Raw genomic sequence first — 56,112 nt, 5'->3', positions numbered from 1 at the left:
GACGATCACGAACTGGATCAGGGCCGAGACGACCGAGCCGTAGGCGATGACGGTCGGGTCCTCGCCGTTCTCTCCCGGCCGGATGACCCAGTTCAGGGTCTCGAGGGAGGAGGCGTCGAAGATCACGCCGATGAGCGGGTTGAAGATCCCCGTCACGATCGCGTTGACGATGGTCGTGAAGGCGGCGCCGATGACCACGGCGACAGCCAGGTCGATGACGTTGCCGCGGAGGATGAACTCTTTGAAGCCGTTGATCATGATGGTTCCGTTTCTGCCGTGAGCGGTGGGTGGCGGGTCAGCTCCCGGAGGAGGAACCCGAGGAGGAGGACCCGGAGGAGCCCGAGGACGACGAGGAGGAGGACGATCCGGAGCCCGAGGACCCCGAGCCGGACGAGGAGCCGCCCGAGCCCGATGAACCCGAGGATCCGGAGGAGGAGCCGCCCGATCCCGAGGAGCCCGACGACGAGTCGGATGAGCCGGAGCCGGATGCGCCCGAGCCGGACGAGCCGGCACCCGAGGAGGAGGAGCCGCCCTCGCTCGACTTCCCGCCGGAGCGGGAGTCGGTGCGGTAGAAGCCCGAGCCGTTGAAGGTCACGCCGACCGCGCTGAACACCTTGCGCAGCGCCCCCTGGCAGCTCGGGCACTCGGTGAGCGTGTCGTCGGTGAACTTCTGCTGGATGTCGAAGGCGTTGCCGCACTGCGTGCAGCGGTAGGAGTAGGTGGGCACAGGGGGCTCCTCGGAGGCGGGTGGGGGAGAAGGAGGACGGGGTCAGTGGCGCAGGTCGACGATGCCGGAGGGAGTGACGACTCCGTCGACGGCCTGGTCGTGGACCTCGCTGGGCACCCGGTCGACGAGCTCGCTGTCGAAGACGACGGCGTAGACCGGCGGGCACTTCTCCATCGAGCCGAGGGTCTTGTCGAAGTAGCCGCGCCCCCAGCCCATCCGCATCCCCTGCCGGTCGACGGTGGCGGCCGGGACGACGATGAGGTCGACGTCGTTGATCGCGATGGGGCCGAGCAGCTGCCCGACGGGCTCGGGCATGCCGAACAGGCCCTGGGTCTCGGTGTGGCCGTCGCCGACCGCCCAGTCGAGCAGGCCGTCCTGGCGCGAGACGGGGAAGAGGACGCGGATGCCGTGGCTCTCGGCCCAGCCCAGGAACGGCCGGGTGCTCGGCTCGTCCGGAGCGGAGAGGTAGCACGCGAGGGAGCGGGCCCCCACGCGGGTGGCGAGCTCGATCAGGTGGGCGGTGATCTGCTCCGCGGCCTGGTCGCGAGCGGTCGAGGTCTGCGTGCGGCGGCGCTCGCGCAGCTCGGCGCGCAGCGCCCGCTTCTCGTGCGTGATGTCGGCTGGCATGCGCTCAGTCTAGAACCGGGCCCCGCGCCGGCCTCCGCACGGACGACCCTGAGGGACGCTCGTCCCGGACCGCCCCGGAACGGGGTCCGGCGCCTTCTGTCGCCGGTCCTGGCGCGAAACTCCCGCGACTTCCCCCGCCGCTAGGATGGCGCCCCATGGGCACTCGAATCCGCAAAGCAGTCATCCCCGCCGCAGGTCTCGGCACCCGCTTCCTGCCGGCGACGAAGGCCATCCCCAAGGAGATGCTGCCGGTCGTCGACAAGCCGGCGATCCAGTACGTGGTCGAGGAGGCGGCGGACGCCGGCCTCCAGGACGTGCTCGTGATCATCGGGCGCAACAAGAACGCGCTCGCCAACCACTTCGACTCGGTGCCCGAGCTCGAGCAGAACCTGTCCCAGAAGAAGGACGACAAGAAGCTCGAGCACGTCAAGTACGCCAGCGATCTCGCCGACGTGCACTTCGTCCGTCAGGGCGAGCCGAAGGGCCTCGGCCACGCGGTCTCCCGCGCGCAGCGCCACGTCGGCGACGAGCCCTTCGCCGTGCTCCTCGGCGACGACCTGATCGACGCCCGCGACCCGCTGCTCTCGCGCATGATCGACGTCGCCGAGCAGCGCGACACCACGGTGGTCGCGCTGCTCGAGGTCGACCCCGACCAGATCCACCTCTACGGCTGCGCGGCGGTCGAGGCGACCGACGAGGACGACGTGGTGCGGATCACCGGCCTGGTCGAGAAGCCCTCCAAGGAGGACGCCCCCTCGAACCTCGCGATCATCGGCCGCTACGTGCTGAAGCCCGACGTGTTCGGCGTGCTCGAGCACACCGCTCCGGGCAAGGGCGGCGAGATCCAGCTGACCGACGCGCTGGAGCGCATGGCCCAGGATCCGGCCGAGTTCGGCGGCGTCTACGGCGTCGTGTTCCGCGGCCGCCGCTACGACACCGGCGACAAGCTCGACTACATCAAGGCCATCGTGCAGCTCGCCTCCGACCGCGACGACCTCGGCAAGGACCTCAAGCCCTGGCTGAAGGACTTCGTCGCCGGCCTCTGAGCCCCGGCGAGCGCGCCTCCGGAACGGACGGGACCCCCTGCTGAGGCGGGGGATCCCGTCCGTTCCTCCGTTCCACGGAAGCACGGAATGCCCCGGAGTCCAGTCCCCCTCCCGCAGTGCGGCGGAGCAGTAGGGTCGCATCATGCCGCTCCCGATCCCGACGCTCACCGAGGGTCGTGTCACCGTTCGCCCCATCCGCGTGCGCGACGCCCGCCCTCTCGAGCGGGAGCTGATCGCGAACCGGTCGTGGCTGCGCCAGTGGGAGGCGTCCGACCCCCGGGGAGGCGCCGCATTCGACGTGCGCGCCAGCATCCGCTCGCTGCAGCAGAACGCGCGGGCCGGCGGGGGAGTGCCGTTCCTCATCGACTGGGACGGCGAGCTCGCCGGGCAGCTCAACATCTCGAACATCGGGTACGGCTCGCTCTCCTCCGGGTCGATCGGCTACTGGGTGTCCGAGCGCTACGCCGGGCGGGGGATCACTCCGATCGCCGTGGCACTCGCTGCCGACCACGCCTTCCTCGACCTGGGCCTGCACCGGATCGAGATCTGCATCCGCCCGGAGAACCGGCCGAGCCTGCGCGTGGTCGAGAAGCTCGGCTTCCGCTACGAGGGCCTGCGGCGGCGCTTCATCCACATCAACGGCGACTGGCGCGACCACTTCTGCTTCGCCCTCGTGGCGGAGGAGGTGCCCCGCGGCGTGCTCCGCCGCTACCTCGACGGGCAGGTCCCGTCGGAGGTCGGCGTGCCGACCGACGCGGACCTCCGCGCCTCCCGCCGCTCGGGTCTCTCCGGACCCTCCGACGGCGCCGGTGTCCCTCCGACGGGGCCCCGGCTGATCCGCGATCCGCACGGACACACCTACCCGTAATGACGGACGGGAGTGCCCGGTACTCCTAGCGTTGTCCGCATGAGTAGCGACTGGCTGGGCGGGGGCGTCGTCTGGGCGCTCGCCGCCGTTCTGTGGGTCGCCTATTTGATCCCCACGTGGATGCGCAGGCGGTCGTACAACGCGACCGAGCGCAACGCGGTGAGGCTGCAGCAGACGCTGCGGATCCTCGCCGAGACCGCGGAAGTGCCCGAGCACGTGCGTGCGGAGGCGACGGCCCGCGAGGTGGCGCTGCAGCAGCGCCGGCTCCGGGTGACCGAGACACGACGACGAGCCGAAGAGAAGGCACAGGCGATGGAGCTGGCACAGGCGGAGAAGGCGGCGCGCGACGCGCTGCGACGGGCGACCGCGAGCGCACGGCGGAGCACGCGGTCAGGGCCCTCGGTCCTGCGCTGGCGCCAGGGCGCCGCGCTGGCCGTGCTGGTCGGCGCGGTCGCCGCGCTGGTCGGGCTCGTGATGCTGCCGTTCGGCGGCACGGGCGCGGTGCCGCTCGTCGGCCTGCTCCTCGCCGTCGCGGGGCTCGGCACGCTGATCCTGCTGGCGCCGGGTCGCCGCCGCGCCGCCGCTCCGGCCGCGACCGCGACGACGGCCGCCGCGACCGAGCGCCGGCGCGCCGAGGTCTTCGAGGCCGAGCTCGCCGAGGAGGCCGCGGACGACGCCTCCGAGGAGCTCGCCGAGGACCGTGCGAGCTGGACGCCGCAGCCGCTCCCCAAGCCGCTGTACCTCTCCCGGGGCACGGTCGCCGCCTCCGCGATGGCGTCGATCGACGCCGTGGAGCGCCTGCGCACCGCCGCGGCGGAGGCGGAGCTCGCCCAGCGCGCCGCCGCGACCGCTCCCGAGGTGGCGCCGCTGCGCGTCCCGCGTGCCGCCGCTCCCGCTCCCGAGGCCCCGCGTCCCTCCTCCCGCTTCGCCGCCATGGGCGTCGTGGACGGCGTCGACGCGATCGACCTCGACCAGGCGCTGCAGCGCCGCCGCGGGGCCTGACGCGAGTGCGAGGCGCCTGCTCGTCCGTGCTAGTGTGGACGAGTTGTTCGGGCCGGTGACGGCTCGGAAGGCACGGGTCCGTGGCGCAGTTGGTAGCGCGCTTCGTTCGCAATGAAGAGGTCAGGGGTTCGAATCCCCTCGGATCCACCACCACAGAAGGCCCGCTCGAGAGAGCGGGCCTTCTGCTTTGTGCCGGCGGCCGGATCGGGAACCTCGCCTGTTCGGCGGGTCGACCGCCTCGCGGCCTCGACGCGCTCGTCGGCGGAGGAGTGGTCCGTTCGATCGGCACTCGGTACTAGGCGTCTCCGCCGATCCTGGCTCGACCGCCGAGGACGGCGACTCCTGTCGAGACTCCGGCGACTGCGACCATCGCGACGATGCCCAGTGCCCGGAGCACGAACGCCTTGTGCTCCGAATCCTTGAGTGCTTCGTCGTCGATCGCTTCTTTGAACAGCCGAAGGACCGAGTAGCGGTCCGCCGCGCTCAGGGTGTCACGATCCAGTTCGCGGTTCAGGACGGCGCGGTACTCGGCGAAGGCCCTGTGAACCTTCTTCTGACTCTTCCAGTTGGCTCGAACGGCTGAACTCGCCTGATCTCGCACTTCACTGAACGAGTCGAGGACGAGATTCTTGAAATCCGGGAACTGCTCGACGACCTTCAGGGCGAGCTCCTCGCTCATGTTCGGCAGCTCGGATGCGAACGCGATGAACTTCTCTTTCGACAGATTCCTCCAGGAGTCGATACCGATCCTCTGCTTGAGATCGTCCTCGTTCGAGTAGTCCATGCTGATCCCTCTTCCCTCCACGGCGACGGCCGATCATCGCTTCAGAGTATCGAGGAGGAGCCGTCGGTCCACGTGCTCTCCGGGCGGGAGAGCGCGCGGACCGGTCGTGCAGGTCCTGACGATCGGGCGCCCGAAGCTGTGGGCCGCTCGCCTCCGTGCGTCCTCCGTGTCCCCCATCCGGGCCGCGCCGGACGGGAGCCGTTCTCCTCCGGTCCGTCGGGGGATCCGCGGCGACGTACGCTCGCCCCTCGTGCTCTCGCAGCACGCGAGGCACTCGAACGATGGACGACCAGGGGACGGGACGACATGGGGACCACAGCACACAGGGCACGGCGGAGAGCGGCAGGGGTCGGCGCGGGGGCGATCGCGCTCCTGGCGGGGCTCCTGGCGGCACCGCCGGCGCAGGCGTCCGGGACGCAGACGCTGCTCGCGCTCGGCGACTCGATCACGCGCGCGGCCACGACCTGCGGGGTGAACCGCGACTGCGTCGAGAACTCCTGGGCGACGGGATCGGCGCCCGCGGTCGACTCGATCGCGAGCCGGATGGCGGCGGCGGATCCGCGGACGGCGGTCCGCGCGGTGAACTACGCGAAGTCGGGTGCGGTCATCAGCGGAGTCGAGTCGCGGATCGACGCCGCGGTCGCGGCCGGGGAGGAGCCGGACGTGGTCACGCTGCTGATCGGCGGCAACGACCTCTGCTCGCTGAGCCTCTCGCCCGACTCCCGCGACGGCTACGCAATGACGCCCGCGGCCTCCTTCGCCGCGTCGGCGACCCGGATCCTGCGCTCGATCGGCGAGGAGTGGCCGGAGGCGACGGTGCTCGTCGGCTCGGTCCCGGACATCGAGTCGGAGTGGGAGGCCGTGAAGCCGACGCCGGGCGCCGCGATCTGGGCCTGGGGCGGGGTCTGCCGGACCCAGCGCGGAGTCGACGCCACGACCGGAGCCCCGCTGACCGGCTCGGCCTACACCGCCTCGCTCGCGGCGGCGGAGGACCGGGAGGCCGACTTCAACGAGGCACTCGAATCGGCCTGCGCATCCGCCGCGAACGACTGCGTCTGGGACGGCGGCGCCCTCACGGCGGCTCCGATCTCGCTCGACCAGCTCTCGACGGACGTCGACTACTTCCACCCGAACGTCGCCGGCCAGGCGATGATCGCGGAGGAGCTGTGGACGGCCTGGGGCCTCGGCGACGAACCGGCTCCGACCCCGACCCCGACTCCCACGTCGGCGCCCACCGCGGCTCCTGCTCCGGCACCCACGGGCTCGCCCGCGCCGTCGCGCGACACGACGGCTCCGAAGACCGTCATCACCGCGCCGACGAGCGGATCGACGGTGCGCGGCTCGGTCACCCTGGTCGCCACCGCCAAGGACGACGTCGGCACGACGAAGCTGAGCTTCTGGAGCGGAGCCACGCGGCTGGGCGACGCGACGAGGGCGTCGGACGGCACGTGGCGCCTGACCGTCTCGGCCTCCTCCTACCCGGCCGGGCGGTACGCGATCGTCGCGCACGCCTCCGACGCCGCGGGAAACCTCGGGCGGAGCGCTTCGATCACCCTCAAGCGCTGAGCGGCTGAGGGGGCCGCCACCGGCCCCCTCAGCCCCGCGCGACGAGCAGCACGTCGGGACGATCCCAGTTCTCGACGGTCTGCAGCACCCAGAAGATCCCGAAGAGGGCGAGCGCGACGGCCTCGCCGAGCAGGAGCCACTGCTCGCCGAGAAGTTCCGCTCCCCGCCCCGTGAGAAGCAGGAGCACCAGCGCCGCATCGACCGCGGCGATCAGCACCGCGAGAACGGCGTAGCAGCGGGAGTAGAAGCGCGGCGTCCCCGGCCCGCTCGCTCCCTCCTCGCGCACCGCGACGGCGTGCAGACCCGCGGTGACGGCGATGAGGAGGAAGAAGACGCCGGCGGCGGCGTAGTGGCCGAGCCGCAGGAACGACGGGAGCGTGCTCCAGACCGCCAGCGCGATCAGGAGGGCGGCGGCGATCGCGGTGCGGACGAGCGCCCAGCGGTCGAGGACCCGGTCGAGGGCGAGCAGGATCACGGAGGCGACGAGGACGGCCGCGGCCGTGACCAGGTAGGCGGGCAGGGAGGCGGCGACCTCACCCGCGGCCGTCGCGGGAAGGCACGACGCCCCTCCCGCCGGGCACACCGCTCCCTGGAGGCGCTGCAGCTCCTCCGAGGCGAGGGGCACCGGCACGATCGCGATGACCGGCGCCGTCATGCCCGCCAGCAGCAGGAGGAAGCGCCGCACGCTCCTCCCGGCGAGGACGACCAGCGCGACGCCGACCGCGAAGAGCGCCCCGGTGAAGAGGGAGCGGACCGGGGTGTAGTACGAGGCGCTGATCGAGCGCAGCGGGCCTCCGACGACGAGCTGGTGGACGAGGCCGGCGGTGAGGAGCACCACGGCCGCCACCAGGGAGAGGCGGACGTAGCGGTAGGTGCGGAGGGAGGAGACGGCGCCGCCCCCGCCCAGCGCGTCGCCGCGGGCCACCCGGCTACTCCGGGCGCAGGCCGGAGGAGGCGAGGGCGAAGTCGACGTCGATGCGGATGGCGACGCGGAGGGGGTTCGGGCGCGGGGTGCGGTAGCGCTGGGAGTAGAGCTCGACGGCGTGCTGCACGGCGTCGGGCTCCTCCTCGATCGTCGCCGGACCGCCCAGGCTCAGCCACCGGATGCCGTCGACCTGCCCGACCGTCGCGGTGCCGCCCCGCCGGACGTTGAGCACCTTCTGGCTCTCGCGGGAGGTGATGACGCGGACGACGCCGTCCTCGTAGGTGAAGCCCACGGCGACCACGTGCAGGCGGCCCTGGCGGCCGGGGGTGGAGAGGGTGGCCAGGTGGCGCTCGGTGACGAAGGCGAGGCCGTCGGCGCTCAGGATGCTCATCCCGCGAGCGTAGCCGGAGGCGCCGACGCGCTCCCGGGGGCGGACCGCCGGTCAGCCCTCGAGGATCAGCGCCTCGCCCTGGCCGCCTCCGCCGCAGAGCGCGGCGACGCCCAGGCCGCCGCCCCGGCGCCGGAGGGCCAGCGCCAGGTGCAGGGCCAGCCGTGCTCCGGAGGCGCCCACAGGGTGGCCGAGCGCGATCGCCCCGCCGTCGGGGTTGACCGCCTCGGGCTCGACGCCGAGATCGTCCGCCGACTGGAGGACGACGGAGGCGAACGCCTCGTTGATCTCGATCAGGTCCAGGTCGGACACCGCTGCACCGCGGCGGCCGAGCGCCCGGAGGATCGCCGCCGACGGCTGTGAGTGGAGGGAGTTGTCCGGTCCGGCGACCTGCCCGTGCTCAGCGACGGTCGCGAGCCAGGGCAGCCCGCGCTCGCGGGCCCAGCCGCGGGACACGACGACCAGCGCGGCGGCGCCGTCCGTGATCGGGGACGAGCTGCCCGCCGTGATCGTGCCCTCGGGCGAGAACGCGGGGGCCAGCCGGGCGAGCGTCTCGACCGTGCTGTCCTCCCGGATCCCGTCGTCGGCGGACACGACGAGGTCCGGTCCGCGCCGCTGCGGAACCGCGACCGGCACGATCTCCTCGGCGAGCACGCCGGTGGACCGTGCCGCGGCGGCCCGCTGGTGCGAGAGCGCGGCGAAGGCGTCCTGGCGCTCGCGGCGGATGCCCCGTGCGGCGTTGCCGTCGTCGGTCACCCTCCCCATCAGGCGGCGGTCGAACGGATCGAGCAGGCCGTCGTGGAGGAGTGCGTCCTCGAGCGGACGCGGACCGACACCCAGGCCCGAGCGGGATCCGAGCAGGAGGTGCGGCGCGTTGGTCATCGACTCCTGCCCTCCGGCGACGACCACCTGCGCCTCGCCGAGCCGGATCATCCGCGCCGCGTCGATCACCGCGGTGAGACCCGACAGGCAGAGCTTGTTGATCGTGACCGCCGGGACGTCCCAGCCCAGACCCGCGAGGACCGCGGCCTGCCGGGCGGGGCCCTGACCGGCTCCGGCCTGGATCACCTGGCCGAGCACGACCGCGTCGACGTCGGCCGCGGAGGCGCCCGAGCGCTCGAGAGCCCCTCGAATGGCAGCGGCGCCGAGCTCGACGCCCGAGAGCGGCGCGAAGGCTCCGGAGAAGCGGGCGAACGGGGTGCGGGCGCCCCCCAGGATCACGGGGGTGGTGTCGTCAGTGGACACGGGGACTCCTTCTCGACGGTGAGAGCGGGGGAAGCGGTGGGGAGACGGATGCCGGGAGCCGGCCCGGCTCAGGGAACGAGAAGGATCTTCCCGCGGACGTGGCCGTCCTCGCTGAGCCGGTGCGCCTCTGCGGCCTGCTCGAGCGGGAGGCGCGGACCTGTCGCGACCGCGAAGCGCCCCTCGCTCGCCAGCCGGGCGGCCAGCGGCACCCCCTCGCGGCGAAGGCGCTGCTCCTCCTCGGTCAGCGGCACGGGACTGCCGCCGCTCCAGGCCCGGATGCCCAGCTCGGCCGCCCGAGGACCGGCGACCACCGTTCCGACGTGCTGCGGATCCTCCACCAGCGCGAGCGAGGCGGCGAGCGCCTCGTCCGTCCCGGCGGCGTCGAGCACGCGGTCGACGCCCTCGGGCGCCGCGGCACGCAGCCGCTCGAGCAGTCCGGGCCCGTAGGCGACCGGCACCGCTCCGAGCGCGCGCAGCGCCTCGTGATTCGCCGGGCTCGCCGTGGCGATCACCCGGGCTCCGCGGTCGACGGCGAACTGGATCGCCGCCCGGCCGACCGCTCCGGCGCCCGCGTGGACCACGAACGTCGATCCCTCCGCGACGCCGAGCGAGACCACCGCCTGGTAGGCCGTGGAGACCGGGATGCCGAGCGCGGCCGCCTCCTCGAAGCCGAGTCCGTCGGGGAGCGGATCGAGGGAGTCGGGGGAGACCGCGACGGCGGTCGCGTAGGTGCCGGTGGCGCCGCTGACGATGACCCGGTCGCCGACGCTCCAACCGGTCACTCCCGGACCGACGGCGGAGACCACGCCGGAGCCGTCCGACCCGAGCCTCCGCGGACCGTCGAACGGCGGGCTCGGGCGCAGGCCGGAGCGCACCTTCCACTCGATCGGGTTCACACCGGCCGCGCGGACGGCGACCACCACGATTCCGGGCCCCGCCTCGGGCTCCGGCGCGTCGACGGTCTCGAGCACCTCGGGCCCGCCGATCCGCTCGTACTGCACGATCCTCGCCATGTCGTCCTCCTCCTCGCGGGCCACCGCTCGCTCCGGTCGCCTCAGTCCAGCAGACTCTCGCGCACCTGGCGGCGCAGCACCTTGCCGATCAGCGAGGTCGGCAGCTCGTCCACCGGGACGATCCGCTTGGGCACCTTGTAGGGCGTCAGGTGCAGCCGGCAGAAGTCGCGCAGCGCCTCCGGATCCACGGCCGTCCCGGCCCGCAGGACCACGGCCGCCGCGACGCTCTCGCCGCCGTCCTCGCGGGGGAGCCCGACGACGGCCGCGCGCGTCACGTCCGGGTGCGACTCCAGCACTCCCTCGACCTCGGAGGGGGAGACGTTGAAGCCGCCGGTGATGATGAGCTCCTTGGCCCGGTCGACGATCGTCACGAAGCCGTCGGCCGAGACGGTCGCGATGTCGCCCGTGCGCAGCCAGCCGCCGGGGAGGAGGGCCTCGGCCGTCTCCTCCGGCCGCTTCCAGTACCCCTGGAACACCTGCGGCCCCCGGAGCAGGAGCTCGCCGGACTCGCCCGGGCTGCGGTCGACCGACGGATCGGCGGGGTCGACGAGGCGGATCGTCGTGCTGGGGAACGGCACGCCCACCGTGCCGGGCCGGCGGGTCGGGCCGACCGGGTTGCCGAGGGCGACAGGCGAGCTCTCGGTCATGCCGTAGCCCTCGACCAGGAGTCCCCGGCTCGCGCGCTCCCACCGGTCCACCGTCGCGACCGGCAGGCTCATCGCTCCCGAGATCGCGAAGCGGATGCCGCGCAAATCGAGCTCGTGGCGCTCGGAGGCGCGGGCCAGCGCGTCGTACACGGGCGGCACCGCGGGGAGGAAGGTGGGCGGCGACGACTTCGCGGCCGCCTTCACGAGGCCGACGTCGAAGGTCGGGAACAGCACGACCTTCGCGCCGATGCTGATCGCGAAGGTCAGGCACAGCGTCAGCCCGTAGGCGTGGAACAGGGGGAGCACCGCGTAGAACGTCTCGTCGCCCTCGCGCAGGCCCGGCACCCAGGCGCGGCCCTGCAGGGCGTTCGCGCGGAGGTTCGCGTGCGAGAGGATCGCGCCCTTGGGCGTGCCGGTGGTGCCGCTCGTGTACTGCAGCAGGGCCGTGTCGCCGAGGACCGGGCGGGGGTGCGAGCGCGCGATGCGGCGGTTCTTCAGCAGCGACGCGAAGGGCACCAGCGAGCGGCTGCGGGGGGTCGCGGTCAGCTTCTCGCGCGACCGGCGCACCGACGGCAGGGGGAGCCGGAGCGCCAGGCGCTTGCCGAGCGGGAAGGAGCGGGTGAGGTCGACGGAGACGACGCGCTCGATGCCCAGGTCGGCGGGCATGGTCGCGACGACGTCGGCGATCTTGTCCCAGACGACCGCGAACCGGGCGCCGTGGTCCTCGAACTGCCGCCGCAGCTCGCGCGGCGTGTAGAGCGGGTTGTGCTCGACCACGATCGCTCCGAGGCGGAGAGCGGCGTAGAACGCCACCACGTGCTCCGGGCAGTTCGGGAGCACCAGCGCGACGCGGTCGCCGGCGCGCACGCCGAGGCGCCGCAGGCCCTCCGCCGCGCGCGCGACCTGCTCGCCGAGCTCGGCGTAGCTGGTCTCGGCGCCGAAGAACTCGAGGGCGGTGCCGCGGCGGTACCGCGCGACCGAGTCCTCGAGCAGGTCGACGAGCGTCTGAGTGGGAGGGTCGATCTCGGCGGGCACGCCCTCCGCGTAGGAGGTCAGCCACGGCTTCGTCGCCAGGTTCGAGGATCCGGAGGTCACGGGCCGAGTATCGGGCACCCGCCTCCGCACTTCCTCCGAGGCGCGCGGAGGGGGTGCCGCACCGGGCGCGGGAGCGGCAGGCTGGCGGCATGAGCGCAGCCATCGACCTCCTCCGCGACGCCTTCGGCCGGGTGCATGAGAACGTACACGCCGTCCTCGACGACAGCACCCCCGATCAGCTCGCGTTCCGCGCGGACGCCCGCTCGAACTCGCCCGCCTGGCTCGTCTGGCATCTCGTCCGGGTGCAGGACGACCACCTCGCCCCGCTCGCCGGCCACGAGCAGGTGTGGACGGCCGACGGCTTCCACGGCCGGTCCGGCCTGCCCTTCGGGCCCGACGAGACCGGCTACGGGCAGGAGCCGACCGAGGTGGCGGCGCTCGCCGCGGTGCCGGCCGCGCTGCTCGCGGAGTACGCCGACGCCGTGCACCGGCAGACGCTCGCCCTCCTCGACACGCTCGGCGACGAGGACCTCGAGCGCGTCGTCGACGAGCAGTGGGATCCGCCGGTGACCCTCGGGGTGCGGCTGGTCTCGGTGATCGACGACGACACGCAGCACGTCGGCCAGGCCGCGTACGCGAAGGGTCTCGCCGAGCGCTCGGCGCGCTGAGCCCGGCCTCTACGCTGGCGGGATGCGCGCGCTCCGGACCCTGCCCGCGAGCGCGGTCCTCGCCCTCGCCACCGCGCTGACCCTCGTCGGCTCCTGGATCCCCTCTTACTGGAACGACGAGGCCGCGACCCTCCGCCTGGCGCGGCTCCCGGTGGGGGAGCTCCTCGCCTTCGTGCAGGAGAAGGACGCGGTGCACCTGGTCTACGGCCTGATGATGCACGGCTGGATCGCGATCGCCGGGGAGTCGGAGCTCGCGGTGCGGGCGCCGTCCGCTCTCGCCACGGGAGCGGCGGCGGCGGGCGTCGTCGTCCTGCTGCGATCGTTCGACCGGCCCCGGGCGGCACTCCTCGCCGCCGCGGTGCTCGTGCTGCTCCCGCGGTCCTCGTTCTCGGGGACCGAGGCGCGGTCCTCCGCTCTGGCTACCGCGCTCGTGGTGGGAGCGGCGGTCCTCGTCGTGCGGGCGGCCCGCTCCGGAGGAGCCCTGCGCTGGATCGCGTTCGCGGCCGTCGCGGGTCTGGCGGACGCCGTGTTCCTCTACTCCGTGCTGGTGCTGCCGGCTCTCGTCGCGCTCGCCGCGGCCGCGGCGCCCCGGGGTGCCGTGCGGGCTCTCCCGGCGAGCGCCCTCTCTGCACTGGGCGCCGTGCCGGTGCTGCTCGTCGCCGCCGGGCAGAGCGGCCAGGTCGGCTGGCTCCGCTCGCAGCCGGTGACCGCGTTCACCGTCCTGGTCGAGCCGTTCTTCGGATCCGCGTGGTGGCTGGCCGGGATCGCCGTCGCGCTCCTCGCGGTCGCCGCGGTGCGGGGCGGCATGCGCGGGCCGCTCCTGCCGGCCCTCGTCCTCTGGATCGTGCTGCCGACCGCGGTGCTGGTGCTCGGGACCCTCCTCGTCGAGCCGATGTTCACCCCGCGCTACCTCGCGTCGAGCACGCCCGCCCTCGCGGTCCTCCTCGGCCTCGCGCTCGACTCGTTCAGGGCCCGGACGGGCGTCGCCCTCCTCGCCCTGATCGCGGTGGCCGCCCTGCCGGTCCTCGTGCAGATGCGCACGGTCACCGGGAAGCCGGCCGGGCAGGACCTCCGCGGTCTGGCGGCCGCCGTCGAGGAGCGGGCCCGTCCGGGCGACGCCGTCCTCCTCGGCTCCTCCGGGACGGTCTCGCTCCGGCCCCGCCTGGCGCTCGCCGCCTACCCGGAGGCGTTCGCGGGCGTGGACGATGTCGCCCTCGCCGCTCCGTACAGGACGACGGGCACGTATTCGGACGTCCTGCTGGAGGGCGAGGCGCTGCTCGCCGCGCTCGCCGGGGAGGACCGGGTCTGGCAGGCGCTGCCGGAGGGCGAGGCGGACACGGTGCTCGCGGAGGCGGGGTTCGTCGCGCGCGAGCGGATCCGGGTGCCGACGACGGTGCTGACGCTGTGGGAGCGCCCGGAGGGCCGCTGATCCGGAGCGCTCGGGGCGTCGCAGCCCCGGAGTGGAGAGACGCCGGAGTGCCCGGAGCCCCGCCGACGGGGAGCCGCTACCCTTGTCCCCGGCGCCGTCGCAGAGCGGTGGCGTCCGCGGAGCGAGGACCGCGCCACCGAGAGGACCCGAACGTGACGTTGCCCGAGACCACCACCACCGCCATCGCGAAGCGGAAGGGGCGCGACGTCGCCCCCGAGATCGCGCGCTCCTGGCTGCTGGTGAACGCCACCCGCACCGAGACGTTCGACGCCGCGCACGCGTCCCGCGCCGACCAGATCGTCCTCGACATCGAGGACGCGGTCGACCCCAAGGCGAAGCCCGACGCGCGGACCGACGTCGCGGAGTGGCTGACCGGCGAGAAGCGCGCCTGGGTCCGCATCAACGACCACTCCACCCCGTTCTGGTCCGACGACGTCGACGCGCTGAAGGGCCTGCCCGGCCTCGCCGGCGTCATGCTCGCCAAGACCGAGGCCGCTGAGCACGTCACCGAGACCTTCGACCGCCTCGGCGGCTCCACCCCGGTGCTCGCCCTGGTCGAGTCCGCCCTCGGCATCGAGGAGGCGGTCTCGATCGCCCGCGCCCGCGGCACCTTCCGCCTCGCGTTCGGCAGTGGCGACTACCGCCGCGACACCGGCACCAGCGCCGACGATCTCGCAATGGCCTACCCGCGCTCGCGCCTGGTCGTCGCCTCGCGCATCGGCGACCTGCCCGGCCCGATCGACGGACCGACCGTCTCGAACAGCCACCCCGTGCTGCGCGAGCAGTCCGCGCTCACGGTCTCGCTCGGCCTCACCGGGAAGCTCTGCCTCGACACCGAGCAGCTCGCCGTGATCAACGAGGTCATCAGCCCGACGCCGTCCGACGTCGCCTGGGCCCGCGACTTCCTCGACGACTTCGAGGCCCGCGGCCGCGTCATCCGCGACGGCAGCGACCTGCCCCGGCTGGGCCGCGCCAAGAAGATCGACAAGCTGGCCACGGCGTTCGGCGTCAACCCGCTGTGATCCGTCGCGGGGAGGGCGCCACCGCGGCACACTGAGGGAGCCGCGGAGACCCTCCCGCGCAGGACGGAGACTCCGATGGGCGCGGTCAGCACCTTCCTCTGGTTCGACGACGGCGCGGGGGAGGCGGCGCGCTTCTACACAGAGCTGGTGCCGAACTCGCGGATCACCGGAAGCCAGGTGCTGCCGGAGGGCTCCCCGTCGCCCGGCGAGGTGCTGTCGGTGACGTTCGAGCTCGACGGGCAGCGGTTCCAGGCGATCAACGCCGGGCCGCGGTTCCCGTTCACCGAGGCCGTCTCGATCGTCGTGACCGTCGGCGGCCAGTCCGAGCTCGACCGGCTGTGGGACGCCCTGATCGCGGACGGCGGCGAGGAGAGCCGCTGCGGCTGGCTCCGCGACCGCTGGGGGCTGTCCTGGCAGATCGTGCCGGAGGTCCTCCCGCGTCTGCTCGGAGGCGCCGACCCCGAGGCGTCCGCGCGCGCTCTGCAGGCGATGCTCGCGATGAGCCGCCTCGACATCGCGGGGCTGGAGCGGGCCCATGCCGGCGCGTGACTCCGCCCGCCCGCGCCGCTCGACCTCGCTGCGGCGCGCGTACCTCCGCGACTACCGCTACGCCTACGGCTCGCGCTTCGTGCACCTGCGGGAGGGCTGGGACGTGTCGCGGTACGCGTCCGGCGACGGCGCTCCGGTGCTGCTCATCCCCGGCATCTACGAGACGTGGCAGTTCCTCAGGCCCATCGCCGAGAGGCTGCACGCGGCGGGCCATCCGATCCACGTGCTGCCCGCGCTCGGCTACAACACGCGGCCGATCGTCGCGTCGGCCGGACTCGGCCAGGACTACCTGCGCGAGCACGATCTGCGCGGAGTCGTCGTCGTCGCGCACAGCAAGGGCGGCCTGATCGGCAAGCACATGATGGTCGTCGACGACCGCGAGGACGGGCGGATCGAGCGGATGATCGCCGTCTCGACCCCGTTCAACGGCTCGTCGCTCGCACGGATCGCCCCGGCGCGGGCGCTCCGGGAGTTCGCACCCCACCGCCCGCTGATCCGCACCCTGCTGGCTGAGCGCGAGGCCGACGCGCGCATCACGTCGATCTACGGGATGCGCGACCAGTACATCCCCGGAGGGAGCCGCCTCGCCGGGGCGCGCGAGAACATCGCGGTCTCGGTGGTCGGCCACTTCGCGCTGCTCTCGAGCCCGAAGGTGCTCGACCTCATCGCGGCCCGGGTCTGAGGCCGGACGGGATCCGCTGGGCTCGCCGCCCACGTGAGGCGCCTGCCGTGCGGCGCGACCTCGACCGGAGGACGGCCGCCTCAGCGACGGGCCGAGCCGCCCGCCGCACTCAGGACCAGGGAGTGAGCAGCACGAGCGGGATCTGCCGCTCGGTCTTCGTCTGGTACTCGGCGTAGTCCGGCCACGCGGCGACCGCGCGCTCCCACCAGGCCGCGCGCAGATCGCCCTCGAGCACGCTCGCGGCGTAGTCCTTCTTCACGGGCCCGTCCTGCAGCTCGACGTGCGGCTCCTTGAGCATGTTGCCGTACCAGACGGGGTGCTCGGGCGCGCCGCCCTTGGACGCGACGACCACGTACTCGCCCTCGTGCTCGACGCGCATCAGCGCGGTCTTGCGGAGCTTCCCGCTCTTCGAGCCGACGGTGGTCAGGACGATGATGGGGCGGCCGCGGAGGAGGTTCCCCTCGGCTCCGCCGGTCCGCTCGTAGAGCTCCGCCTGCTCGCGGGCCCACTCGGACGTGCTGGGTTCGTACTCTCCGGTCAGCGGCATGCCTCCGATCGTACGGCCGCGGCGGCCCCGGTGGCCGACCCGCGTGCAGGAGGATGGAGCGGTGTTCTCCGCAGACCCGTTCGACCGAGCCCGCATCGCCCTCCTGCGCGACGATCTGATCCGCGCCCGCTACGGCGTGGACGCCGTGCGGGGGCTCTGGGGCGACGAAGCGGCCGAGGCGCTGCACCGCGGCGACCGGGTCCCCGCCCGCCGCGCCCTCGAGCGCAGCGGCGACCACGACGCGCTGGCCACCCTCGCCCGCCTGTTCCTCCTGGCCGATCCCGTCTCGGCCGACGACGCGGACGAGGCGTTCGGCGCTCTCGCGCTGGAGGGGGCGGTGGAGCTCGGCCTGGTGCGCGTCGAGGCCGGAGCCGTCGTCACCGCGGCCCTCGACCTGCGCCCCTACGACGTGGTCGACCAGCGCGGCGCGGCCTCCTGGTGGATCGCCTCCGACCTCGGGGAGCTCGCCCTCGGCCGCGCGCTCGACGAGGACCACGTGCTCGGCGTCGGCGGCGCGAGCCTCACGCTGACCGGCCTGATGATCCAGCGGCCCGTCGGCCGCGTGCTCGACCTGGGGACCGGCTGCGGGATCCAGGCGCTGCACGCCTCCCGCCACGCCGAGCAGGTGGTCGCCACCGACATCTCCGAGCGCGCGCTCGCGCTCGCCTCCTTCACCGCGGCGCTCAACGGGATCGAGAACATCGAGTTCCGCCTCGGCAGCCTCTACGAGCCGGTCGCGGGGGAGCGCTTCGACCACATCGTCACGAACCCGCCGTTCGTCATCACGCCGCGAGTCGAGGGCGTCCCCTCCTACGAGTACCGCGACGGCGGGCTGGAGGGCGACGAGATCGTGCGCCGCGTGATCCTCGGAGCAGCCGAGCACCTGGTGCCCGGCGGTGTCGCGCAGCTCCTGGGGAACTGGGAGTACCGGGAGGGCGCGGACGCCTTCGACCGGATCGCGGACTGGCTCGCCGACGCCCGCAGCCCGCTGGAGCAGGCGCTCGAGGCGGGGCCCGAGGGGCTCGACGCCTGGATGGGCGGGACCGCCTCTCCGCTGGACGTCTGGGTCGTGGAGCGCGAGCGTCAGGATCCGGCGGTCTACGCCGAGACCTGGATCCGGGACGGCGGCACGACTCGCGGCCCCGCGTTCGACGCGCTGGTCGACGCCTGGCTGACCGACTTCGAGCGGCGCGGGGTGACCGGCGTCGGCTTCGGCTACGTCACGCTCCGCCTGCCCGAGCAGCCCCGCCCGCCGATCCGCCGCCTCGAGCGGATCACCACGCCGGTCGCGACCGCGGGCCTGGGCGGCCACCTCGCCGCCTGCCTCGACGCGGCCGAGGCCCTCGCGTCGATGGACGATCGCGCTCTGGCGGGTCTCGCCCTGGTCGTCGCCGGAGACGTCACGGAGGAGCGGCACTACTGGCCGGGCAACGACGATCCGACGGTGCTGCGGCTGCGGCAGGGCGGCGGCTTCGCCCGGGTCGAGGAGGTCGACACGGCGCTGGCCGCCGTGGTCGGCGCCTGCGACGGCGAGCTCTCGGTGGCGGCGATCGCGGCGGCGGTCGCCTCGCTCCTCCAGGTCGAGGAGGAGGCGGTGTCCGACTCGGTGCTGCCGCGGGTGCGCGAGCTGGTGGCGACGGGGCTGCTGCGGCTGCCCCAGGGGGAACGCGGCTAGAAGAGGGTGGCGGAGTCCTCGACGGGGGGCGCAGCGGCCGCGGCGGGCACGGCGGCGGCCGTCGGCCATCCGGGTCCGGCGTCGACGGGCTGCCGGCGCTGGTAGGCGGTCGCGGCGCTCCGGGCGCGGACGTCGGCGGCCTCGTTCATCCGGTGGTTGGCGTGCCCCTTCACCCACTCGAAGGTGACCGCCCGGCCCTGCAGCTCCTCGTCGAGCGCCTTGATGATCTCGACGTTCATCACCGGCTTGCCGTCGGCCTTGCGCCAGCCCTTCCGCTTCCAGCCCGGCAGCCACTCGGTGCAGGCCTTGATGGCGTACTGGCTGTCGCAGAGGATGTGCAGCGGCTCCTCCTCCTGCGCGGTCGCGCGCAGCAGCTCGAGCACCGCGGTGAGCTCGCCGATGTTGTTCGTGCCGTGCGACCAGCCGCCCGCGGCCCAGCGCTCGTCGTCGACGTACCAGGCCCAGCCGGCGGGGCCGGGGTTGCCCAGTGCGGACCCGTCTGCGGCGGCGATGATGCTCACGTGCGTCTCTCCTCGTGCTCTCGGTGCTCGCGCCGGTGCGGCGCCCTCCGAGGGTAGTCGGCGGGCGGGGCGGTCCGCGGCGCGCGGCGCGGAGTCAGGCGGAGGAGGAGCGGCGCGCGATCGTCACGCGCGTCGAGTACGGCATCGCGACGGTCCCGCTCCCGCCCGACTCCTCGTCCACCACGGCGTCGACCGCCGCGAGGACCGCGGCGCGCTCCTCGTCGGGCATCGCGATGACGGAGCTGCGGGACGCGAACATGTCCCGCACCCCGGCTCGGTCCAGCTCGAAGGACCACTCGAAGGCCGCGAACGCCACCCGCTCGAGAGCGGAGCCGAGCGGCGGCCGGAGCGTCTCGAAGCGCTCGGCGGTGGAGGCTCCGGCGACCTCGCCGAGCCGGCGCACCCAGGGGACCGACTCGTCGCGGATGTTCCACACCAGCGCGAGCACGCCCTCCGGCACCAGGACGCGGGCGACTTCGGCTCCCGCGCGCTCGGCGTCGACCCAGTGCCACGACTGCGCGGCGGTGACGAGCTCCGCGGAGGCGTCCGCGGCGGGGATCGCCTCGGCCGTCCCCTCCTCGGGGCGGACCCCCGGCAGATTCGAGGCGAGCCGCGCGAGCATCTCCGCGTCGGGCTCGACCGCGGTCACGTCGAGGCCGCGGGACGCGAGCGACGCGGTGAACTTGCCCGTTCCCGCGCCGAGGTCCACGGCGCGCAGCCGATCGGAGGCGTCGGCTCCCGCCGCGCGGGCCCGCTCCGGGATGAAGGCGCCCGCCACCCGCGCGGGGGCGTGCTCCAGGATCCAGTCGACGGCGTCGTCGGGGTAGCCGGGCCGCCCGCGGTCGTAGGCGTCGACCGCGCTGCCGAAGGAGCGTGCGAGGCCGCTCATGGCTTCTCCGCCGCTCGCGCGAGCACGTCCACCGCGTAGCCGTAGCCGGCGATCCCCGCGCCGACGATGACGGCGATCGCGACGTCCGAGAGGTAGGAGTGCTGCCGGAACGGCTCGCGCCGGTGCACGTTGCTCACGTGCACCTCGACCATCGGCAGCTCGGTCGCGAGGACGGCGTCGCGGATCGCGATCGACGTGTGCGTGTACGCCCCGGCGTTGAGCACCACTCCCGAGACGGAGCCGCGAGCCGCGTGCAGCCGGTTGACGATCGCGCCCTCCGAGCTGCTCTGGAAGGTCTCGACCGTGAAGCCGTGCCGCTCGGCCGCCTCCGCCGCCAGCGCCTCGGCGTCGACGAGGGTGTCCGAGCCGTAGAGCTCGGGCTCGCGGGTGCCGAGCAGGTTCAGGTTCGGGCCGTTGAGGACGAGGATCGGCAGCTTCACGCTCCGACCCTAGCGCCGGCCGTCCCCGCGAGCGGGAGCGGCGGCAGCGCCGCGCGCAGGAGGATCAGCTCGCGCGCATGGGCGTCCAGACGCCGGTCCTCCTCGGTCCGCAGCTCGAGAGGCGGAACCGGCTCGGCCGCCCCGTCGGCGCCCCGCACCACGAAGACGCTCCGGCACTGCGTGGTCAGCTCCAGCTCGCCGGTCCGCGGGTCCCCGGAGCGCACGTGCACCGCCAGGTGCATGCTCCGGGCGCTCGTGTGGATGAGGCGCGCCTCCACCTCGACGAGGTGCCCGATGCGCACCGGACGGTAGAAGTGGATCCCGCCGGAGTAGACGGCCACCGCGTCGCGGCCGGTCCAGCGCTGCGCGACCGCGTCGGCCGCCTCGTCGATCCAGCGCATCACGATCCCGCCGTGGGCGTTGCCGCCCCAGTTGACGTCGCCCGGCGCCGCGAGGAAGCGGAACACGATCCGCGGACCGGTGCCCTCCTCGGTGTACTCCTGGGCGCGCATCACGTCGTGCAGCCGTCGGCGGCCGTCGATGCGCGCGGCGGCGCCCTCGGCGAGGGACAGGTCCTCGATCGAGCGGGGCCGCCACTCCGGGACCGACCGCGGCCTCTTCTCGTCGTCGACGGCCACGAACACGAGGAGGCAGTGCGTGGCGTCCTCGTAGAGGCCGGTCCGCGGATCCGCCTGCGCGACCTGCACCAGCACGTGCATGCTCGTGCGCCCGGTGTGGATGACGCGGGCGGTCGCCTCGATCAGGTTGCCGACCGAGATGGGCCGGGTGAAGTGGACGTTGCCAACGTACGCCGTCACGCAGTAGCCGCCGCTCCAGCCCACGGCGCAGGCGTAGCCGGCCTTGTCGATCCACTCGAGGACGCGGCCGGCCTGGGCGCTGCGGCCGTCGGCGGTGGCGTCCTGCGGGGCGGCGAGGAAGCGGAGCGTGATGCGGTCGGTCATGGTGCCCGTCGTCGTGGGAGCGGAAGGGGGGAGTGGACCCGCGGGGGTGCGAGGAAAGGGGGATGATCCGCCCGCGGGCCACAGGGGTGTCCGGCAGGAGCCGGCTCGGTCAGGGGGATCAGGCCGCCAGCGGCAGCTTCTCGGCGAGGAGCCGGAACCGCAGGGCCTGGAGCTCGGCGGTCAGTTCGGGCGGCAGCCGGTCGCCGAACCGCGTGAAGAACTCCTCCGTGAGCGCGCACTCCTCCAGCCACGCCTCGACAGGGACGGAGAACAGCTCCTCCTTCTGGGCCGCGGAGAGCCGGAGCCCGTGCGTGTTGATCGCGACCGGCAGGTCGCCGAGGGGGCTCCGCCGCGCCTCCGCCAGCCCCTCCAGGCGGCGGACGAGCCACTGCAGCACCCGCGCGTTCTCGCCGAAGCCGGGCCAGAGGAACTCGCCGCCCGCGTCCTTACGGAACCAGTTGACCTGGAACACCGCCGGCGCCGCATCGCCGAGCTCAGCGCCGATCGCGAGCCAGTGCGCGAAGTAGTCGGCCATGTTGTAGCCGCAGAAGGGGAGCATCGCGAACGGATCGCGGCGCAGCTCCCCGACCGTGCCCTCCGCGGCCGCGGTCTTCTCGGAGGCGACGGTCGCACCCAGGAAGACGCCGTGCTGCCACGAGGTGGCCTGCGTGACCAGCGGGACGTTGCTCGCCCGTCGGCCACCGAAGACGATCGCGTCCAGCGGCACGCCCTCGTGGGCGTCCCAGTCGGCGGAGAGCGACGGGCACTGCGCGGCCGGCGCGGTGAAGCGGGAGTTGGGGTGCGCGGCGGGCGTGCCGGACGCCGGCGTCCACGGCTGCCCGCGCCAGTCGGTCAGCCGCTCCGGGACCTCGTCGGTCAGGCCCTCCCACCACACGTCGCCGTCCTCGCGGAGCGCGACGTTGGTGAAGATCGTGTTGCCCCAGAGCGTCTGCACGGCGTTCGGGTTCGAGGTCTCCCCGGTGCCGGGAGCGACGCCGAAGAAGCCCGTCTCCGGGTTCATCGCCCAGAGGCGTCCGTCCTCGCCGCGGCGCATCCAGGTGATGTCGTCGCCCAGCGTCTCGACCCGCCAGCCGGGGATCGCGGGCTGTATCATCGCGAGGTTGGTCTTGCCGCACGCGCTCGGGAAGGCGGCGGCGACGTGGTAGCGCCGTCCCTCGGGCGAGACGATGCGGATCAGCAGCATGTGCTCGGCGAGCCAGCCCTCCTCGCGCCCCATCGCCGAGGCGATGCGCAGGGCGAAGCACTTCTTCGCCAGCAGGGCGTTGCCGCCGTAGCCGGAGCCGTACGAGACGATCTCGCGCGTCTCCGGGAACTGGGTGATGTACTTCACCGGGCTGCACGGCCAGGCGACGTCCTCGCGGGTGACGCCGTCCGCGACGCGGAGAGGCAGCCCCACGGTGTGCACGCCGCGGACGAACGGGGTCTCCTCGGTGAAGGCTGCGAGCGGCTCGGAGCCCACGCGCGCCATGATCCGCAGGTTCAGCACCGCGTAGGCCGAGTCGGTGACCTGGACGCCCAGCTGCGAGAGCGGACCGCCGACGGGCCCCATCGAGAACGGCACGACGTACATCGTCCGTCCGCGCATCGCTCCGTCGAGGAGGGGAGCGAGCTCGGCCCTCATCGCGGCGGGCTCGCGCCAGTTGTTGGTCGGTCCCGCGTCGGCCTCGTCGGTCGTGCAGATGAAGGTGCGGTCCTCGACCCGGGCGACGTCGTCCGGGTCGGTGCGGGCCAGGAACGAGCCGGGCCGCCACTCCGGATTGAGCGGGAGGAGCGTGCCGGAGGCGACGAGCCGCTCGGTCAGGCGGTACCACTCCGCGGGGGAGCCGTCGCTCCACTCGATCGCGTCGGGCTGGAGGATCGCGGCGGTCTCGCGCACCCAGCGGCGGAGGGCGAGGGGCGCCGGCGGCACGACGGGCGCGGGGACGGACGTCGGCGCGGTCATGGTGCTCGGCTCGAGTCGGACGGTGTTGCTGTAGATGCTCATGCTGGCTCCGCTTTCGGTGGTCGTCGTCGACGGGGGTGGGGAGTCGCCGGCCGCAGCCGGGAAGAGGCCGGCCGGGCCGGGAGGGGCGCTCAGTAGCGCCTGAAGCCAGGATGGAGGAGGATCAGGAGGTATTCCCGGCGCTCAGGCGGTCAAGAAACCACCTTTTTGCGCTTCCGTCACAACCGACCGCTGGAGCTCGCCGTGACCGATCCCTCGACACCCGCCCCGGGCTCCGACGCCGTGCTGCTCGGGCAGCGCCTGCGCCACTTCCGCACCCGGCGCGGACTGACCCTCGGGCAGCTCGCCGAGCGCGTCGACGTGTCGGGGAGCCAGCTCTCGCTGATCGAGACGGGCCGCCGCGAGCCGCGCCTCTCCCTCCTGCAGCGCCTCGCGGCCGCGCTCGGCGTCGAGCTGGCGGCGCTGCTCTCGGACGAGCCGCCGAGCGAGCGGGCCGCGCTGGAGATCGAGCTGGCGCGCGTGCAGAAGGGGTCGCTGTACCGCTCGCTCGGCCTGCCCGAGTTCAAGGTCAACAAGGGGCTGAGCACGCCCGTGCTGGAGGCGTTCCTCGGCGTCTACCGCGAGCTCGCCCGTCGCCGGAGCGAGGCGAGTGCCACACCGGAGGAGGCGCGCCGGGCCAACACCGCCCAGCGGCTCCAGCTGCGCGAGCGCAGCTCCTACCTGCCCGAGATCGAGGAGGTGGCGGGCGAGATGCTCCGCACCGTCGGGCACCGCGGAGGAGCACTGACCCACAGCTCCGTCTCGAAGATGGCCCGGCACCTCGGCTTCGAGATCATCCACGTCGGCGACCTGCCGCACTCCGCCCGCTCGGTGATCGACCTCGCGAACGGCAGGATCTACCTCCCGCCCGCCTCGATCCCCGGGGGCCACGGCCTGCGGGCGCTGGCGCTGCAGGCGATGGCGCACCGCCTCCTCGGGCACGAGCGGCCGGTGACCTACGCCGACTTCCTCCGCCAGCGCCTCGAGATCAACTACTTCGCCGCCGCGTGCCTGATGCCGCTGGAGCCGGCGGTCGCGTTCCTCCAGGAGGCGAAGCGCGAGCGGGACATCTCGGTGGAGGACTTCCGCGACGGCTTCGGCGTCACCCACGAGGCCGCCGCCCTGCGCTTCACGAACCTGCTCACCTCGCACCTCGACATCCGGATGCACTTCCTGCGGGTGCTGGGAGACGGCTCGATCCAGAAGGCCTACGAGAACGACGGGCTGCCGCTGCCGACCGACGTCACCGGGGCCGTCGAGGGCCAGGTGGTCTGCCGCTACTGGTCGGCGCGCTCCGCGTTCACCCGGACCAACCGGACGACGGAGTACTACCAGTACGTCGACACCCCGGCGGGGACCTTCTGGTCGGCGTCGCAGACCGGCACGACCGCCACCGAGGAGTTCTCGATCACCGTGGGCGTCCCGTTCGCCGAGGCCCGCTTCTTCCGAGGCCGCGACACCGACCGCCGCGAGCTCTCCCGCTGCCCCGACGAGTCCTGCTGCCGACGCGCCCCGTCGGAGCTCGCCGCGCGCTGGGACGGCAACGCCTGGCCGAGCGCGCGCCTTCACGCGCACGTGCTCGCGCCGCTCCCGTCGGGGACCTTCCCGGGCATCGACGACGCCGAGGTCTACGAGTTCCTCGACGCGCACGCCCGCGAGTCCTGACCGATCCCGCCTCACCCTTCCCCTTCCGCGAGATGCCACTTGCGACGGTCTCCTTCGGCGTGTCGCCCTCACAGGTGGCATCTCGCAGGAGGGGGTGTGGAGAACGCGAGCGGGGTGGGCGGCGGATCGGGCACCCTGCGGGGCATGAGCGAGCAGCAGCACCCCGGGGTCATGAATGCATCGACGAGCGGGCAGTCGCGACACGGTCTCGTCCGGGACTACCCGGTCGCCGTGTTCCGGGGAGCCCGTGCAGCGCTTGAGCCGGCCGATGTCGACGAGCGGATCGCCGCGTTCTCCGCTGTGATGCGGCCGGGCGAGTTCTTCTCCCACGGCACGGCAGCGCATCTGCTGGGCCTGCCGGATCGGCGGATGACCGCGACGAGTCCGCTCGACGTCTCGGTCGCTCCTCCGATGCGAGCCGCCCGACGGGTGGGCGTGCGGTCACACCATCTCTGGGACGAGGCGGTCGCCGTGGTGCAAACGCGATACCCGGCAGCCGACCCCGCTTCGACCTTCTGCCACCTGGCCGACTCCCGCCGTCTCGACGAGCTCATCGTCCTCGGCGACGCGATCGTCCTCCCTGATGACGAGGGACGCAGGCGCGGCCTGCGGGTCGACCTCCCGGTCCTCACGGAGCGTGCAGCGCGGTTCCGCGGGCGTGGCGGCCGGCGAGCACGCGAAGCAGCGGGCCACCTCCGGGTCGGGGCGGAGTCGCCCCGCGAGACCCTGCTGCGGCTCCTGCTGGTCAGGGCCGGGCTTCCCGAGCCGGAGCTGCAGGTGGAGCTGTCCGATGCCGACGGGTGCTTCGTCGCTCGGGTCGACATGCTCTACCGGATCGCGCGCGTCGTCGTCGAGTACGACGGTGACCACCACCGCACCGATCGTGCACAGTACGAGCGCGACATCGCCCGGATCGAAGCGATCGAGGCCCTCGGCTACCGGGTCGTCCGAGTGCGGGCCTCGGGCATGCTCGACCCGGACGCCACCGCCGCCCGGGTCCGCCGCGCGCTCGCGCTCTGACGACCCTCGCGAGATGCCACCTGTGCTGGCGACACGCCGGACGGAAGCGTCACAAGTGGCATCTCGCGGCGGGGGGAGAGGGAGGGGAGCGCGGACGTCAGTCCGAGATGAGGGCGCGGGCCGTTCCCTCGTCGAGGATGAGGTCGGTGATGAGGCCGGCCGCCAGGGCGCCGCGCAGGCCCGGCAGCTTCGAGGCGCCCGACACGACGCAGATCCGGCGCGACGCGCGGCGCACCGTGGAGAGGTCCGGACCGCTTGCACGTTCGTTCATGGGGATGTCGTCCCAGCTGCCGTCGGACCGGTAGAACACCGTCGCGACGTCGCCGACGACCCCGGAGCCGCTGAGCGAGGTGAAGTCGCTCGGCTCCAGGTAGCCGCCGATGTAGACCTTCGAGGGGACCGCCGCGAACGGCGACCCGAGCCCGAACAGCGCCACGTCCATCCGCTGCTGCAGCTCCAGGACCCGTCGGGTGGAGCGCTCGCGCCACACCGCCTGCTTGGTGGTCGGGTCGTCGAAGAACGCCGGCACCGGGAACTGCTGGACCTTCGCCGCGTAGGCGTCACCGAAGCGGCGGAGGATCTCGCTCGAGTAGTTGATGCCCGTGGTCTCGGTGTTGCCGGCGCCGTTCAGCTGCACGATCTGCGTGTTGTGCGTCTCCTTGGCGATCAGGTGGCGGCTGATCGCGCTCATCGTGGAGCCCCAGGCGATGCCGACGATCATGTTCGAGTCGATGAACTGCCCGAGGATCCTCGCTGCGGACAGGGCGACCCGCTCGAGCCGGTCGATCTCGCTGGTGTGGTCCGGCACCGGCACGATGTGCGCCGTGATGTCGAAGTGGGACCGCACCTCGGCCGAGAGGGCGCTCGCCCGGTCGAGGGGGGAGCGGATCTGGATGTCGACCAGGCCGGTCGCGCGGGCGTGCGAGAGCAGGCGCGAGACGGAGGAGCGCGACGTGTGCAGCTCGTGCGCGATCGCGTCCATCGTCAGATCCTGCATGTAGTACAGCTGGGCCGCACGCAGCGCGTCCCGCGTCTTGTCGGGATGGGTCGCGTGGGTCGTCTCGTCGAGTTCGACGACCGGTCTCACCGGGGTCATAGCGCTCCCTGCACGGATTTCCACCCGTCTTGACCGGATGTGTTGTCGGGTCAAGGATGGCTGTATTCCTCCGCGAAATCAATCGGTCATCTCCCCGGTGCACGCTGGTGCGGAGGCCTCGACGACACCCCTACGACACGAAGGCGAGTACGAAGTGGCACAGTCCGACGGAACTCCCGGAAACTCCGCTCTGCGCGAGAGCGTCGCTGCTCTCCGCGACAACCCCCGCGCCACGGTCCTGGTCATCGGCGGTGGCATCAACGGCATCGGGACGTTCCGCGAGCTCGCGCTCAACGGCGTCGACGTCGCCCTCGTCGAGCGCGGCGACTACGTCTCCGGTGCCTCGAGCGCCTCGAGCCACATGATCCACGGCGGCATCCGCTACCTCGAGAACGGGGAGTTCCGACTCGTCAACGAGGGCGTGCACGAGCGCAACGGCCTGCTGAAGATCGCTCCCCATTACGTGAAGCCGCTGCAGACGACGATCCCGATCTACTCGACGTTCTCGGGCATCCTCGCGGCTCCGCTGCGCTTCCTGACCCACAAGTCGGGCAAGCCGCAGGAGCGCGGTGCGCTGCTGATCAAGGTCGGCCTCACGATGTACGACTTCTTCTCCCGCGACGGCGGCACGGTCCCGCGCCACCAGTTCCACGGGCGCAAGCGCTCGCTGAACGAGCTCCCCAAGCTCGACCCGAAGATCAAGTACACCGCCACCTACTTCGACGCCTCCGTGCACGAGCCCGAGCGCCTCGCGCTCGACGTGCTCCACGACGCGCTGATCGGCGGCAGCAAGGCCCGCGCGGCCAACTACGTCGAGGCCGTCGGCGCCGACGAGAAGGGCGTCGTCCTCCGCGACCGCGAGTCCGGCGAGGAGTTCACCTTCGCGGCGGACGTCGTCGTCAACGTCTCCGGACCGTGGACCGACTTCACCAACACGGCCCTCGGCACGACCACGACGTTCATGGGCGGCACCAAGGGCTCGCACATCGTGCTCGACAACCCCGAGCTGGTCGAGGCCTGCGAGGGCCGCGAGATGTTCTTCGAGCACAGCGACGGACGCATCGTCCTCATCTACCCGCTCAAGGGCCGCGTGATGGTCGGCACGACCGACATCGACGCCGACCCCACGAAGCCGGCGGTGTGCACGGAGGAGGAGATCGACTACTTCTTCGAGCTCGTGAACCACGTCTTCCCGGCCATCCGCGTGGACCGCTCGCAGATCGTCTTCAAGTTCTCCGGCATCCGCCCGCTGCCCCGCCACGACGACGAGGCCCCGGGCTTCGTCTCCCGCGACTACCGCATCGAGCCCTCGACGCTCCCCGGCAACGGCTCGCCCGTGCTCAGCCTGGTCGGCGGCAAGTGGACGACGTTCCGCGCCCTGTCGGAGCACCTCTCGAACGAGGTCTTCAAGCGGATCGGCGTGACCCGTCGCGTCTCCACCGTGAAGACCCCCATCGGAGGCGGCAAGGGCTTCCCGCGCACCGACGCGTCCCGCGCGCAGTGGATCAGCCAGCACCGCTCCGGGCTCTCCTCGGCCCGCACGGGCCAGCTGCTCGAGCGCTACGGCACCCGCGCGCAGGAGGTCATCGAGGCCCTGGCCGACGGACACGACGAGGCGCTCGACTTCGACAAGGACTTCACCACCGGTGAGATCCGCTACCTCGCCCAGCGCGAGAGCGTGGTGCACCTCATCGACCTGGTGATGCGCCGCACCAACCACGCCTTCACGGGCGGCCTGAGCCGCGAGCTCCTCGAGGAGCTCGCCGAGCACACGGGCGCCGTGCTGGGCTGGGACGACGCCGCCCGCGCGTCGGAGGTCGACGCGACCATCGCGCACCTCAAGGAGTACAACGGCGTCGACGTCGGGGGCACCTCGGTGCAGACCCCGACGGCCGTGCCCGCCTCCTGATCGGCGATCAGGCGCGGATCGACGGAAGCCCCGGACCGAGGACCACCTCGACCGGGGCTTCCGTCGTGACAACGCACAAACGTGCACGCGCCGTTCCTTGTCGCTAGGACAGGGCGCCGATAACTTCACACCGTCGGGCATCGAAGCCCGCCGCGGACGCCTGTGCGCGTCCGTCTTACGAAAAGGAAAAGGTCAACGTGGACAATCTCGGAGTGGTCTTCCTCGCCGAAGTCGTGGGAACGGCCATGCTCGTGCTCCTCGGCTGCGGTGTCGTCGCCAACGTCGCGCTCGTGAAGAGCAAGGGTCTCAACGGCGGAACCCTCATGGTCAACATCGGCTGGGGCTTCGCTGTCTTCGCCGGTGTGATCGTCTCGTACAACTCGGGGGCGCACCTCAACCCCGCGGTCACCCTGGGCCTCGTCGCGAGTGGAGCGACCGAGTTCGGATCCGGCGTGCCCGTCGACATCGTCTCGATCCTCGTCTACATCCTCGCCCAGATGATCGGTGCGATCCTCGGTGCCGTCTTCTGCTGGCTCGCCTACAAGCAGCACTTCGACGAGGAGCCCGACGCGGCCAACAAGCTCGGCGTCTTCTCGACCGGCCCGGCGATCCGCTCGTACGGCTGGAACTTCGTCACCGAGGTCATCGGCACCTTCGTCCTCGTCTTCGTCGTCATCGGCTTCGGCGGCGGACGTCAGGGCGACGGCGGTCTGGCCGCGCTCGGCGCGCTGCCCGTCGCCATCCTGGTGATCGCGATCGGCGCCTCCCTCGGCGGCCCGACCGGCTACGCCATCAACCCCGCCCGCGACCTCGGCCCCCGCATCGCGCACGCGCTGCTGCCGATCAAGGGCAAGGGCTCGAGCGACTGGAGCTACGCCTGGGTGCCCGTCGCCGGCCCGATCGTCGGTGGAGTGCTCGCGGGCCTCGCCTCGCTCGTGCTGCTCCCGGTCCTCTAGACCGCCGCGCTTCCTTTCACCCCCGTTACGAAGGAGTAATCATTCATGGCTGACTACGTCATCGCTATCGACCAGGGGACCACGTCGTCCCGCGCGATCATCTTCGACAAGAAGGGATCGATCGTCTCCACCGGCCAGAAGGAGCACGAGCAGATCTTCCCGCGCGCCGGCTGGGTCGAGCACGACCCGATCGAGATCTGGAACAACGTCCGCGAGGTGATCGGCCAGGCTCTCTCCCGCGCCGACCTGACCCGCCACGACATCGCCTCCGTCGGCATCACCAACCAGCGCGAGACCGCTGTCGTCTGGGACAGGACGACCGGCAAGCCGGTCTACAACGCGATCGTCTGGCAGGACACCCGCACCCAGTCGATCGTCGACCGCCTCGCGGGCGACGAGGGCGCTGACCGCTTCAAGTCGATCGTGGGCCTCCCGCTCGCGACCTACTTCTCCGGCACCAAGATCGTCTGGATCCTCGAGAACGTCGAGGGTGCTCGCGAGAAGGCCGAGGCGGGCGACCTGATCTTCGGCACGACGGACACCTGGGTCCTCTGGAACCTGACCGGCGGCATCGACGGCGGCGTCCACAAGACCGACGTCACCAACGCCTCCCGCACCCTGTTCCTCGACCTCGAGACCCTCGAGTGGCGCGACGACATCCTCGAGGCCTTCGGGGTCCCGAAGTCGATGCTCCCCGAGGTCTGCTCCTCCTCCGAGGTCTACGGCCACGTCGAGTCCTCGTCGCTGCTGCGCGAGGTCCCGATCGCCGGCATCCTCGGCGACCAGCAGGCCGCGACCTTCGGCCAGGCGGCGTTCGATCCGGGCGAGGCGAAGAACACCTACGGCACCGGCAACTTCCTGATCTTCAACACGGGCACCGAGATCGTCCACTCGAAGAACGGTCTGCTCACCACCATCGGCTACAAGCTCGGCGACGGCGAGGTGCACTACGCGCTCGAGGGCTCGATCGCGGTCTCCGGCTCGCTGATCCAGTGGCTGCGCGACAACCTGGGCCTCATCGGCTCGGCCCCCGAGGTCGAGGCGCTGGCCGCCACCGTCGAGGACAACGGAGGCGCGTACTTCGTCCCCGCCTTCTCGGGTCTGTTCGCCCCCTACTGGCGCTCCGACGCCCGCGGAGCCCTCGTCGGCCTCACCCGCTACGTCAACAAGGGCCACATCGCCCGCGCCGCGCTCGAGGCGACCGCCTTCCAGACCCGCGAGGTCCTGGACGCGGTCAACGCCGACTCCGGCGTCCCCCTGCAGGAGCTCAAGGTCGACGGCGGAATGATCGCCAACAACCTGCTCATGCAGTTCCAGGCCGACATCCTCGGCGTCCCGGTCGTCCGACCGGTCGTCGCGGAGACCACCGCGCTCGGAGCGGCCTACGCGGCCGGTCTCGCGGTCGGCTTCTGGGAGAACCTCGACGACCTGCGACAGAACTGGCAGGAGGACTCGCGCTGGACCCCGCAGATGGACCAGGACGAGGCCGCCCGCCAGTACCGCCTCTGGAAGAAGGCCGTCACCAAGACCTTCGACTGGATCGACGAGGACGTGCAGTAGTTCCTTCCGCGGCAGTCCCTGCCTGCCGCGGCGCGGTCGGCTCATCGAGGTGGTCGCGTCTCGGGGAGCGGGTCGCGTCCGGCTAGGAGACGACGCTGACACGCGTCCTCCCCGTTCGCCTTGCGCGACGAGCGGATGGCGTGAGTCCGTTCACGGTGATGCGCCCTGTCCGACCCTCCGGTCGGGTGGGGCGCTTCGTCGTTCCGACGACGGCGCAACGGGTATCGCAACGGGGTCGTTCGGGGACATCCATGCTGGTCGAGTGGTCGCCGCAGGCGGCTGATCGACACCCGGCAATTCGGACCTGCATGCTGGTCGAGCAGTCGCTGCAGGCGGCTTGTCGAGACCCGAACCGGGTGAGGACTCAGTCCGCCGACAGCCCGAGCTGCGCGTCCAGCGCGTCCAGGGAGCCGATCCGGCGCACGCCCAGCTCGACCGCCTCGGGCGGCAGCACACGGCCGTGCTCAGGACCGCCGACGCGGTCGAGCCAGACGCCGCGCAGGCCCGCAGCGGCCGCTCCGACGGCGTCGGTGCCGAGCCGGTCGCCGACGTAGAGGGCCTCCTCCGGAGAGACCCCGAACCGCTCGCACGCGATCGCGAAGATCCGCGCGTCCGGCTTGGTGACGCCGACGTCGCCGGAGGCGATCACGTGCTCGAAGCGACCGGAGAGGCCCGTACCCTCGATCTTCCCCCGCTGGAAGTCGAGCACGCCGTTGGTGATGACGCCGAGGCGGACCCCGGCGGCGTCGAGCCGGTCGAGGACGGGCAGCGCGTCGTCGTGGAGGGTCCAGGCGGCGACGTAGTGCTCGAGGTACCCGCGGAACCAGCTGCTCGCCTCCTCGGGAGACAGCGCGACTCCGGCCTCCGCGGCGAAGTCCGTGGCGCGCGCCCGGCGCTGGCCCTCGTAGTCGATCTCGCCCGCGAGGTAGCGGTGGTAGTGCTCCTCCTCGAGCAGGTGCCAGCGGCGCTGCACCTCGGCCGGCTCGCCGGCGTAGGCGGCGCCGAGCGAGGCGGCGTACGCGACGATCCCCTCCCGCACGGCGCGGGCATGGGCGAAGAGGGTGTCGTCGAGGTCGAAGAGCGCGAGCCGCAGCACGGCCGCCTCAGCGGACGCGGCGGAGGAGGCCGACGGAGTCGTAGACGGCGGCGAGCGTGCGCTCCGCGGTCTCGGACGCGCGGTCGGCGGCGAGGGAGAGGACCCGGTCGAGCTCGGCCGGGTCGGCGAGCAGCTCCGCGGTCCGCGCGCGGATCGGGTCGAAGGTGGCGGCGACCACCTCGACGAGGCCCTTCTTGAGGTCCCCGTAGCCGCGGCCCGCGTACTCCTGCTCCAGCGACTCGACGGAGCGGTCGGCGAGGACCGAGTAGATCGTCAGCAGGTTCGAGACTCCGGGCTTCGCCGCCCGGTCGAAGCGCACCTCCGACTCGGTGTCCGTCACGGCGCGCATGATCTTCTTCGCGGTCGCCTTCGGCTCGTCGAGCACGCTGAGCAGGCCCGCGTCCGACTCCGCCGACTTCGACATCTTGGCGCCCGGGTTCTGCAGGTCGAAGATCTTCGCGGTCTCGCGCACGATGTGGGGCTCCGGCACGGCGAAGGTCTCGCCGAAGCGCGAGTTGAAGCGCGCGGCGAGATCGCGGGTGAGCTCCAGGTGCTGGCGCTGGTCCTCGCCGACCGGCACCGCGTCCGTCTGGTACAGCAGGATGTCGGCCGCCATCAGGATCGGGTAGGTGAACAGGCCCACCGAGGCGGCCTCAGCGCCCTGCTTCGCCGACTTGTCCTTGAACTGCGTCATCCGGCTGGCCTCGCCGAAGCCGGTCAGGGTGTTGAGGACCCAGGCGAGCTCGGCGTGAGCGGGCACGTGGGACTGGATGAAGAGGGTCGAGCGCGCGGGGTCGATGCCCGCGGCGATGTACTGCGCGGCGGTCGCGCGGGTGCGCTCGCGGAGCTGCTGCGGGTCCTGCGGGACCGTGATCGCGTGCAGGTCGACGACGCAGAAGTAGGCGTCGAAGTCCTCCTGCATCGCGACCCACTGGGTCAGCGCGCCGATGTAGTTGCCGAGGTGCAGCGACCCGGAGGAGGGCTGCATGCCGGAGAAGATGACGGGCTTGGCGCCCGGGGTGCTGGGAGTCATGGGTGGCCTCGAGGGGTCGGTTCGCGGGGGAGAGGGTCAGAGCTCGTAGTCGACGACCACGGGGGAGTGGTCGGACCAGCGGGTGTCGTAGGAGGCGGCGCGGTCGACCTCGTAGCTGCGGGCGAGGTCGGCGAGCGCGGGCGTGGCGAGCTGGTAGTCGAGGCGCCAGCCGGTGTCGGTGTCGAAGGCCTGGCCGCGCTGCGACCACCACGTGTACGGTCCGGGCACCTCGCCCGCGAACCGGCGGCCGAGGTCGACCCAGCCCAGTCCGGCACCGGCGTTGTAGTCCGGGTCGCCCTCGGCGCCGACGAAGCGGTCGACGTAGGCGCGCTCCTCCGGGAGGAAGCCGGCCTTCTTGACGTTGCCCTTCCAGTTCTTGATGTCGAGCGTGCGGTGGCCGACGTTGAGGTCGCCCATCACCACGGCGAGCTCGCTGTGCGCCTGGATCTCGGGCAGGCGCGCCTCCATCGCGTCGAGGAAGCGGTACTTCTCGACCTGCTTGGGGGTGCCGACCTCGCCGGAGTGGACGTAGGTGGAGACGACGGTGAGCGAGCGGCCGCCGACCTCGTAGTCGGCCTCGAGCCAGCGTCCGGCCGAGTCGAAGTCGTCGGCGCCGAAGGTCACGCGGTGGATCGTGGCGCGCCTGCGCGAGGCGAGAGCGACTCCGGCGCGCCCTTTGGCGGTCGCCTCGTCGTGCAGCACATCCCACTCGTCCCCGAGGAGCCCCGTGAGGTCGTCCGTGGAGGCGCGGACCTCCTGCAGGGCCAGGACGTCGACGTCGCGCGCGGCGAGCCAGTCGCCCATCCCCTTGCGGTAGGCGGCGCGGACGCCGTTCACGTTGACGGAGGCGATGCGGAGGGTGCTGCGAGTCACCGGAGCAGTCTATTCGGAGCCGCGGAGCGGGCCGCCCGGCCGCGCTCGCACCCCGGAACGCGGAAGCCGGCGGCCGCCTCGCGCCACTCCCTCGGAGAGGGGGAGGAGCGCGGAGGCGACCGCCGGCGGGACCGCTCAGGACGGTCGGTCGGAGGGGATCAGGCGGGGACGGCCTGCGCGGTGGCGGGCTCGGGCACCTCGGCGACCACCGGGGCGCGCTTGATGCTCTTCGCGATGATCACGCAGACGGCCGTGACGACCATGCCCACCAGGATGGCGACCAGGTAGAGGATCGGCTGCCCGACGAGCCCGGTGACCCAGACGCCGCCGTGCGGGGCGCGGAGGGTGGAGCCGAAGAGCGCGACGAGCGCACCCGTGACGGCCGAGCCGACCATGGCGGACGGGATCACGCGCAGCGGGTCGACCGCGGCGAACGGGATGGCCCCCTCCGAGATGAAGGACGCGCCCAGCAGGTAGGCGGCCTTGCCGTTCTGGCGCTCGGCGTCGGTGAACAGGCGCTTGCGGAGCGTCGTGGCGAGGGCCAGACCCAGCGGCGGGGTCATGCCGGCGGCCATGACGATCGCCATCACCTTGAACTGCACGGAGTTCGGGTCGCCGTCGGCGGGGACGGAGGCGAGGCCGGTGGTCGCGAAGGCGTAGGCCACCTTGTTGACCGGACCGCCCATGTCGAACGCCATCATGAGGCCGAGGATGATCCCCAGGATGATCAGGTTGCCGCCCGAGAGGCCCGAGAGCCAGGACGACAGGCCCTCGCTCAGTGCGCGGAGCGGCGCTCCGAGCACCACGAACATCAGGAAGCCGGTGATGAAGGTGGCGATCAGGGGGATGATCACGACGGGCATCAGCGACTTGAACGCCGCGGGGAGCTTGATCCGCGAGATGTAGAGGGCCGCGTAGCCGGCGATGAAGCCGGAGGCGAGGCCGCCCAGGAAGCCCGCGCCGACGGTGACCGCGACCGCGCCGCCGAGGAAGCCCGGCGCGATGCCGGGACGATCGGCGATGCCGAAGGCGATGAAGCCCGAGAGCACCGGCACCAGGAACGCGAAGGTCGCGCTTCCGATGAGGAACATCACTCCGGCCCAGTCGGTGATGTTCGCGACGTTGAAGCCGTCGTCGATGATCTGCTGGGCCGTGAAGTCGACGATCCGGTAGCCGCCGAACAGGAACGACAGCGCGATCAGCAGACCGCCCGCCGCGACGAACGGGATCATGTAGGAGACGCCGGTCATCAGGTTCTGGCGGATGCGCGTGCCGACGCCGACCTTCTTCGGCGCGGCGGGGGCCGCGGCCGGAGTCGAGCGGGCGGGGGCGGACGCGGCGGAGCCGGAGCCGCGGAGGGCCAGAGCGCGGTCGAGGACCTCGTCCGGCTTGGACAGGGCCTCGGCGACGCCCACCTGGAGGATCGGCTTGCCGGCGAAGCGGTCCTTGCCGCGGACCTCGAGGTCGGCGGCCAGGATGACGACGTCCGCGGCGGCGATGTCGGCCGCGGTCATCTCGTCCGAGCCGGCCGCGCCCTGGGTCTCGACGTGGATCGGGTAGCCGCGCTTCTTCGCGGCCTGCTCGAGCGCCTCCGCGGCCATGTAGGTGTGGGCGATGCCCGCGATGCAGCTGGTCACGGCGACGAAGCGCGGGCCGGAGGCGGGGCTCGCGGCGGGCGCGTCCTGCACCTTCGCGACGGCGCGGTCGATGACGTCCGCCGCCTTCGCGAGCGCCTCCGACGTGCCCACCTCGAGGGTGGGCTTCCCGGCGAAGCGCTCCTTGCCGCGGACCTCGAGGTCGGCGGCGAGGATCACGACGTCGGCGTCGGCGATGGTCCGGTCCGACATGGGATCGGAGCCCGCGGCGCCCTGGGTCTCGACCTGGATCTCGTACCCCTTCTTCTTCGCGGCCTGCTCGAGGGCCTCGGCCGCCATGTAGGTGTGCGCGATGCCGGCGATGCAGCTGGTGACGGCGACGATCCTCATGAGACGACGACCTCTCGGGCGATGATGTCCGCGACCTCCTGGCCGCTGGCGGCGGCGCGGAGGGAACCGGTGAAGGACTCGTGGATCAGCTTGCGGGCGAGCTGGGCGAGGATCTTGAGGTGCGCCTGGTCGGCGCCGTCCGGAGCCGCGATCAGGAAGATCAGGTCGGCCGGGCCGTCGGGGGCCCCGAAGTCGACGCCCTGCTTCGCGATGCCGACCGCCACGCTGGGCGAGACGACGTGGGAGGAGCGGGCGTGGGGGATCCCGATGCCGCCGGGCATGCCGGTCGCCATCTGCGACTCGCGGTCGCGGACGTCGGCGAGGAAGCCGTCGAGGTCGGTGACGCGGCCGGCGTCGGCGAGCGTCTTCGCGAGCTGCGCGGTGGCCTCGTCCTTCGTGGCGGCGGTGAGGTCGACGATGACCGTCGACGCCTCGGTGAGAGCAGTCATGCGCTCAGTTCTCCAATCGGGAGGGTGGGGTCGGGGTTCTCGACGACGGAGACGTCGTCGAGGCGGAGGGAGTCGGGACCCGGGGCTTCGCTGCCCGGGAGCTGGACGGCGGCGGTACCCCACGCGACTGCTGTCGCGAGGCGCTCCGCCTCCGTGGCGTCGACGGCCGAGAGGTAGCCGGCGAGCGTGCTGTCGCCGGCGCCGACGGTGCTGAGGGGCACGACGGCGGGGGCGCCCGCCCACCACGACGCGTGCGCCGTGACGAGGAGGGCGCCGTGCTCTCCGAGACTGACGAGCGCTCGCGCGTCGGGCAGCTGCAGGAGTTCACGGGCTCCGGCGACGACGTCTCCGACCGTCGTCAGGGAGCGGCCGAGGAGCTCCTCGAGCTCCTCGAGGTTGGGCTTCACCAGGGTGGCGGTGCCGGCCGCGATGATCGCGGTCAGGGGGGCTCCCGAGGTGTCGACGGCGAGGGGGACGCCGAAGTGCAGGGCGAGGCGGCCGAGAGCGGGGTAGAAGTCCGCTCCCAGTCCCGGGGGGACGCTGCCGCAGGCGACGAGCCAGCGGGGCGAGGCCGAGACGTGCTCGCCGATCAGCTCGGAGAGGGCGTGGGCCTCCTCCTCCGTGACAGCGGGGCCGGGCTCGTTGATCTTGGTGGTGCGGCCCGTCCGGTCGTCGACCACGGTGATGTTGGTGCGGATCGGGTGGGCGATCGCCGCACTGGCCGAGCGGACTCCGGCGGCCCGGAGCATCGTGGACAGGTCGAGGCCGGTGGAGGCGTCGGCCGGGTAGACCGCGGTCGCCTCGACGCCGTTGCGGGCGAGGGCACGGGCGACGTTGACGCCCTTGCCGGCCGGGTCGCGCCGCACGTCGTGCGCGCGGTTGACCTCGCCGACGGCGAAGCCGCTCGTGGAGAGGGTGACGTCGATACTCGGGTTGGCGGTGACGGTGACGATCATGCGCGGACGACCTCCGGGCCGGCCGACTCGATGTCGTCGGCGAGCTCGTCGTCGACATCGGCGTCGGTGATGACGGTGTCGACCGCGGACAGCGGAGCGACGTGCCCGAAGTCCTGCCGGCCGAACTTCGAGTGGTCGGCGAGGACCACGACCCGGCGCGCGGAGGCGATGATCGCGGACTTGACGACGGCCTCGTCGAGATCGGGGGTGGTGAGCCCGCGCTCGAGGCTGAGGCCGTTCGTGCCGATGAAGGCGACGTCCACCGAGACCGTGGAGAGGGCCTGGGCGGCCCACGGTCCGACGGCAGCCTGCGTGACTCCGCGCAGGTGCCCGCCGATGAGGTGGAGGTCGATGTTGGGCCGGCCGACGAGCGCCATCGCGACGGGGAGGGAGTGGGTGACGACCGTCAGCCGGCGGTCCAGGGGGAGCAGCTCCGCCAGCCGCACCGTGGTGGTGCCGGCGTCGATGGCGATCGAGCCGCCGTCGGGCACCTCGGCGAGGGCCGCGGTGGCGATGCGGTCCTTCTCGCCGGCGAGGTGTCCCTCGCGGGCGGCGACCTCGGGCTCGATGCCCAGGCGTTCGACCGGGATGGCGCCGCCGTGCGCACGGCGCAGCAGGCCCCGCTTCTCGAGGCTGGTGAGGTCGCGGCGGATCGTCTCCGGCGTCACGGCGAGGGAGAGGGCGAGGTCGCGGACCTCGACGCGCCCGTCGGTGCGGGCGCGGTCCAGGATCGCCTGGTGCCGCTCCGGTGCGTACATGTGGACTCCGTCGTCTCGCCGTGGGTGGTGCGCCGGATCCACGGTGTCGTTGCCGACCTCGGATCTGCGTTTACCTCTTTTTAGACCCGTTCGGGAGGGAAGTCAACAGAAACGGACGGACTCGGCAGGCGGAATCGGACCCGGCGACGCAGGGCTGGACGGAAGGAGGGCCGCCAGGTCAGGCGGCGAGCTGCTCGAGCTCCTCCTCGAGCTGCGCGAGCTGGCGCTCCAGGCGCCGTCGTTTGAGGAGGGACGCCTCCGGCAGCGCGGCGCGAAGCCGCTCGCGCTCGGCCTCGGCGAGGGTGCGGCGGGCGGTGCGCAGCTGCTCCTCCCGCTCCTTCTCGCGCTCCTCCGGCGTGAGCTTGCGCGCCGAGATCCCGGCGTCGCTCATCCCGACGGAGATCCACGACGCGGCGATCAGGATCACCTGGCAGACGAGGTTGAACCAGATCAGCAGACCGATGAGGACCGCGAACGAGGCGAGCAGCGGATTGCGGGAGGCGCCGCCCAGCAGCTGCGTCCCGAGGACCTTGAGCGCGCCGAGAGCGATCCCGCCGAGCAGCGAGCCCGCCCAGAGGTTCTTCCAGGGGATCGAGATGCCCGAGAGGATGCGGAAGGAGCCGGCGAGCGTGCCCGTGTCCAGGGCGAGCATGATCAGCAGGCCGACCGCGCTGCCGGCGAGACGGGCCGGCATCGACTCGCTGCCGATCCCGAGGAAGCCGAACGCCACGTCCACCAGCGAGGTCGAGAACACGGAGAGACCCGCCGAGACCAGCAGCACCGCCCCGAAGACCAGGGCGAGCCCCGCGTCCTTGAGCTTGAGCAGGACGAAGAGGGTCGTGGGTCCGGGGAGCGAGAAGAGCAGCCGGACCGCCTGGCGCAGGCTCCCCAGGAAGTTCAGCGCCGTCCAGAGCAGGCCGGCGGCCGCGATCGCACCCGTCCAGCCGAGGATCGACGAGTCGAGCAGGTCGTCGACCGACACGAGGGCGTTCTTCCCGCCGATCAGGCCGGGGACGGAGCGGGTCACCAGGTCGAGGAGGGAGTCGCGCAGCACCGAGTCGTCGCGCACCCAGAAGCCGAAGACGGCGAAGAAGACGAAGAGCGCCGCGAAGACCGCGAACAGGGCCTGGAAGGCGAGTCCGGAGGCGAAGAGGGGCCCGCCGGTCTCGGAGTAGTGGAGCATCACCCGCACCGGCCGCGTCCGCATGACCCGCTCGAACAGGCCCGGGATCCCGCGGGGAGTGTCGGCCGCCTCGGTCATTCCTCCAGCGTACTGAGGCCTCGCGGCGCTCCCGTGCACGCGCCCGCCGTCACGCTGGAACGCGTCCGGCCCGCCGGATCCGAGGATCCCGGCGGGCCGGACGCGTTAGCGAGGAGGATCAGGCGCGGCCGCGGATGACGGCCTGCTTCACCTCGGCGATCGCCTGCGTGATCTGGATGCCGCGCGGGCACGCCTCCGTGCAGTTGAAGGTCGTGCGGCAGCGCCACACGCCCTCCTTGTCGTTGAGGATGTCCAGGCGCGCTCCACCGGCGTCGTCGCGCGAGTCGAAGATGAAGCGGTGGGCGTTCACGATCGCCGCGGGGCCGAAGTACTGCCCGTCGGTCCAGAACACGGGGCAGGACGACGTGCACGCGGCGCAGAGGATGCACTTCGTGGTGTCGTCGAAGCGGGCGCGGTCGGCGACCGACTGCACGCGCTCCTTGCCCTTGGGCGCCGGGGTGTTGGCGACCAGGAACGGCTGCACCTCGCGGTAGGAGGCGAAGAACGGCTCCATGTCGACGACGAGGTCCTTCTCGAGGGGCAGTCCCTTGATCGCCTCGATGTAGATCGGCTGCGAGATGTCGAGATCCTTGATCAGCGTCTTGCAGGCCAGGCGGTTGCGGCCGTTGATCCGCATCGCGTCGGATCCGCAGATGCCGTGCGCGCACGAGCGGCGGAAGGTCAGCGATCCGTCCTGGTCCCACTTGATGCGGTGCAGGGCGTCGAGGACGCGGTCGGTCGAGTACATCTCGACGTCGAAGTCCTGCCAGCGCGGCTCGGCGTCCACCTCGGGGTCGAAGCGGCGGATGATGAACGTGACGGTGAACGCCTCCGGGGCCGCGGGGGCGGCGGGCGGCTGCTCGAGGGTAGCGGTCGACATGGCTAGTACTTCCTCTCCATCGGCTGGTACCGGGTGATCACGACGGGCTTCCAGTCGAGCCGGATGTGGTCACCGGCGTCGGAGGAGTGGGCGTCACCGGAGAGGTACGCCATCGTGTGCTGCATGTAGTTCTCGTCGTCGCGCTTCGGGAAGTCGTCGCGCATGTGGCCGCCGCGGCTCTCCTTGCGGTTGCGCGCCGAGTAGACGACGACCTCGGCGAGGTCGAGCAGGAAGCCCAGCTCGACGGCCTCGAGGAGGTCGGTGTTGAAGCGCTTGCCCTTGTCCTGCACCGAGATGTTGCGGAACCGGTCGCGCAGGCGCTGGATGGTCCCGGTGACGGCCTCGAGGGACTCGTCGGTGCGGAACACCTGGGCGTTCTTGTCCATCTCGTCCTGCAGCTCCTTGCGGATCGAGGCGATCCGCTCGGTGCCGGTCGCGGAGCGGAGCGAGGCGAGCATGTCGCGGATCGCGCCGGCCGGGTCGGCGGGCAGGGGGGTGAAGTCGACCGTCTTGGCGTAGTCGGCGGCGTTGTTGCCGCTGCGCTTGCCGAAGACGTTGATGTCGAGGAGGGAGTTGGTGCCGAGGCGGTTGGAGCCGTGCACCGAGACGCACGCGCACTCGCCGGCGGCGTAGAGGCCGGGGACGACGGTCGTGTTGTCCGAGAGCACCTCGGCCTTGACGTTGGTCGGGATGCCGCCCATCGCGTAGTGCGCGGTCGGCATGACGGGGACCGGCTCGACGACGGGGTCGACGCCCAGGTAGGTGCGGGCGAACTCGGTGATGTCGGGGAGCTTGGTCTCGAGGACCTCGGCGCCCAGGTGGGTGCAGTCCAGCAGCACGTAGTCCTTGTGCGGTCCGGCGCCGCGGCCCTCCGCCACCTCCTGGACCATGCAGCGGGCGACGATGTCGCGCGGCGCGAGGTCCTTGATGGTGGGGGCGTAGCGCTCCATGAAGCGCTCGCCCGAGGCGTTGCGGAGGATCGCACCCTCTCCTCGCGCTCCCTCGGTGAGGAGGATGCCGAGGCCGGCGAGGCCGGTCGGGTGGAACTGGAAGAACTCCATGTCCTCCAGGGGGAGGCCCTTGCGCCAGATGATGCCGACGCCGTCGCCGGTGAGGGTGTGCGCGTTGGAGGTGGTCTTGTAGATCTTGCCGAAGCCGCCGGTCGCGAAGATGATCGCCTTCGCCTGGAAGACGTGCAGCTCGCCCGTGGCCAGCTCGTAGGCGACGACGCCGGAGGGCTTGGCCACTCCGTCGACCTCGGTCATCACCAGGTCGAGGACGTAGAACTCGTTGTAGAAGTTGATGCCGAGCCGGACGCAGTTCTGGAACAGCGTCTGCAGGATCATGTGGCCGGTGCGGTCGGCCGCGTAGCAGGCGCGGCGGACGGGCGCCTTGCCGTGGTCGCGGGTGTGGCCGCCGAAGCGGCGCTGGTCGATCTTGCCCTCCTCGGTGCGGTTGAAGGGCAGGCCCATGTTCTCCAGGTCGATGACCGCGTCGATGGCCTCCTTCGCGAGGATCTCGGCCGCGTCCTGGTCGACGAGGTAGTCGCCGCCTTTGACGGTGTCGAAGGTGTGCCACTCCCAGCTGTCCTCCTCGACGTTCGCGAGGGCGGCGGCCATGCCGCCCTGCGCCGCTCCGGTGTGGGAGCGGGTCGGGTACAGCTTCGAGATCACGGCCGTCTTCGCCTTGGGGCCGGCCTCGATGGCCGCGCGCATCCCGGCACCGCCGGCGCCGACGATGACGACGTCGAACTGGTGGTAGTGGACGCCGTCGGGTCCGACGGTCTGCGCGAAGGCGCTCTGGTCGGCGCCGGTGTGGGAGTGGCCTGGTGTGCTCACGGGGTGGGTGCTCCGTCGTACGGGGATGGGAGGGGGAGGTGCCGGGACGCGGTGCCGCGGACCGGGAGGGGCGCGGGCCCCTCTCCGATCCGCGGCACCGTGGTCACGCTGCGCAGAAGGAGGGCAGCAGGTCCGCGGCGGTGCCGGCGGGGCACGGGTCGAACGCGAAGACGACCCAGGTGCCGAGCGCGATCAGCGCGACGACGGCGACGAGGATGCCGCCCTTGAAGGCCTTGGCCAGCAGGGGCGAGGTCGCGTAGTCGTTGACCAGCGTGCGCATGCCGTTGCCGCCGTGGATCAGCGCGAGCCACAGCATGAGGACGTCCCACCACTGCCAGAACGGGTTCGCCAGCTTGCCGCCGACGAAGCCGAAGTCGATGGCCTTGATGCCGTCGCCCAGCAGCAGGTTGTAGATGAGGTGTCCGAAGATCAGGACGATCAGCACGACGCCGGAGGCGCGCATGTAGATCCAGCCCCACTTCTCCCAGTTGGTGCCGGAGGAGCGGGTCGGGGTGTGCGGGGTCCGCGGTGCGGCGACGGTGCTCAATGCGCACCCCCCTCGCTGAAGACGTTGATCAGGTGGCGCGGCGCGAAGCCGAGCATCAGCACGACCCAGAGGCCCATGACGACCCAGAAGAGGACGCGCTGGTTGCGGGTCGCCCAGCTCCAGAAGTCGACCAGGATGATCCGCAGGCCGTTCAGCGCGTGGAACGCGATGGCGCCCACGAGCCCGGTCTCGCCGAGTCCCATGATCGGGTTCTTGTACGTCCCGATGACCGCGTTGTACGCCTCGGGGCTCACGGCGATGAGAGCGGAGTCGAGGACGTGGACGAGGAGGAAGAAGAAGATGGCGACACCGGTGATCCGGTGGAGCACCCACGACCACATGCCTTCGCGACCGCGGTACAGGGTGCCGGCCGGACGCCGGATCTTCCCCTGCTTCCGGGGTGCGAGGGTTTGAGCAGCTTGAACTGACACGAACAACCCTCCCTGGTTGTGCTCCGACGGCCTGACCTGTTCCCACGTCGCGTGGACGGGGACGGGGCGGGGAGCGACGAGAAACTCGCCCTTCGATTCTAAGCGCGCTCGCAGGCGGGCGCGGCTTAGGCGAGCCTTAGCTGCGGGGCAGGGCGAGGGCGGGCGCCCCCGCGGTCGCGTAGTGCGCGAGGAGCTCGTCGGTGAGCGCGCTCCAGGTGCGGTGGAGCACGCGGCGGCGGCCCGCCTCGCCGAGCCGGGCGCGCAGTGCGGGATCTCGGACCAGGCGCTCCACCTGCCGGCGGAGGTCGGAGTCGCTCTCAGGCGCGTAGAGCAGGCCGTCCACGCCGTGCTCGATGAGATCGGTGGGGCCGCCCGCGTGCGGCGCGACCACCGCGGTGCCGGACGCCTGCGCCTCCTGGACCGTCTGGCCGAACGTCTCCTCCGTGCCGGTGTGCACGAACACATCGAGCGCGGCGAAGACCGCCGGCAGCCGGTCGCCGTCGAGCCGGCCGAGCATCCGCGCCGCCGGGCCGAGGGCGGCGGCGACCCGGGCGGAGGAGGGGCCGTAGCCGCCCACGACCAGCTCCGCGTGCGGGAGGGAGGCGAGCGCCGCCATCCGCTCCACCCTCTTCTCGGGGGAGAGGCGCCCGATGTAGCCGACGAGCGCGTCGTCGGCGCCGAGTCCGGCACGGACGGCCTGCGCGTAGGGGGAGGAGCGGCGGCGCGGGTGGAAGCGCTCGCTCTGCACGCCGCGGCCCCACAGCGCGGTGCACTCGATGCCGGCGGCGGCGAGGTCGTCGAGGGCGCTCGTGGAGGGGGCGAGGGTCAGGTCCGCACCGGCGTGGATCTGGCGGATCACCCGCCAGGCGAGGGCGCGGGCGCCGCGGATGCCGTAGCGGGCCGCGAATCGCGCGACGTCCGTCTGGTAGATCGCGACACTCGGCACCCCGAGCCGGCCGGCCGAGGCGATGGCGCGGGCGCCGAGGAGGAAGGGCGAGGCGACGTGCACCACGTCGGGCTCGAAGTCGGCCAGCTCCCGGGTGAGGGCCAGCGTGGGGATCCCGACCGGGAAGTCGCGGTACGCGATCGCCGGGTGCTCCACGACGCGGTGGCCCGCGTAGTGGCCCGGCGCCCCCGCGGCCGGGCAGACGACGAGCGCCTCGATCCCGCGCTCCGCGAACTCGTCGAGCACCCGCAGGACGCTCGTGGTCACGCCGTTCAAGGACGGCAGGAAGCTCTCGGTGACGACCGCGACTCTCACGCCCCGGACGCTACGGCGGCGGGATGAACGGCGGCGCGCGCCCGGGTGAACGGACGGTCGCGCTCGGGCTCCCTTGTATCCTGCGGACATGACATCACCTGAGACCGATGGCCGTGCCCCGCTCGACCGCTTCTACAGCGTGATCCCCGCAGGCGGGATCGGCTCGAGGCTGTGGCCGCTCTCCCGGGCCGACGCCCCGAAGTTCCTGCACGATCTGACGGGATCGGGACAGACCCTCCTCCGCGACACCTGGGACCGCCTCGCGCCCATCTCGGGCGCCGACCGGATCATGGTCGTGACCGGCCGCGCGCACCGCGCCGCCGTCGAGGAGCAGCTCGAGAGCCTCGAGGACCTCAACGTCGTCCTCGAGAGCGAGCCGCGCGACTCCTCCGCCGCGATCGGCCTGGCCGCCGCCATCCTCGAGCGCCGCCAGCCGGGGGTGATCATCGGCTCGTTCGCCGCCGACCACGTCATCAGCGGTCAGCAGCTGTTCCACGACGCGGTCGCCGAGGCCGTCGTCGCGGCGGACGCGGGCTACATCGCGACCATCGGCATCACGCCGACCGAGCCTGCCGTGGGCTTCGGCTACATCCGCACCGGGAAGCACCTCGGGATCGACGGAGCGACGCACACGCTCGCCGTCGACTCCTTCGTCGAGAAGCCCGACGCCGACACCGCGCGCGCCTACCTCTCCAGCGGTCAGTACCTCTGGAACGCGGGCATGTTCATCGCCCGCGCCGACCGCCTCCTCGAGGAGCTCGGCCGCGCGAAGCCGAAGCTGCTCGCCGGACTGCTCGAGCTCGCCGCCGCGTGGGACACCCCGGAGCGCGGCGCGGTCGTCGACCGCATCTGGCCGGGCCTGGAGAAGATCGCGATCGACTACTCCGTCGCCGAGCCGGCCGCGGCCGCGGGCAAGCTGGCCGTCGTGCCGGGCCACTTCTCCTGGGACGACGTGGGCGACTTCGCGTCCATCGCGAAGCTGCACTCGAGCGGACTCCGCTCGGACCTCGCCATCCTCGGCGAGGACGCGCGTGTGCTCGCCGACTCCGCGACGGGCATCGTCGTCAGCGGCGGCAACCGCACCATCGCCCTCATCGGAGTGAAGGACATCGTCGTCGTGGACACCCCCGATGCGCTCCTGGTGACCACGACCGAGAACGCCCAGAAGGTCAAGGGCGTCGTCGACGCCCTGCGCCTCTCCGGCCGCACCGACGTCCTCTAGCCCTCCGTCCCACCCGTCGAAGCGCGGCCCTCCCCTCGGAGGCGCCGCGCTTCGCCGTTCCGCCCCTCGCCTCATGCGCGTGCGGCGGTCCCGATACGCCGTTCGCGCGGCCACTCGACCACCACCGGTGAGGACCTCGGCCGTCGCCCTGGGGGCTGGTGGCCGGGTCTCGATCCGCCGCTTCCGCGGCAACTCGACCACCATGGAGGAGCATCGCGTCCGTGCCCGACCGCGCGCAGCGCGGAGCTCCTCCGAACGCCTTCGACGTCCGGCAGCAGGGGAGAGGGCCGCGAGCCGGAATCGCGTGCCAAGCGATTCAGGCCAGCCCGACTCGACTCGCTCTGCGGAACGCACCCGTCGCGAAGCCGACCGCGCCGAGCCGCTCCGCGGCTCGGAATCGAGCACAGCCGACCGCGCCGAGCCGCCCCTCGGCTCGGAATCGAGCACAGCCGCCCGCCCCGCGACACGCTCCGCATGTCGCGAAGATCAACACTGTGTAACTCTTCCTGACCACCACCGTCCGGGCGGCTGAGCGGCTTGTCACATTGGGTAACGTGTGGGGATCGACGCCCTGCTGCGCTCGTCGCGCGGGGCCGCATTCCTGGAGGACGACATCTTGACTATCACCTCGCGTAAGGCCGCGTTCGGCGGTCTCGCCGCCCTCGGCGTCACCGCGCTTCTCGCCGGTTGCGCCTCCGCCCCCGAGGAGAGCGGCTCCAGCGCCGCCGCCGGTGGCGACTTCCTGCCCTGCATGGTCTCCGACGCGGGCGGGTTCGACGACAAGTCGTTCAACGAGCTCGGCTACAACGGCCTCGTGAAGGCCTCGGAGGACCTCGGCGTCACGCCGAAGACCGTCACCTCGGAGTCCGAGACGGACTACGCCCCGAACCTGACCAGCCTCGTCGACCAGGGCTGCAACCTGATCATCACCGTCGGCTTCGCGCTGGCCGAGGCCACGTCGGCCGCGGCCGAGGCGAACACGGACATCGACTTCGCGATCATCGACGACGCGTCGATCGACCTGCCGAACGTCAAGCCGATCACCTTCGACACCTCGCAGGCGGCGTTCCTCGCCGGCTACACGGCCGCGTCGTACTCCAAGACCGGCGTCGTCGGCACCTACGGCGGCCAGCAGTTCCCGACCGTCACGATCTTCATGGACGGCTACGCCGACGGCGTGAAGTACTACAACGAGCAGAAGGGGAAGGACGTCAAGGTCGTCGGCTGGGACGTCGACGCGCAGACCGGCTCCTTCACCGGCGGCTTCGCGGCGGGCGTCGAGGCCAAGTCGGCCGCGCAGTCGCTGATCGACCAGAACGCGGACGTCATCCTCCCCGTCGGCGGTCCGATCTTCCAGTCGGCGATCGAGGCGATCCGCGACTCCGGCAAGGACATCGCGATGGTCGGCGTGGACGCGGACCTGTACGAGACCTACCCCGACGGCGCCGACCTGTACCTGACCTCGATCCTCAAGGGCATCGAGGCCGGCACGACCGACGTCACCAGCTCCGCCGGAGCCGACGACTTCGACCCCACTCCCTTCGTGGGCACCCTCGAGAACGACGGAGTCGGCATCGCGCCGTTCCACGACTTCGAGTCGAAGGTCTCGGGCGACCTGCAGGGCGAGCTCGACACCATCAAGGCGGGCATCATCGACGGCTCCATCACCGTCACCTCTCCGTCCGCTCCCGCGGCGTCCTAGCCGCTTCCTCGAAGAGGCCGGCGGGCCCGAGCACACCTCGGGCCCGCCGGCCTCTTCGTCGGTCCGGCGGGCGGATCGGCTCCGCTGCGGCCATCGATCCCGGCCGACGGCGCATCGTGGCGCGAACCGAAAGTTAGATTGGTCCCATGAAGCTCGAACTGCGTGGCATCACGAAGCGCTTCGGCGCGCTCGTGGCCAACGACCACATCGATCTCACCGTCGAACCCGGTGAGATCCACTGCCTCCTCGGCGAGAACGGCGCGGGCAAGTCGACGCTCATGAACGTGCTCTACGGCCTGTACCAGGCCGAGGAGGGGGAGATCCTGCTGGACGACGCGGTCCAGCACTTCTCCGGTCCGGGTGACGCCATGAAGGCGGGCATCGGGATGGTCCACCAGCACTTCATGCTCGTCCCCGTGTTCACCGTCGCCGAGAACGTCATGCTGGGCCACGAGGAGACGAAGGCCGGCGGGCGCCTGGACCTCGCTGCCGCGCGCGCCCGGGTGCGCGAGATCTCGGACCGCTTCGGCTTCGACGTGGATCCCGACGCCCTGGTCGAGGACCTCCCCGTCGGCGTGCAGCAGCGGGTCGAGATCATCAAGGCGCTCTCCCGCGACGCCCGGGTGCTCGTGTTCGACGAGCCGACCGCGGTGCTGACCCCGCAGGAGACCGACGAGCTGATCGCGATCATGCGCCAGCTGCGTGCGGCCGGGACCGCCATCGTCTTCATCACGCACAAGCTCCGCGAGGTGCGCGAGGTCGGGGACCGCATCACGGTCATCCGCCTCGGCAGAGTCGTGGGGGAGGCGTCGCCGACGGCGAGCAACGCCGAGCTCGCCTCGCTGATGGTGGGCCGCGCCGTCGAGCTGACGGTGCAGAAGGAGCAGGCGGTGCCGGGCGACGAGGCCCTCGTCGTCTCGAACCTCACCGTGCGCGACGCCAACGGCCAGGCCGTCGTCGACGACGTCTCCTTCGAGGTCCGCCGCGGCGAGATCCTCGCGATCGCGGGCGTGCAGGGCAACGGCCAGACCGAGCTCACCGAGGCGATCATGGGCCTGCAGGAGCGGGTCGAGGGCTCGGTGACCCTGGACGGGCGCCGCCTCGACGGGCTATCCGTGCGCCGCGTCCTCGAGTCGGGGGTCGGCTTCGTCCCCGAGGACCGCACCGAGGACGGTCTGGTCGCCGAGTTCACGATCGCCGAGAACCTCATGCTCGACCGCAGCGACCGCGGTCCGTTCGTGAAGGGACTGGGCCTGCGGCTGAAGGAGCTCGAGCGCTTCGCCGAGGAGCGGGTGCGCGAGTTCGACGTGCGCGCCCAGGGGATCGGCACCCACGTCGGCCGCCTCTCCGGAGGCAACCAGCAGAAGGTGGTGCTCGCGCGCGAGCTCAGCCGGGAGCTGCGGCTGTTCATCGCGGCGCAGCCCACCCGCGGCATCGACGTCGGCTCCATCGAGTTCGTCCACAAGCGCATCGTCGAGACGCGCGACACCGGGGTCCCCGTGATCGTGGTGTCGACGGAGCTCGACGAGGTCGCGGCGCTCGCCGACCGCATCGCGGTCATGTACAAGGGCGGGATCATCGGCATCGTCCCCGCCGACACGCCCCGCGAGGTCCTGGGGCTCATGATGGCCGGGCAGGCGCCCGCCGAGAAGGGAGCGGCGGCGTGAGCGACGCGCAACTGCCCGCGGTCGATCCCGACGCGGAGACCGAGAAGGCGTCCGGGCTCGAGCCCGGCCAGAAGCCGGATCAGGAGGTGCGCTCCGGCCCGCTCGAGAGCGGCGCCTCCCGCGTCCTGCGCGAGATCCTCTCCGGCACCGCGCTGATGTCGGTGCTCGCCGTGCTCCTCTCCCTCATCGCGGGCGGCGTGCTGATCGCCGCGACCGACAAGGACGTCCAGGCGGCGTCGGGCTACTTCTTCGCCCGGCCGCTCGACACCCTGCAGGCGATCTGGCAGTCCGTCTCCGGTGCCTACTCCTCGCTCTTCCAGGGCTCGGTCTACAACTTCCGCCGCGAGGGCTTCGCCAACGGCATCAAGCCGCTGACGGACACCCTGGCCTTCGCGACTCCGCTGATCGCCGGCGGGCTCGGAGTGGCGCTGGCCTTCCGCGTCGGCCTGTTCAACATCGGCGGCCGCGGCCAGATGCTGATCGCCGCCGCCTGCGCGGGCTGGGTCGGCTTCTCCTTCGACCTCCCGTGGGGCGTGCACCTGATCGTCGCGCTCGCCGCCGGAATCCTGGGCGGCGCGCTCTGGGGCGGACTCGTGGGACTGCTCAAGGCCCGCACCGGCGCGCACGAGGTGATCCTCACGATCATGCTCAACTACGTCGCGTTCTACCTGATCTCCTACCTCCTGCGGACGCCCGGCGCGCTGCAGGCGCCCGGCTCGAACAACCCGAAGTCGCCCGGGATGAAGGAGACCGCCGTCTTCCCGGCGCTCCTCGGCCCCGGCTACTCGCTCACGCTCGGCTTCGTCTTCGCGGTCCTCGCGACCGTGTTCGTCTGGTGGCTCCTGAACCGCTCGACGATCGGCTTCAAGTTCCGCGCGGTGGGGGAGAACCCGCACGCGGCGCGGGTCGCGGGCATCGACGTGAAGAACAGCTACGTGTACGCGATGCTGCTCTCCGGCGGCCTGCTCGGCCTCGCCGGCAGCGCCCAGGTGATGGGGACGGTCACGACCGGCTTCACCTCGGGGATCGACGCGGGCATCGGCTTCGACGCGATCACGGTCGCGCTGCTGGGCCGCTCCCGACCCTGGGGCGTGTTCTTCGCCGGCATCCTCTTCGGCGCCTTCAAGGCGGGCGGCTACTCGATGCAGGCCGCCGAGGGCGTGCCGATCGACGTGGTCCTCGTCGTGCAGTCGCTGATCGTCCTCTTCATCGCCGCACCGCCGCTGGTGCGCGCGATCTTCCGCCTCCCGACGCCCGGGGCCGCCCCGAAGCGCCGCACCCGCCGCACCTCGGAGGTGTCCGCATGAGCACCGCCGTCGCCACCGCCCCCGACCGCGTCGTGATCCGCAGCTGGAAGGCGCCGATCGCGTTCGGCGTCTTCGCGCTGCTCGCCGTCGTCCTCTTCGTGGCCCTCGGCCGCGACGGGACGAGCTCGTTCCGCCTCGCCGCGGGGACCGACTTCTTCGCGCTGCCGGACATCCCGTTCCCGACGCGGGGGACGGGCGTGGTCGTCGCGATCCTCCTGGTCGCCCTGGCCGTCGCGTCGGCCGCGCTCACCCGCGCCGGCCGCCGGATCCCGCTCTGGCTCTCGGCGGTCTTCGCCCTGGTCTTCCTGATCGGGTTCCTCGTCTGGGCGTCGGCCGGTGCCGCGCTGCCCGTCTCGGGGCTGCTGCTCGGGACCGTCGGGCTCGCCACTCCGCTGATCTTCGGCTCGCTCGGCGGCGTCATCTCCGAGCGGGTCGGAGTCGTCAACGTCGCGATCGAGGGTCAGCTGCTCGCCGGCGCCTTCACCGCGGCGATGGTCGGCTCCCTCACCCGCCAGCCGGTGCTCGGCCTGCTCGCGGCGATGGTGGCGAGCGTCCTGGTGTCGTTCGTGCTGGCCGCCTTCGCGATCAAGTACCTGGTCGACCAGGTGATCGTCGGAGTCGTGCTGAACGTGCTGGTGACCGGCCTGACGAGCTTCCTCTACTCCCAGGTCCTCTCCGCCGACGCGTCGACGTTCAACTCGCCGGTGAAGTTCGACCGCCTCCCGATCCCGGTGCTCAGCCAGGTGCCGATCGTGGGCGCCGTCCTGTTCAACCAGACGGTGATCGTCTACCTGATGTACTTCGCGATCTTCGCGGTGTGGTGGGGCCTGTTCAAGACCAAGTGGGGCCTCCGCCTGCGCGCCGTGGGCGAGCACCCGCAGGCCGCGGACACCGTGGGCATCGATGTCGCCCGCACGCGCTTCTGGAACGTCTCCCTCGCCGGTGCGATCGCCGGAGTCGGCGGCGCGTACTACACGCTCGACGCGGTCGGCGCGTTCGGCAAGGAGATGACCGCGGGCGCGGGCTTCATCGCCCTGGCCGCCGTCATCTTCGGCCGCTGGGACCCGATCAAGGCGACGCTCGCGTCGCTCCTGTTCGGCTTCGCGACCAACCTGCAGAACGTGCTCGGCGTCATCGGCTCGCCCGTGCCCAGCGAGTTCATGCTGATGCTGCCGTACGTCGTGACGATCTTCGCGGTGGCCGGTCTCGTCGGCCAGTCCCGCGGACCGGCCGCAGCCGGCAAGCCGTACCTGAAGTCCTGAGAGGAGCCGTCGTGACCGACATCGACTGGGAGGCGCTGCGCGAGGCCGCCCTGGAGGCCATGAGCCACGCCTACGTCCCGTACTCGAAGTTCCCCGTCGGGGTCGCCGCGCTCGTGGACGACGGCCGGACGATCTCGGGCTGCAACGTCGAGAACGCCTCCTACGGGCTCACGCTCTGCGCCGAGTGCGCGCTGGTGTCCTCTCTGCACATGACGGGCGGCGGCCGGCTCGTCGCCTTCACCTGCGTCGACGGGAAGGGCGGCGTCCTGATGCCCTGCGGGCGCTGCCGCCAGCTGCTCTTCGAGCACTCGGCCGAGGGCATGCTCCTCCAGACCGTGTCGGGCGTGAAGACGATCGACGAGGTCATCCCCGACGCCTTCGGCCCGCGCACCCTCGAGGCCTACGCCGCCTCCTAGCGCCGCCGTCACCGCTCCCACTCCCGAACCGAGGACTCCGCATGACCCGCACCACCCCCGTCGAGGACTTCGACGCCGTCGACATCATCCGCGCCAAGCGCGACCGCGGCACGCTCTCGACCGCGCAGATCGACTGGCTGATCGACGCCTACACCCGCGGCTACGTCGCCGACGAGCAGATGGCGGCCTTCGCGATGGCGGTCCTGCTGAACGGGATGGAGCGCGACGAGATCCGCGACCTCACCCTGGCCATGATCGCCAGCGGCGAGCGCATGCGCTTCGACGGACTCGGCAAGCGCACGGTCGACAAGCACTCCACGGGCGGGGTCGGCGACAAGATCACGCTGCCGCTGATGCCGCTGGTCGCCTCCTTCGGCGTGGCGGTGCCCCAGCTCTCGGGACGCGGGCTCGGCCACACGGGCGGAACGCTCGACAAGCTGGAGTCGATCCCGGGCTGGCGGGCCGACCTCGGCAACGAGGAGATGCTGGAGCAGCTGCGGACGGTCGGCGGCGTGATCTGCGCCGCGGGCTCGGGTCTGGCCCCCGCCGACAAGAAGCTCTACGCGCTCCGGGACATCACCGGGACCGTCGAGGCGATCCCGCTGATCGCGTCCTCGATCATGTCGAAGAAGATCGCCGAGGGGACCGACGCCCTGGTGCTCGACGTGAAGTTCGGCTCCGGCGCGTTCATGGTCGACATCGAGCGCTCGCGGGAGCTGGCGCGGGCGATGGTCGACCTCGGCAACGACGCGGGGGTGCGGACCACCGCGCTGCTGACCAACATGAACGTGCCGCTCGGTCTGGCCATCGGCAACGCGAACGAGGTGCGGGAGTCGGTCGAGGTGCTCGCCGGCGGCGGCCCCTCGGACGTCCGGGAGCTGACGCTGGCCCTGGCCCGCGAGATGCTGGCTCTCGCCGGGCAGCCGGACGCGGACGTCGAGCGCGCCCTCGACGGCGGCGCGGCGATGGACACCTGGCGCGCGGTCATCCGCGCTCAGGGAGGGGATCCGGATGCGGCGCTCCCCGAGGCCCGCGAGACCCACGTCGTGGTCGCCGAGCGCGACGGCGTCCTGGTGGAGCAGCAGGCGCTGCCGTTCGGCATCGCCGCCTGGCGCCTGGGCGCCGGACGCGCGCGCCAGTCCGACGCGGTGCAGCACGCGGCGGGGATCGACCTGCACGCGAAGCCGGGCGACCGAGTCCGCGCGGGCCAGCCCCTGATCACCCTCTCGGCAGACGAGCCGGAGCGCTTCGCCCGGGCGCTCGAGGCGCTCGACGGTGCCTTCCGGATCGGCGACGACGGCGACGAGGTGCTCGACGTCGGCCCCCTCGTGGCGGAGCGCGTCTCCTAGCCCCGCGCCGCCCAGCACGGAGGAGGCGCCGCCCGGCGAGCCGCTCCCGCCGACCCTCTAGGGTGGTCGGCGAACCACCGCCGACCCGCGAGGAGCACCGTGACCGATCAGACCGAGGAGTACCTCCTCCCGGGCGAGGGCGTCCTCATCGACGAGCTCCCCAAGGTGTCGCTGCACGACCACCTCGACGGAGGGCTGCGGCCCGGGACGGTCCTCGAGATCGCCCGCGAGACGGGCGTGCCGCTCCCGGCCGAGGAGCCGCATGCCCTCGCCGAGTGGTTCCGCGCCACGGCCGACTCCGGCTCCCTCACCGACTACATCGCCACCTTCGAGACGACGGTCGCCGTGATGCAGACCGCGCCGGCGCTCGAGCGCGTGGCCCGCGAGTTCGTGCTCGACCTCGCCGCCGACGGAGTCGTGCACGGCGAGGTGCGCTGGGCGCCGGAGCAGCACCAGCGCGCCGGGCTCTCGCTCGACGCGGCTGTCGAGGCGGTCCAGGAGGGACTGCAGCAGGGCGTGCAGGAGGCGGCGGCGCAGGGACACCGCATCCGCGTCGGCCAGCTGATCACCGCGATGCGGCACGCCGACCGCTCGCTCGAGGTCGCCGAGCTGGCGCTGCGCCACCGCGAGCGCGGTGCGATCGGCTTCGACATCGCCGGAGCCGAGGCGGGCTTCCCCGCCTCGCGGCACCGTCCCGCCTTCGAGCTGCTCGCGGCGGCTCACTTCCCGACCACGGTCCACGCGGGGGAGGCGGACGGCCTCGACAGCATCCGCTCGGCCCTGCTCGACGGCCGCGCGCTGCGACTGGGCCACGGCGTCCGGATCGCGGAGGACATCCGCATCGAGCGCCAGGACGACGACGCGAGCTACGTGACCCTCGGCGAGCTCTCGGAGTGGGTGAAGGACCGCGAGATCGCCCTCGAGCTCAGCCCCTCCTCCAACCTGCAGACCGGCGCCGTCGCGGCGTGGGGTGCCGAGCTCGCCGACCACCCCTTCGACCTGCTCTACCAGCTGGGCTTCCGCGTCACGGTGAACACCGACAACCGCCTGATGAGCGCGACGACCCTCAGCCGCGAGCTCGCCCTCCTGTCCGACGCGTTCGGGTACGACCTCGACGACTTCGAGGCCTTCCAGCTGAACGCGGCCCACGCCGCCTTCCTGCCGCTCGACGAGCGCCGCGAGCTCGTCGAGACGATCAGCGCCGGCTTCGAGGCGGCCTGACGGTGCCGCTCGACGCGCTCCCCGAGGAGGCGGTGGCCCTCCGCCACTCCGCCGGATCGTGGCGGGAGGCCGTCCTCGAGGCGGGCCGTGCGCTCGAGCGGACCGGCGCGGTCGACGCCGCCTACTCCCGGCGCATGGTCGAGCAGGTCGACGTGCTCGGGCCGTACATCGTCATCGCGCCCGGGCTCGCCCTCGCGCACGCCCGGCCCGGCAACGACGTCCTCGCGGACGGCCTCTCCGTCGTCACGCTGGCCGAGCCCGTCGCCTTCGGGCACAGCACCAACGATCCGGTCTCGGTCGTCATCGGGATCGCCGCCACCCAGGCGCACGGGCACGTCGGTTTCGTCTCCGGGCTCGCCGACGTGCTCAGCCGTCCGGACGCGGTCGGTGCACTCGCCGCCGCCCGCACCCTCCGCAGCATCAACGCCGTCCTCACCGACAGCACCCCGCACCACCCGCACCACGGAAGAAGCGCATGAAGATCGTCACCCTCTGCGGCGCCGGAATCGGCACCTCCGCCATCCTCAAGCTCGGCGCCGAGCGCGCCCTCGAGACCCTCGACCTCGAGGCCGAGGTGATCGCCTCCGACCTGGCCTCCGTCGACGCGCTCGCCGCCGACGCGCAGGTCATCCTCACCTCCGGCGAGCTCGTCGACCGCATCGGCCGCACCTTCGCCGAGGTCGTCGTCATCGACAACTACCTCGACCAGAACGAGATCACGGAGAAGATCGAGCGAGCGCTGGGCTGAGTCCGTTTCTGAGCCGCTCCCTGCGCGGCTCAGCGCGGTCGGCCTCCCGACGGGGCGCGTTCCGCAGAGCGGGTGGCGTCGGGCTGCCTCGAATCGCTGGCACGCGATTCTCGGACGCGCCCTCCACCTTGCGGGGAGAGGGCGCCCCTGCCCCTGCTGGTCGAGTGGCCGCGGAGCGGCGTGCCGAGAGCCGGGTTCCCGCGCGGACGGCTGCTCGGACCTCGGGTGGTCAGCGGGCGGCGAGCTGAGCGAGGACGGTGCGGATCAGGCGGCGGGCGCGGGCGGGGGAGAGGCAGGCGGCGGGGCGCGTGGAGCGCGAGCAGCGCGGCCCCGCGCTCGGGACGCTTCAGACCGGCGAGCGCGGCCTGCAGCGGGATCATCCCGG

The 56,112-nt window shown here is 72.2% G+C and carries 54 protein-coding genes and 1 tRNA gene (1 of these 55 only partly in view); 26 read left to right on the top strand and 29 right to left on the bottom strand.

Features of this window, described 5'->3' with window-relative positions; all coding sequences use genetic code 11:
• The 3 genes in view from mscL to C5C69_RS10090 are tightly spaced (at most 42 nt apart) and all read right to left on the bottom strand, a layout consistent with a single transcriptional unit that may run on beyond the window.
• Positions 1 to 258, bottom strand: the 5' portion of a protein-coding gene (gene mscL, locus C5C69_RS10100) for a large conductance mechanosensitive channel protein MscL (RefSeq protein WP_181067745.1). The gene continues 195 nt to the left of window position 1, outside the view; only the first 258 of its 453 coding nucleotides appear in the window; the start codon lies at positions 256 to 258; its stop codon lies beyond the left edge, outside the window.
• 37 nt (positions 259 to 295) lie between these two features.
• Complete coding sequence (locus C5C69_RS10095) at positions 296 to 727, bottom strand: FmdB family zinc ribbon protein (protein WP_104223220.1); 432 nt, start codon at positions 725 to 727, stop codon at positions 296 to 298.
• Between the two features lie 42 nt (positions 728 to 769).
• Positions 770 to 1,354, bottom strand: coding sequence for a 5-formyltetrahydrofolate cyclo-ligase (locus tag C5C69_RS10090; RefSeq protein WP_104223219.1), 585 nt, complete (start codon positions 1,352 to 1,354; stop codon positions 770 to 772).
• A 155-nt stretch (positions 1,355 to 1,509) separates the two neighbouring features.
• On the opposite strand from C5C69_RS10090, the gene galU reads away from it, so the two are divergent.
• The 4 genes from galU (at position 1,510) to C5C69_RS10070 (ending at position 4,420) form a co-directional block, all read left to right on the top strand.
• Complete coding sequence (gene galU, locus C5C69_RS10085; protein ID WP_104223218.1) at positions 1,510 to 2,400, top strand: UTP--glucose-1-phosphate uridylyltransferase GalU; 891 nt, start codon at positions 1,510 to 1,512, stop codon at positions 2,398 to 2,400.
• A gap of 142 nt (positions 2,401 to 2,542) precedes the next feature.
• Positions 2,543 to 3,268: a GNAT family N-acetyltransferase gene (locus C5C69_RS10080; protein ID WP_104223217.1), complete on the top strand. Its 726-nt coding sequence runs from the start codon at positions 2,543 to 2,545 to the stop codon at positions 3,266 to 3,268.
• 39 nt (positions 3,269 to 3,307) lie between these two features.
• Entirely contained in the window at positions 3,308 to 4,270 is a 963-nt protein-coding gene (locus C5C69_RS10075; protein WP_104223216.1) for a hypothetical protein, read from the top strand.
• Between the two features lie 74 nt (positions 4,271 to 4,344).
• Positions 4,345 to 4,420: transfer RNA gene (locus tag C5C69_RS10070), tRNA-Ala, on the top strand.
• Positions 4,421 to 4,565: 145 nt separating this feature from the next.
• Here the strand turns inward: C5C69_RS10070 and C5C69_RS10065 are convergent.
• Positions 4,566 to 5,054: a hypothetical protein gene (locus tag C5C69_RS10065; RefSeq protein WP_104226443.1), complete on the bottom strand. Its 489-nt coding sequence runs from the start codon at positions 5,052 to 5,054 to the stop codon at positions 4,566 to 4,568.
• Between the two features lie 306 nt (positions 5,055 to 5,360).
• On the opposite strand from C5C69_RS10065, the gene C5C69_RS10060 reads away from it, so the two are divergent.
• On the top strand, positions 5,361 to 6,620 hold the full coding sequence (locus C5C69_RS10060) for a GDSL-type esterase/lipase family protein (RefSeq protein WP_104232856.1): 1,260 nt from the start codon (positions 5,361 to 5,363) through the stop codon (positions 6,618 to 6,620).
• Positions 6,621 to 6,648: 28 nt separating this feature from the next.
• Here the strand turns inward: C5C69_RS10060 and C5C69_RS10055 are convergent, their stop codons facing one another.
• The 5 genes from C5C69_RS10055 to C5C69_RS10035 all read right to left on the bottom strand — a co-directional run bounded on the left by C5C69_RS10055 (position 6,649) and on the right by C5C69_RS10035 (position 11,933).
• A complete protein-coding gene (locus C5C69_RS10055; RefSeq protein WP_104232855.1) occupies positions 6,649 to 7,545 on the bottom strand; it encodes a hypothetical protein in 897 nt (298 codons plus the stop codon).
• Positions 7,546 to 7,549: 4 nt separating this feature from the next.
• On the bottom strand, positions 7,550 to 7,936 hold the full coding sequence (locus C5C69_RS10050; protein WP_104232854.1) for a pyridoxamine 5'-phosphate oxidase family protein: 387 nt from the start codon (positions 7,934 to 7,936) through the stop codon (positions 7,550 to 7,552).
• A 51-nt stretch (positions 7,937 to 7,987) separates the two neighbouring features.
• On the bottom strand, positions 7,988 to 9,178 hold the full coding sequence (locus tag C5C69_RS10045; protein WP_104232853.1) for an acetyl-CoA C-acyltransferase: 1,191 nt from the start codon (positions 9,176 to 9,178) through the stop codon (positions 7,988 to 7,990).
• 68 nt (positions 9,179 to 9,246) lie between these two features.
• Complete coding sequence (locus tag C5C69_RS10040; protein ID WP_104232894.1) at positions 9,247 to 10,191, bottom strand: NADP-dependent oxidoreductase; 945 nt, start codon at positions 10,189 to 10,191, stop codon at positions 9,247 to 9,249.
• Between the two features lie 41 nt (positions 10,192 to 10,232).
• Entirely contained in the window at positions 10,233 to 11,933 is a 1,701-nt protein-coding gene (locus C5C69_RS10035; protein ID WP_104232852.1) for a long-chain-fatty-acid--CoA ligase, read from the bottom strand.
• Positions 11,934 to 12,022: 89 nt separating this feature from the next.
• On the opposite strand from C5C69_RS10035, the gene C5C69_RS10030 reads away from it, so the two are divergent.
• The 5 genes from C5C69_RS10030 (at position 12,023) to C5C69_RS10010 (ending at position 16,223) form a co-directional block, all read left to right on the top strand.
• Positions 12,023 to 12,541 (top strand): DinB family protein, encoded by a 519-nt coding sequence (locus C5C69_RS10030; protein WP_104232851.1) that lies wholly within the window; start codon positions 12,023 to 12,025, stop codon positions 12,539 to 12,541.
• Between the two features lie 22 nt (positions 12,542 to 12,563).
• Positions 12,564 to 13,970, top strand: a complete 1,407-nt coding sequence (locus C5C69_RS10025) for a glycosyltransferase family 39 protein (protein WP_104232850.1) — start codon at positions 12,564 to 12,566, stop codon at positions 13,968 to 13,970.
• 158 nt (positions 13,971 to 14,128) lie between these two features.
• Positions 14,129 to 14,992 carry a CoA ester lyase gene (locus C5C69_RS10020; protein ID WP_208543400.1) on the top strand — a complete coding sequence of 288 codons (864 nt, stop codon included), beginning with the start codon at positions 14,129 to 14,131 and terminating at the stop codon, positions 14,990 to 14,992.
• A 75-nt stretch (positions 14,993 to 15,067) separates the two neighbouring features.
• Entirely contained in the window at positions 15,068 to 15,541 is a 474-nt protein-coding gene (locus C5C69_RS10015; RefSeq protein ID WP_104232849.1) for a VOC family protein, read from the top strand.
• A complete protein-coding gene (locus C5C69_RS10010; protein WP_104223206.1) occupies positions 15,528 to 16,223 on the top strand; it encodes a triacylglycerol lipase in 696 nt (231 codons plus the stop codon). Before C5C69_RS10015 ends, C5C69_RS10010 begins: the two co-directional genes overlap by 14 nt.
• A 109-nt stretch (positions 16,224 to 16,332) precedes the next feature.
• On the opposite strand, the gene C5C69_RS10005 is transcribed toward C5C69_RS10010, so the two are convergent.
• Complete coding sequence (locus C5C69_RS10005) at positions 16,333 to 16,770, bottom strand: nitroreductase family deazaflavin-dependent oxidoreductase (RefSeq protein WP_104223205.1); 438 nt, start codon at positions 16,768 to 16,770, stop codon at positions 16,333 to 16,335.
• Between the two features lie 61 nt (positions 16,771 to 16,831).
• Between C5C69_RS10005 and C5C69_RS10000 the strand changes: the two genes are divergently transcribed.
• The gene (locus tag C5C69_RS10000; protein ID WP_258065225.1) at positions 16,832 to 18,445 is read left to right on the top strand and encodes a methyltransferase; all 1,614 of its coding nucleotides are present in this window, start codon (positions 16,832 to 16,834) and stop codon (positions 18,443 to 18,445) included.
• On the opposite strand, the gene C5C69_RS09995 is transcribed toward C5C69_RS10000, so the two are convergent.
• The 5 genes from C5C69_RS09995 to C5C69_RS09975 form a co-directional block, all read right to left on the bottom strand.
• The gene (locus tag C5C69_RS09995) at positions 18,442 to 18,966 is read right to left on the bottom strand and encodes a ribonuclease H (protein WP_104232847.1); all 525 of its coding nucleotides are present in this window, start codon (positions 18,964 to 18,966) and stop codon (positions 18,442 to 18,444) included. The genes C5C69_RS10000 and C5C69_RS09995 overlap by 4 nt on opposite strands.
• A 94-nt stretch (positions 18,967 to 19,060) precedes the next feature.
• Positions 19,061 to 19,855: a class I SAM-dependent methyltransferase gene (locus tag C5C69_RS09990; RefSeq protein WP_104257845.1), complete on the bottom strand. Its 795-nt coding sequence runs from the start codon at positions 19,853 to 19,855 to the stop codon at positions 19,061 to 19,063.
• Positions 19,852 to 20,295, bottom strand: coding sequence for a type II 3-dehydroquinate dehydratase (gene aroQ, locus C5C69_RS09985; RefSeq protein ID WP_104232845.1), 444 nt, complete (start codon positions 20,293 to 20,295; stop codon positions 19,852 to 19,854). Before aroQ ends, C5C69_RS09990 begins: the two co-directional genes overlap by 4 nt.
• A complete protein-coding gene (locus tag C5C69_RS09980) occupies positions 20,292 to 21,257 on the bottom strand; it encodes an acyl-CoA thioesterase (protein ID WP_104232844.1) in 966 nt (321 codons plus the stop codon). The genes aroQ and C5C69_RS09980 overlap by 4 nt, the downstream gene beginning before the upstream one ends.
• A gap of 118 nt (positions 21,258 to 21,375) precedes the next feature.
• Positions 21,376 to 23,220 carry a phosphoenolpyruvate carboxykinase (GTP) gene (locus C5C69_RS09975; RefSeq protein WP_104232893.1) on the bottom strand — a complete coding sequence of 615 codons (1,845 nt, stop codon included), beginning with the start codon at positions 23,218 to 23,220 and terminating at the stop codon, positions 21,376 to 21,378.
• Positions 23,221 to 23,463: 243 nt separating this feature from the next.
• On the opposite strand from C5C69_RS09975, the gene C5C69_RS09970 reads away from it, so the two are divergent.
• Both C5C69_RS09970 and C5C69_RS09965 read left to right on the top strand, forming a co-directional pair.
• Positions 23,464 to 24,924, top strand: a complete 1,461-nt coding sequence (locus C5C69_RS09970; RefSeq protein ID WP_104223199.1) for a helix-turn-helix domain-containing protein — start codon at positions 23,464 to 23,466, stop codon at positions 24,922 to 24,924.
• Positions 24,925 to 25,068: 144 nt separating this feature from the next.
• Positions 25,069 to 25,944, top strand: coding sequence for an endonuclease domain-containing protein (locus C5C69_RS09965; RefSeq protein WP_219812363.1), 876 nt, complete (start codon positions 25,069 to 25,071; stop codon positions 25,942 to 25,944).
• 97 nt (positions 25,945 to 26,041) lie between these two features.
• Here C5C69_RS09965 and C5C69_RS09960 read toward each other — a convergent pair whose 3' ends face one another.
• Positions 26,042 to 27,040 (bottom strand): sugar-binding transcriptional regulator, encoded by a 999-nt coding sequence (locus C5C69_RS09960; RefSeq protein WP_104223198.1) that lies wholly within the window; start codon positions 27,038 to 27,040, stop codon positions 26,042 to 26,044.
• A gap of 154 nt (positions 27,041 to 27,194) precedes the next feature.
• On the opposite strand from C5C69_RS09960, the gene C5C69_RS09955 reads away from it, so the two are divergent.
• The 3 genes from C5C69_RS09955 to glpK all read left to right on the top strand — a co-directional run bounded on the left by C5C69_RS09955 (position 27,195) and on the right by glpK (position 31,465).
• Positions 27,195 to 28,949 (top strand): glycerol-3-phosphate dehydrogenase/oxidase, encoded by a 1,755-nt coding sequence (locus C5C69_RS09955; protein WP_258065223.1) that lies wholly within the window; start codon positions 27,195 to 27,197, stop codon positions 28,947 to 28,949.
• Positions 28,950 to 29,194: 245 nt separating this feature from the next.
• A complete protein-coding gene (locus tag C5C69_RS09950; RefSeq protein WP_244230707.1) occupies positions 29,195 to 29,905 on the top strand; it encodes an MIP/aquaporin family protein in 711 nt (236 codons plus the stop codon).
• A 45-nt stretch (positions 29,906 to 29,950) separates the two neighbouring features.
• Positions 29,951 to 31,465, top strand: coding sequence for a glycerol kinase GlpK (gene glpK, locus C5C69_RS09945; protein WP_104226427.1), 1,515 nt, complete (start codon positions 29,951 to 29,953; stop codon positions 31,463 to 31,465).
• Between the two features lie 364 nt (positions 31,466 to 31,829).
• On the opposite strand, the gene C5C69_RS09940 is transcribed toward glpK, so the two are convergent.
• The 13 genes from C5C69_RS09940 to C5C69_RS09880 form a co-directional block, all read right to left on the bottom strand.
• Positions 31,830 to 32,561, bottom strand: a complete 732-nt coding sequence (locus C5C69_RS09940; protein ID WP_104232841.1) for an HAD family hydrolase — start codon at positions 32,559 to 32,561, stop codon at positions 31,830 to 31,832.
• Between the two features lie 7 nt (positions 32,562 to 32,568).
• Positions 32,569 to 33,594: a tryptophan--tRNA ligase gene (gene trpS / locus C5C69_RS09935; RefSeq protein ID WP_104232840.1), complete on the bottom strand. Its 1,026-nt coding sequence runs from the start codon at positions 33,592 to 33,594 to the stop codon at positions 32,569 to 32,571.
• Between the two features lie 36 nt (positions 33,595 to 33,630).
• Complete coding sequence (locus tag C5C69_RS09930; protein ID WP_104223192.1) at positions 33,631 to 34,467, bottom strand: exodeoxyribonuclease III; 837 nt, start codon at positions 34,465 to 34,467, stop codon at positions 33,631 to 33,633.
• 158 nt (positions 34,468 to 34,625) lie between these two features.
• Complete coding sequence (locus tag C5C69_RS09925; protein WP_104232839.1) at positions 34,626 to 36,452, bottom strand: PTS fructose-like transporter subunit IIB; 1,827 nt, start codon at positions 36,450 to 36,452, stop codon at positions 34,626 to 34,628.
• Entirely contained in the window at positions 36,449 to 36,901 is a 453-nt protein-coding gene (locus C5C69_RS09920; protein ID WP_097166616.1) for a PTS sugar transporter subunit IIA, read from the bottom strand. The genes C5C69_RS09925 and C5C69_RS09920 overlap by 4 nt, the downstream gene beginning before the upstream one ends.
• Complete coding sequence (locus C5C69_RS09915) at positions 36,898 to 37,857, bottom strand: 1-phosphofructokinase family hexose kinase (RefSeq protein ID WP_104223191.1); 960 nt, start codon at positions 37,855 to 37,857, stop codon at positions 36,898 to 36,900. Before C5C69_RS09915 ends, C5C69_RS09920 begins: the two co-directional genes overlap by 4 nt.
• A complete protein-coding gene (locus C5C69_RS09910) occupies positions 37,854 to 38,615 on the bottom strand; it encodes a DeoR/GlpR family DNA-binding transcription regulator (protein ID WP_104226423.1) in 762 nt (253 codons plus the stop codon). Before C5C69_RS09910 ends, C5C69_RS09915 begins: the two co-directional genes overlap by 4 nt.
• Positions 38,616 to 38,793: 178 nt before the next feature.
• Positions 38,794 to 39,876: a YhjD/YihY/BrkB family envelope integrity protein gene (locus C5C69_RS09905; RefSeq protein WP_104223189.1), complete on the bottom strand. Its 1,083-nt coding sequence runs from the start codon at positions 39,874 to 39,876 to the stop codon at positions 38,794 to 38,796.
• Positions 39,877 to 39,994: 118 nt separating this feature from the next.
• Entirely contained in the window at positions 39,995 to 40,756 is a 762-nt protein-coding gene (locus C5C69_RS09900; protein WP_068254543.1) for a succinate dehydrogenase iron-sulfur subunit, read from the bottom strand.
• A gap of 2 nt (positions 40,757 to 40,758) precedes the next feature.
• Positions 40,759 to 42,495, bottom strand: a complete 1,737-nt coding sequence (gene sdhA / locus C5C69_RS09895) for a succinate dehydrogenase flavoprotein subunit (RefSeq protein ID WP_104232891.1) — start codon at positions 42,493 to 42,495, stop codon at positions 40,759 to 40,761.
• A gap of 202 nt (positions 42,496 to 42,697) precedes the next feature.
• Positions 42,698 to 43,141 (bottom strand): succinate dehydrogenase hydrophobic membrane anchor subunit, encoded by a 444-nt coding sequence (locus C5C69_RS09890; RefSeq protein WP_104223187.1) that lies wholly within the window; start codon positions 43,139 to 43,141, stop codon positions 42,698 to 42,700.
• A complete protein-coding gene (sdhC, locus tag C5C69_RS09885; RefSeq protein ID WP_374952907.1) occupies positions 43,138 to 43,572 on the bottom strand; it encodes a succinate dehydrogenase, cytochrome b556 subunit in 435 nt (144 codons plus the stop codon). The genes C5C69_RS09890 and sdhC overlap by 4 nt, the downstream gene beginning before the upstream one ends.
• 136 nt (positions 43,573 to 43,708) lie before the next feature.
• Positions 43,709 to 44,833, bottom strand: coding sequence for a glycosyltransferase family 1 protein (locus C5C69_RS09880; RefSeq protein WP_181067743.1), 1,125 nt, complete (start codon positions 44,831 to 44,833; stop codon positions 43,709 to 43,711).
• Between the two features lie 88 nt (positions 44,834 to 44,921).
• Between C5C69_RS09880 and C5C69_RS09875 the strand changes: the two genes are divergently transcribed.
• From C5C69_RS09875 to C5C69_RS09830, 10 genes are all read left to right on the top strand, one after another.
• Positions 44,922 to 46,055 (top strand): mannose-1-phosphate guanylyltransferase, encoded by a 1,134-nt coding sequence (locus C5C69_RS09875; protein WP_104223184.1) that lies wholly within the window; start codon positions 44,922 to 44,924, stop codon positions 46,053 to 46,055.
• Positions 46,056 to 46,671: 616 nt separating this feature from the next.
• Complete coding sequence (locus C5C69_RS09870) at positions 46,672 to 47,757, top strand: BMP family protein (protein WP_104232890.1); 1,086 nt, start codon at positions 46,672 to 46,674, stop codon at positions 47,755 to 47,757.
• 146 nt (positions 47,758 to 47,903) lie between these two features.
• Complete coding sequence (locus C5C69_RS09865) at positions 47,904 to 49,424, top strand: ABC transporter ATP-binding protein (protein WP_104226419.1); 1,521 nt, start codon at positions 47,904 to 47,906, stop codon at positions 49,422 to 49,424.
• Positions 49,421 to 50,731: an ABC transporter permease gene (locus tag C5C69_RS09860; protein ID WP_219812170.1), complete on the top strand. Its 1,311-nt coding sequence runs from the start codon at positions 49,421 to 49,423 to the stop codon at positions 50,729 to 50,731. The genes C5C69_RS09865 and C5C69_RS09860 overlap by 4 nt, the downstream gene beginning before the upstream one ends.
• Positions 50,728 to 51,993, top strand: a complete 1,266-nt coding sequence (locus C5C69_RS09855; protein ID WP_104232837.1) for an ABC transporter permease — start codon at positions 50,728 to 50,730, stop codon at positions 51,991 to 51,993. The genes C5C69_RS09860 and C5C69_RS09855 overlap by 4 nt, the downstream gene beginning before the upstream one ends.
• 11 nt (positions 51,994 to 52,004) lie before the next feature.
• Positions 52,005 to 52,409: a cytidine deaminase gene (locus C5C69_RS09850; protein ID WP_104223180.1), complete on the top strand. Its 405-nt coding sequence runs from the start codon at positions 52,005 to 52,007 to the stop codon at positions 52,407 to 52,409.
• Between the two features lie 41 nt (positions 52,410 to 52,450).
• Entirely contained in the window at positions 52,451 to 53,758 is a 1,308-nt protein-coding gene (locus tag C5C69_RS09845; RefSeq protein WP_104232836.1) for a thymidine phosphorylase, read from the top strand.
• A gap of 99 nt (positions 53,759 to 53,857) precedes the next feature.
• Positions 53,858 to 54,979 carry an adenosine deaminase gene (locus C5C69_RS09840; RefSeq protein WP_104232835.1) on the top strand — a complete coding sequence of 374 codons (1,122 nt, stop codon included), beginning with the start codon at positions 53,858 to 53,860 and terminating at the stop codon, positions 54,977 to 54,979.
• Between the two features lie 2 nt (positions 54,980 to 54,981).
• Entirely contained in the window at positions 54,982 to 55,458 is a 477-nt protein-coding gene (locus tag C5C69_RS09835; RefSeq protein ID WP_104223177.1) for a PTS sugar transporter subunit IIA, read from the top strand.
• Positions 55,455 to 55,727 (top strand): PTS sugar transporter subunit IIB, encoded by a 273-nt coding sequence (locus tag C5C69_RS09830; RefSeq protein ID WP_104226416.1) that lies wholly within the window; start codon positions 55,455 to 55,457, stop codon positions 55,725 to 55,727. Before C5C69_RS09835 ends, C5C69_RS09830 begins: the two co-directional genes overlap by 4 nt.
• Positions 55,728 to 56,112 lie beyond the last annotated feature (385 nt).

Origin of the sequence: Rathayibacter sp. AY1C7 (genome assembly GCF_002931865.1) — a bacterium.
Lineage (GTDB): Bacteria > Actinomycetota > Actinomycetes > Actinomycetales > Microbacteriaceae > Rathayibacter.
The sequence above is the reverse complement of the archived record's forward strand: the minus strand, read 5'-3'. Positions and strand labels throughout refer to the sequence as shown.

Bases quoted from the DNA above. Each gene is read 5' to 3' on its own strand.
- C5C69_RS10090 (WP_104223219.1), bottom strand. From the start codon at position 1,354: ATGCCAGCCGACATCACGCACGAGAAGCGGGCGCTGCGCGCCGAGCTG.
- galU (WP_104223218.1), top strand. From the start codon at position 1,510: ATGGGCACTCGAATCCGCAAAGCAGTCATCCCCGCCGCAGGTCTCGGC.
- C5C69_RS10080 (WP_104223217.1), top strand. From the start codon at position 2,543: ATGCCGCTCCCGATCCCGACGCTCACCGAGGGTCGTGTCACCGTTCGC.
- C5C69_RS10075 (WP_104223216.1), top strand. From the start codon at position 3,308: ATGAGTAGCGACTGGCTGGGCGGGGGCGTCGTCTGGGCGCTCGCCGCC.
- C5C69_RS10065 (WP_104226443.1), bottom strand. From the start codon at position 5,054: ATGGACTACTCGAACGAGGACGATCTCAAGCAGAGGATCGGTATCGAC.
- C5C69_RS10060 (WP_104232856.1), top strand. From the start codon at position 5,361: ATGGGGACCACAGCACACAGGGCACGGCGGAGAGCGGCAGGGGTCGGC.
- C5C69_RS10050 (WP_104232854.1), bottom strand. From the start codon at position 7,936: ATGAGCATCCTGAGCGCCGACGGCCTCGCCTTCGTCACCGAGCGCCAC.
- C5C69_RS10040 (WP_104232894.1), bottom strand. From the start codon at position 10,191: ATGGCGAGGATCGTGCAGTACGAGCGGATCGGCGGGCCCGAGGTGCTC.
- C5C69_RS10030 (WP_104232851.1), top strand. From the start codon at position 12,023: ATGAGCGCAGCCATCGACCTCCTCCGCGACGCCTTCGGCCGGGTGCAT.
- C5C69_RS10025 (WP_104232850.1), top strand. From the start codon at position 12,564: ATGCGCGCGCTCCGGACCCTGCCCGCGAGCGCGGTCCTCGCCCTCGCC.
- C5C69_RS10015 (WP_104232849.1), top strand. From the start codon at position 15,068: ATGGGCGCGGTCAGCACCTTCCTCTGGTTCGACGACGGCGCGGGGGAG.
- C5C69_RS10010 (WP_104223206.1), top strand. From the start codon at position 15,528: ATGCCGGCGCGTGACTCCGCCCGCCCGCGCCGCTCGACCTCGCTGCGG.
- C5C69_RS10005 (WP_104223205.1), bottom strand. From the start codon at position 16,770: ATGCCGCTGACCGGAGAGTACGAACCCAGCACGTCCGAGTGGGCCCGC.
- C5C69_RS09990 (WP_104257845.1), bottom strand. From the start codon at position 19,855: ATGAGCGGCCTCGCACGCTCCTTCGGCAGCGCGGTCGACGCCTACGAC.
- C5C69_RS09980 (WP_104232844.1), bottom strand. From the start codon at position 21,257: ATGACCGACCGCATCACGCTCCGCTTCCTCGCCGCCCCGCAGGACGCC.
- C5C69_RS09975 (WP_104232893.1), bottom strand. From the start codon at position 23,220: ATGACCGCGCCGACGTCCGTCCCCGCGCCCGTCGTGCCGCCGGCGCCC.
- C5C69_RS09965 (WP_219812363.1), top strand. From the start codon at position 25,069: ATGAGCGAGCAGCAGCACCCCGGGGTCATGAATGCATCGACGAGCGGG.
- C5C69_RS09960 (WP_104223198.1), bottom strand. From the start codon at position 27,040: ATGACCCCGGTGAGACCGGTCGTCGAACTCGACGAGACGACCCACGCG.
- C5C69_RS09950 (WP_244230707.1), top strand. From the start codon at position 29,195: ATGCTCGTGCTCCTCGGCTGCGGTGTCGTCGCCAACGTCGCGCTCGTG.
- glpK (WP_104226427.1), top strand. From the start codon at position 29,951: ATGGCTGACTACGTCATCGCTATCGACCAGGGGACCACGTCGTCCCGC.
- trpS (WP_104232840.1), bottom strand. From the start codon at position 33,594: ATGACTCCCAGCACCCCGGGCGCCAAGCCCGTCATCTTCTCCGGCATG.
- C5C69_RS09925 (WP_104232839.1), bottom strand. From the start codon at position 36,452: ATGAGGATCGTCGCCGTCACCAGCTGCATCGCCGGCATCGCGCACACC.
- C5C69_RS09920 (WP_097166616.1), bottom strand. From the start codon at position 36,901: ATGACTGCTCTCACCGAGGCGTCGACGGTCATCGTCGACCTCACCGCC.
- C5C69_RS09915 (WP_104223191.1), bottom strand. From the start codon at position 37,857: ATGATCGTCACCGTCACCGCCAACCCGAGTATCGACGTCACCCTCTCC.
- C5C69_RS09910 (WP_104226423.1), bottom strand. From the start codon at position 38,615: ATGTACGCACCGGAGCGGCACCAGGCGATCCTGGACCGCGCCCGCACC.
- C5C69_RS09905 (WP_104223189.1), bottom strand. From the start codon at position 39,876: ATGACCGAGGCGGCCGACACTCCCCGCGGGATCCCGGGCCTGTTCGAG.
- C5C69_RS09900 (WP_068254543.1), bottom strand. From the start codon at position 40,756: ATGTCGACCGCTACCCTCGAGCAGCCGCCCGCCGCCCCCGCGGCCCCG.
- C5C69_RS09875 (WP_104223184.1), top strand. From the start codon at position 44,922: ATGACATCACCTGAGACCGATGGCCGTGCCCCGCTCGACCGCTTCTAC.
- C5C69_RS09865 (WP_104226419.1), top strand. From the start codon at position 47,904: ATGAAGCTCGAACTGCGTGGCATCACGAAGCGCTTCGGCGCGCTCGTG.
- C5C69_RS09855 (WP_104232837.1), top strand. From the start codon at position 50,728: ATGAGCACCGCCGTCGCCACCGCCCCCGACCGCGTCGTGATCCGCAGC.
- C5C69_RS09845 (WP_104232836.1), top strand. From the start codon at position 52,451: ATGACCCGCACCACCCCCGTCGAGGACTTCGACGCCGTCGACATCATC.
- C5C69_RS09830 (WP_104226416.1), top strand. From the start codon at position 55,455: ATGAAGATCGTCACCCTCTGCGGCGCCGGAATCGGCACCTCCGCCATC.